The sequence below is a fragment of the Bradyrhizobium sp. 21 genome, assembly GCF_023073335.1.
Lineage (GTDB): Bacteria > Pseudomonadota > Alphaproteobacteria > Rhizobiales > Xanthobacteraceae > Bradyrhizobium.
The window spans coordinates 160405-216260 of record NZ_JADPJG010000012.1 but is presented as its reverse complement, the minus strand read 5'-3'; the positions used below and the strand labels follow the sequence as shown (position 1 = coordinate 216260).

The window sequence follows — 55856 nt, the reverse complement described above, 5'->3', positions numbered from 1 at the left end:
AAGCACGCCCTGATTACGTCGAACAGCCGTTTTGCGGACGGCAAGTTTGTCAACACGCGCTGCTTCACCACCGACGTCAGCGAATTGCATGCCGCCGAAGAGGCACGCCGCGCCAGTGAAGCCCGGCTCGCGGCGACTTATGAGGCCGCTAGCGTCGGCATCTCCGAGACCGACGAGAACGGCCGCTTCTTGCGGGTGAACGATTCCCTCTGCCGCATCTCCGCGCGTTCGCGCGACGAGCTGTTGCGGATGACCTTCTTCGACTATACCCATCCCGACGACCAGACCGAGGACGCCGAGCTTTACGCGCGCCAGGTCCGTGGCGACATCGAGAACTACACGGTTCGCAAGCGCGCACTGCGGCCCGACGGATCCGTGCGCCATCTCGACATCTTCAGTTCGTCGGTGCGCGATTCGGAAGGCCGCTTCCTTTACGGCGTGCGCGTCGCACAGGATGTCACCGCCACCAAGCAGCTGGAGGACCGACTGCGCGAAGGCGAGCAGCGCATGCGCGATCTCCTCGAAGCGTTGCCGGCAGCCATCTACACGACCGACGCCGAGGGCCGCATTAATTTCTATAATCGTGCAGCGGTCGAGATGGCTGGAAGAACTCCCCAGCCCGGCGACGAGTGGTGTGTGACCTGGAAACTCTATTGGCCGGACGGCTCACCGCTGCCGCACAATGAATGCCCCATGGCTGTCGCGCTCCGCGAAAACCGGCCGGTCCGTGGTGCCGAAGCGGTGGCGGAGCGTCCGGATGGACGACGCGTGCCGTTCATTCCCTATCCGACGCCCCTGCGCGACGCCGCCGGTAACTTGGTCGGCGCCATCAACATGCTCGTCGACATCAGCGAGCGGAAGAACGCCGAGAACGCACAGAAAGTTCTCATCGACGAGCTAAACCACCGCGTGAAAAACACCTTGGCCACGGTGCAGTCCCTCGCGAACCAGACCGCTCGTCATGCCGGCGATCTGCAGGAGTTTCTGCCGACCTTCATGGGACGGCTGCTCGCGCTCGCCCGCGCACATGACTTGCTGACGAAGCGAAACTGGCAGGATGCGCCTTTCGAAAAGCTGGTCCACGATGTCATCGCTCCGGTGTCGGGCGGACGGGTGGTGACTGGCGGCCCGCACGTCGATCTAGACGCGCGCATGGCCCTGAGCATCACCATGGTGCTCAACGAGCTTCTGACCAATGCGGTGAAGTACGGCGCACTCTCGGTGCCGAAAGGATCAGTTTCGCTCACCTGGCGGATCGGTGCCGGCGAGCGCTCACAGGGCGTGCTGGAGTGCGAATGGCGGGAAGTTGGCGGACCACCTGTTACCCCGCCAAAGCGGCGCGGGTTCGGCACGCGGCTGATGGAGCGTTGCGTCGAGCATGACCTCGCCGGGGAGTTCGATCTGGTATTCGAACCGGAGGGCACCCGCTGCCGTATGGTGTTTCCCGTTGCGGCTGCCGCTTCCAATGGTTGAGTTGCCGGGCGCCAGGGTGCTCCTGGTCGAAGATGAGGGCTTGGTGGCCCTCATGATCGAAGACATGCTCGAGGAATTGGGCTTGAAGGTGGTCGCCTCGGCCGCCCACGTGCCAAAGGCGTGCGAACTTGCCAGCGGGGCATCGTTCGATCTTGCGCTCCTTGACGTGAACCTGGCAGGTGAACGTGTCTTCCCGGTAGCGCGCATCCTGCGCGAGCGGAGAATTCCTTTCCTGTTCAGCACCGGCTACGGCGGACCGTCACTTGAGGAAGAGTTCAGAAACGCGCCAGCAATCGGCAAGCCGTTTTCAATCGAACAATTGGAAGAGAAATTACGGGCGATTCTGGCGCTTTCATAGAAGCTGCAGTTTGCGCGGTTCGCGGGCGTGTTCGCCCTTCCGAGTAGTGAAAGACTTTTCCGCGTCGAGATGGGCCCGTACCGACGCCATCGGATCGACTAAAGCGCCGGCGCGCACTATGCTGCATCCTGATTTGGAGACCTGTCACAATGCAGTCGACAGACAACGACATCACGCTTCTGCAACATATCCACGCCAACGGGCATAGCGTGCGCGCAAACAGCAATGTCGATCATCGCCCCTATGACAGGCTCAAAGAGCTTGGATGGCTCTCCAGCACCACGCTTTCGCTGCCCGACGTGGCCTACAGTTTGACGCCCTCGGGTCTGAAGCGCGCTCTCGAAGAGCTACAGCCGAAAGCTGGAGTCCGTTAAGGGCGCTTATCGGACGCCAGCGGCGCGCTCCGGCACGCCCGCTTTTGACCCAGAGCCGACGCGGTCAGACTGACCCGCCGCAGGCCAAAATAGCTGAATCGTTCCGATCGCGGAACTGAACTTACCTTCTGACGTTGAGAGAGTCGTCAACAAGGAGCGCGCCATGCCAGAGCGCCGTAGCAGAGTGAAGCAAACCAGCTCGCTTGAGGAACGATTAGCCGAACTAGCCACAAAGCTCAAAGATCAGGCTAATCGCCTGCCAGCTAGTATCGAGCGCGAAGTCCTCCTTAGAAGGGCCCGTTTGGCGGAGACCGGGGCGCATCTAAACGAATGGCTGCGCTCGCCAGGATTACAGCAACCGAAGTAATTTCTGAGTTCTCCGGCTCACGGGCAAACCGACGCTGTTGCCGCCGGCAAGCCGCTTCCGTTTCCAACTTGGGCGAAATTGTCCGTTAAGAAACGTTTCCATCCCCTGATTGGGAATGCCTTCCAACCAATTCGTCAGCTGGCACCCGAGAGCGTAGCGGTGCTACGATTTGATTCACCAGTGGTGACCGGGGGCAGCTATGCGCGTGATCGAACGAAACAACGTGCATGTTCGCGGATCGGGCGGGCGCAGCATGATCTTTGCCCATGGCTTCGGCTGTGACCAGAACATGTGGCGGTTGGTGGAGCCTGCCTTCGCAGGCGAGTTCAAAACGGTGCTCTTCGACCACGTCGGCGCGGGCGGTTCAGACCTGAAAGCCTACGACAAGGAGAAATATTCGTCATTGGCGGGCTATGCCGACGATGTCGTCGAGATCGGGCGCGAGCTTGGTCTGGCGGATGCGGTATTCGTTGGCCATTCGGTCAGCAGCATGATCGGCGCCCTGGCGGCGCAGAAGGCGCCGGGCATGTTCGGCAAGCTCGTGATGGTCGGTCCTTCGCCGCGGTACATCGACGAGGGCGACTATTTTGGCGGCTTCACCGAAAGACAAATCGACGAGCTTCTTCAGTTCCTCGACTCCAATCACATGGGCTGGTCGGTACAGATGGCACCCGCGATCATGGGCAATCCCGATCGGCCCGAGCTTGGCCAGGAGCTGACCAACAGTTTCTGCCGAACTGATCCGGACATCGCGAAGGCATTCGCCCGGGTCACGTTCAAGTCCGACAACCGCGCGGACCTCGGTAAAGTCGATGTTCCGACGCTGATCCTTCAGTGCAGCGACGACATTATCGCGTCGAAACCAGTTGGCGAATTCGTCAATCGCGCAATCCCGAACAGCGAGATCGTCTTCCTTGAGGCGACCGGCCATTGCCCCAATCTCAGCGCGCCCGATGAAGTTGTTGCGGCCATGCGAACGTTTGTCTGAGGCCTTCGGTGGATGATCCGCGGATCGACGATTTCGAGGACATGTTCGAGAACGCTCCGTGCGCGTACATCACTCTGCTGCCTAACGGACGCATCGAGCGCGTAAACAAGACGCTTCTCGGCTGGATCGGCCACACCGCCGAGCACATGGCAGGCAAACGGTTCAGCGACTTTCTGAACATGGCAGGTCGCATCTATTTCGAAACCCACATAGCACCGCTGCTACGAATGCAAGGCTTTTTCAACGAATTTGCGATCGACATGGTGACGACGGCAGGCGAGCCGCTCCAGATGATTGCGAACGCTCTTGAAGGGCGGGACGCCGCCGGCAGGGCACTGTTCACCCGGCTGGCATTGATCAAGGCCACGGATCGGCGACGCTACGAGCATGAGCTTCTGCAAGCGCGCGACGTCGCAAAGATCAATCTGCAAAGCGAACGCGAGACTTCGGAATTGCGCGAGCAGTTCATCGCCGTGCTCGGTCATGACCTCCGAAATCCTCTGGCTTCGATAAGTGCCGGGGCCCGCATCCTCGGTCGCGAGGCAAAGAGCGACAGGGAGCATCAAGTCATCGCAATGTTGGAGACGACCGTTCTCCGGATGGCGGGGCTGATCGACAACGTGCTCGATTTCGCGCGGGGCCGTCTCGGTGGAGGTATCACACTTGATCGCAACACCCGCAGACCGCTCGAACCTGTGCTGCACCAAGTGATCGATGAACTGCGGCTGGCTTCGCCCGGTCGCCGGATCGAAGCCGAATATGCGATCGATGTTCCCGTTGATTGCGATAGGAGCAGAATAGGGCAGCTTGTGTCCAACCTCGTCGGAAACGCGCTCAGCCATGGCGCGTCCAACGAACCGGTGCGCGTGCGCGCGGTGACGGAGGACGGTTTATTCAGACTGTCAGTCGCCAACGGCGGCGAACCCATACCTGAGGCCGCCATGGCCAAGCTGTTCGAGCCGTTCTTCCGGGGCGAGGTGCGCGCCAGTCGGCAAGGTCTTGGCCTGGGTCTTCACATTGCGGCGCAGATAGCTAAAGCCCATGAGGGTACGCTGACCGTCAGCTCAACACGCGAGGAAACTTGCTTCACCTTTTTAATGCCGCTTCGATAATCTATGGAAAAGCGAGCTCCGCTAGTGCCCATAGCTGACCTGAGACAATATTTAGCTTGAGTCCGCAAAGCCTGGGACAGCGGACATCGCTCAGGTCGCACTGATGAATCTCGATCTACGAGTGCGCCGCCTGATCAGCGTTTATGAACGCCGCTTCCATGGTCTTCCGCATCCTGATCGTCTCGTTGCCTGCGTCAAACTCGACGTCGCTCCAGCGCACGATCCCGCCATGGGCGACGTCGTGCTTCAGCTTCAACCGATGCGCCAGCCCGATCGGCAGGGCGCCGGCCTTGAGGCTCGCGGCGGCCGGCACCAGCTTGCCCCATACCGTGTAGCCGCCTTCGCCGTCCAGCATCTCGCCGGCGCGCAAGTTACGCTTGGCCACTGACGCGACGTCGCCGCGGAAGCCGTAGGGCTGCCCGGTCGGCTCGCCCCGCAGCGCGGCCGAGAGCACCGAAATGTTCAGTTCCAGCCCGATCAGATGATAGGGCTTGTACATCGCGGCAAATCGTCCGCTGGCGTCGGTCTTCAGCCCGTACTGCCTGAAGCAGTCGGCGGCATAGTCGTTCGGCGCCTCCAGTACGACATAGACGCCCCAGCGCAGATCGCGAAACACCGGCCGGCCGTCGCGTTCGAGCGACGACACCACCTCCACCACGCCTGATCGCTCCAGCACGCCGCCCTTGTCGCGGGGACGCATGATATGCGGCAAGTCGTCGACGCCGCAGGGCGGAAACAGCAGTCCTTCCCCAGGCACATCGAGCCCACACGCGTTCGCGATCGCGGCCATCTCGATCGCCGATTTGGTGCCGTCGAGGAAGGAGTTGAACATCTGCGGATTCATCCCGGCCGATTGCGCCTCGCCCGCAGTCATCCCGTAATGCTGCCAGACACTGTCCGGCGTCACGTCGTGATAGGCCGGCAGATATTTTGTGCCCTTGCCGGCGGCAACCACGCGAAAGCCGGTGGCGCGGGCCCAGTCGACCATTTCGGCCGTCAGCGCCGGCTGGTCGCCATAGGCGAGCGAATAGACCACGCCGGCCTTGCGGGCTTCCTCGGCGAGCAGCGGACCCGCCAGCACGTCGGCCTCGACATTGACCATCACGATATGCTTGCCGGCCGCGATCGCGGCACGCGCGTGCTTGATGCCGGCGGCCGGATTTCCGGTCGCCTCCACCACCACGTCCATCGCCCCGCCGGCAATGGCGCGCGCGCCGTCATCAGTGAAGACGGTGGCCGCGATCCGCGCCGCGTCCCACCCGACCGTGCGGCAGGCCTCGCGCGCGCGGTCGCGGTCGATGTCGATGATGATGGGCACCTCAAGCCCCGGCGTGTGCGGCACCTGCGCCAGAAACATCGAGCCGAATTTGCCGGCGCCGATCAGCGCCACACGGACGGGCTTGCCGGCGGCAGCGCGGGCCTGGAGGAGGCGGAAGAGGTTCATGTCGCTACCCGATTAACTCTCGTGTCCCGGACGCGGTGCGGCGCGAAGTGCCGCCCCGCAGAGCCGAGACCCAGAAAAAGAAATGCTTGTGGATGGGCCCCGGCTCTGCAGCGCACCGCTAAAGAAGCGCTGCGCTGCGTCCGGGGCACAAGACCTGTCTTACTCCGCCGCCTGTCGCGGCGCACGGGCGAGCCGCACCAGCGCATCGTCGTCCACCGTCTTGATCGGCGCGAAGTCGCGATGCGCGATGTACTCCGGCCTTGTCGGCGTGCGGATGTAGTTCGAGACCGCGTTCAGCGTCAGGTACACGATCTTGCGCGGATAGGGCGTGATGTTGCCGCTGGAGCCGTGCACGAGATTGCCGTGGAACATCAGCATGCCGCCGGGCTTGCCGGTCGGCGCGACGATGCCGCCCTGCTTGACCAGCCGTGTCACCGTGTCCTCGTCCAGCGTCCATAGCGGATAGGACGTGGTCGCCAAATCGTGCGAGGCTTTGAGGTCGCCGGCATTCTGGCTCTGCGGCACCAGCATCAGCGGGCCATTGATCGGCATCACCTCGTCGAGGAAGATCGCGATATTCATGGCGCGCGGCTCGGGCATGCCGTCGTCGCGCTTCCATGTGCCGTAATCCTGGTGCCACTGCCAGACGTCGCCGGTGAAGGCCGACTTCGCGTTGATCTTGAACTGGTGCATGTAGACCTTTTCGCCGAACAGCTGCTCGACCGGGTCGATCATGCGCGGATGCGCGCCCAGAATGCGGAAGGCTTCGTTGTAGAGATGCGCGGCAAAGGCCGTGCGCGGCGCGCCGCTCTTCTCGCGCCAGACCTCCGGCCGGTTGGCGTCGTAGATGCCGACCGCCTCGCGCGCGAGGAGGTCGACCTCCTCCGGGCTGAACAGTTCGGGCAGGAACAGCCAACCCTCGCGATGGAAGAACTCCAATTGTGCTTCGGACAGTTTCATGGTCGTCCTCCTTGTGTTCGTTTTTGATTGTCGTTCCGGCGTGAATGCCTACGCCGCCGCCTCTTCGCTCGCCCTCAATCTCTCCTCGGTCATCCGTCCCGCCGTCTGCGCGTGCGCAAGCGCCGCACGTTCGGCCGCCTTCGCATCGCCTGCGAAAATGTGTCCGGCAATTTCGGCATGCTCGGCCCAGGCGCTCCCGCGATAGTCGAGTTCCGAAAGCACTGTCGCCATCGAGCGGCGCATATGCGGCCATTGCGGCGCGATCGTCTCCTCGATCACGGGATTGCCGGAGAGCCGATAGATTGCGCGATGAAACGCGACGTCGAGCGCGATCAGCTCGGCGAGATTCGTGTTGCGGTCAATGCGGCGTCCGGCGGAGAGCGCCGCCTCCAGCCGCGCGCGTCCCGCTGCATCGGTGCCAGCGCGCTCCGCGGCAAGCCGGGCGGCCAGCGCATCGATCGCGCCGCGCACCTCGTAGAGCTGGCGGATGCGTGCGGGATCGAGCTGGGTGACTTCAAAGCCGCGACGGCCGCTCTCGGCGACCAGCCCCTGCCGGTGCAACAGATGCAGCGCATGCGATACCGGCTGGCGCGACACGCCGAGCCTGTCGGCAAGATCGTTCTGCCGGATGCGCTGTCCGGGCTGCAGCGTGCGGTCGGAGATCGCCTCCAGGATCCGCGCATAGACCTGGTCGATCAAGTTCGGAAGCGGGTCGAGAGGGATCACGCCGGCAGCTCCGAGGACTGAAAAAAGGGAATACGGAATTCTGTATTCAAAAATATAGCGGGAGGATAAGGGCGTCAAGCGCGATCAACGTCGCGTCCGACCCCGTTTTGCGCTCTTCTAAACCATTGATATTACTAGGGTCGGCTACTGTGCATGGGGTTGTTTTCGAGGAAAAAGAGTGTGAGGCCCTTTATTCCGCCAGGAACGCGCTCACCGCCTCGCCGAACTCCAGCGGCGCCTGCTCGAACATCCAGTGGCCGGCATTCGGGATCACCGCCGTCCTGCTGCCTGCGATGTGCTCGGCCAGTACGCGCCACATCACCGACAGGCTCCCCGTCGTCGCGCCGCCGCCGATCAGCAGCGTCGGTGTCCTGATCGCCTGCGTGTCCGCGCGCGTGTAGGGCCTGCGCTGCTCGTTGATCTGGCCGAGGAAGGTGATGGCGTTGTCGCGCAGTTGCTGCTTCGCCGCCGCCGGCACGCGGCGCCACGAGCCCTCGCCTTCGATGCCTTCGTAGAAATTCTGCAGCGCGCCCTCGATGTCGCCGGCGCGGATCATCTCGACCGAGCGCGCCGTGCGCGCGGCCAGCGGCGGATGCGCGGGCGTGCCTGCAGGCACCGGCAGGCTGGCATCGAGATCGCCGCCGGGCTCGGCCAGCACCAGCTTGCGCAACAGATCAGGCCGCGTCTGCGCGACGCGAAAAGCGATGTGGCCGCCCCGCGAATGGCCCATGAGATCGACCGGTCCGGGCCTCACCTGCTCGATGAAGGCGATCAAATCAGCGACGTGCTGCGCCATCTTGTAATCGTCGCCGACGGCATCCCAATGCTCGGGAAAGAAATGCCGCAGGCTGACCGAGATCACGCGATGCGCTTTCGACAGCGGGCCGAGCACTGAATACCAGGTGCGGAAATCGCCGAGCGTGCCATGCACGCAAACCAGCGGCGGTCCTCGTCCCACTTCGAGATAGGCCATGTCGTAACCATTGACGCGAAATGTCTGCATGATCAGCCCGCCAGAAAATCCAGCACCACTTCGGAGTATTTCTGCGGCGCCTGCTCGAACATCGGGTGCGTCGCGTTCGGGATGATCGCCGTCTTCGAATAGGGCACATGCGCGGCGAGCGCATGCAGCACCTTGGGCAGCAGCCCCTTGGTCCGTGCGCCCAGGATGAACAGCGTCGGCATTTTGATCGATTCCGCATCAGCCTTCGAAAACGGCGGGCGATTGTCGCGGACCTGGCCGATCAGCGTATAGGCGTTGTCGCGGAGATTTTGCTTCACCATCGCCGGCAGCCGCGGCCAGGTGCCCGCTCCCTCCAGCGTGTCGACGAAGACGGCGAGGCCGCCGTCGACATCGCCAGCTGCGATCTTCTCCGCCGAGGCCGTGAAGCGCGCCAGCAGCGGCGAGGGGCCGCCGGCATAATCGGGGTCGAGGCTCGCATCGAGTTCGCCGCCGGGTTCGGCCAGCACCAGCCGCCGGAGCAGCTCCGGCCGCCGCTGCGCCACGCGAAAACAGATGTGCCCGCCGCGGGAATGGCCCATCAGATCAACCGGCCCGAGGTCGAGCTTCTCGATGAAGGCGACGACATCGTCGACATGCTGTGCGATCGAATAGGTGTCGCCGACGCCATCCCAGCGATCGGGAAAGAAGTGTCGCAAGCTGACCGCGATCACCCGGTGCCGCTGCGTCAGCGGCCCCAGCACGCAGCTCCAGACGCGGAAGTCATTGAGCGACCCATGCACGCACACCAGCGGCGGGCGGCCTCGGTCTTCGCCCACGTCGAGATAGGGCATGTCGTATCCGTTGACGTGGAGGCTTTGCATTCGGGGCTCGCGGGAAGGAACAGGAACTCCTGTGCACGATTCCCGGAATCCGGGTGGATCGCAACTATTTCCAAGCCTAGATATGGCCTGAGATCACAATGGGGGCATGCGAGGGGTCGCAAGCCAGGAACCAAGTCATGACCGACCAGCATTTTGCCCTGTTCGACACCCGGATTGGCCTGTGCGCCATCGCTTGGGGTCCGCGCGGCATCAACGGCACGCAATTGCCGATGGGCGGCGAGGCGAAGATCCGAACCCGCATCAGCCAGCGCCATGCTGACGCCAGCGAAGCCGGGCCGACGGCCGAGTTGCAGCGGGCGATCGACCGCATTACAAAGCTGCTCGCGGGCGAGCCCGATGGCCTCACCGACATCCCGCTCGATCTCGATGGCGTGCCCGAGTTCAACCGCGGCGTCTACGCGATCGCCCGCGCCATTCCGCCCGGCAAGACCGTCACCTATGGCGACATCGCCAAGCAACTCGGCGGCGTCCAGCTGTCGCGCGATGTCGGCCAGGCGCTCGGGCACAACCCGTGCCCGATCGTCGTGCCCTGCCATCGCGTGCTGGCGGCCGGCAACAAGCCCGGCGGCTTCTCCGCGAATGGCGGCGTGGTGACGAAGCTGAAGATGCTGGAGATCGAAGGCGCGCTGGTGAACCACACGCCGAGCTTGTTTGATTGAAGCTGCAGGGGGGCGGGAAGCGTAGGGTGGATTAGCCGAAGGCGTAATCCACCACTTTCGTATCCGCGGCGACAGACAATGGTGGATTACGCTTCGCTAATCCACCCTACGAATCCTGGCCTAAATCTTCGCCGCCGCCTTCGGCCAATATTTGTCGCGCAAGTGTCGCTTCACCAGCTTGCCGGTCGGCGTGCGTGGCAGCTCGGCCTCGAAATCGACCGAGCGCGGGCATTTGATCGCGGAGAGACGCGTCTTGCAGTAGGCGATCAAATCGGCCTCGAGCTCCTTGCCGGCGCGCGTCATGTCGTGCGGCTGCACCACCGCCTTCACTTCTTCGCCCATCTCTTCGTTCGGCACACCGAACACGGCGACGTCGGCAACCTCGGGATGGGTGATGAGCACGTCCTCGGTCTCCTGCGGGTAGATGTTCACGCCGCCGGAGATGATCATGTAGGACTTGCGGTCGGTGAGAAAGAGAAAGCCGTCACTGTCGAGATAGCCGACGTCGCCGAGCGTCGACCAGCCTTTTGCGTTGTAGGCCTTCTTCGTCTTCTCGGGATCGTTGTGATAGGTGAAAACAGGCGCATCGGCGAAATAGACCGTGCCAATCTCGCCCGTCGGCTGCTCCTCGTCGTTCTCGTCCAGAATCTTGATCTTGCCGACCACGGCGCGGCCGACGCTGCCGCGGTGCTCCAGCCATTCTTTCGAGTTGCAGACAGTGACGCCGTTGCCTTCGGAGCCCGCGTAATACTCGATCAGGATCGGCCCCCACCATTCGATCATCTTGGCCTTGACCTCGACCGGGCAGGGCGCGGCGGCGTGGATCGCGCCATTGAGCGTCGAGACGTCGTAGCGGTTGCGGACCTCGTCCGGCAGCTTCAGCATGCGCACGAACATGGTCGGCACGAGCTGCGCGTGGGTGACCTTGTATTTCTCGACCAATTTCAAGAATTCTTCGGCGTCAAAATGCTCCATGATGATGGAGGTGCCGCCGAGCACGGTAGCCATCATGTTGAAGCGCAAGGGAGCCGCGTGATAGAGCGGGGCCGGTGAGAGATAAATGGTCTCGGCGTTCATGCCGCACATGCCGGCGCAGAGGACGCGCAGAAACGCGTTCGGCTCGTCGATCGGCTTGCCCTCGAACGCCTTCTTGATGCCCTTGGGCCGGCCGGTGGTGCCGGACGAATACAGCATGTCGTAGCCGGCGATCTCGTCCGCGATCGGCGTGGTCGGCTGCGCTGAGGCTTCCTTGTCGTAAGAGCGGAAGCCGGGCAGGGGCTCGTCCATCATGTAGAAGAGCGGCTCGCCTGCGGTCCCCTTGATCAGGGCCTTGATCTGGTCGGCGCATTTCGGTGTCGTGATCACGATTTTGGCGCCGCAATCGGCGATGATGTAGTCGATCTCGTCCTGCTTCAGATAGCGGCTGATCGCGGTGTAATAGAGCCCGCTGCGTTGTGCCGCCCAGCAGATCTCCATGAAGGCGAGGCGGTTCTCCATCAGCAGTGCGATGTGGTCGCCGGCCTTCAGCCCGAGCGAGCGGAACAGGTTTGCGCCCTGGTTCGAGAGCTCGTCGAGCTCGCGATAGGTAATCGCCTTGCCGGTCCCGGCCATCTGATAGGCGATCTTGTCGGGAGTGGTGCGGGCGTGGATGGAGGGGTGGGTCATGAGAAGGTCTCGCGGCAAGCTACGCTGTCGTCCCGGCGAAGGCCGGGACCCATAACCACAAATCGGAGTTGTTGAAGTAAAGCTGCCGCCCCAGCTCGCCCTAACCATGAACTTCCGTGGTTATGGGTTCCGGCCTTCGCCGGGACGACACCTTTTGTTTGGAAGCAGTAACGGCTTACAGCCGCTCCACGATCGTCACATTGGCCATGCCGCCGCCCTCGCACATGGTCTGCAGGCCGTAGCGCTTGCCGCGCTGGTGCAGGGCGTGGACCAGCGTCGTCATCAGCTTGGTGCCGGAGCCGCCGAGGGGATGGCCGAGCGCGATCGCGCCGCCATTGACGTTGAGACGTTCCGGATCGGCGCCGGTGGTCTTCAGCCACCCGGTCGGCACCGAGGCGAAGGCCTCGTTGACCTCGAACAGGTCGATGTCGTCGATCTTCATGCCGGCCTTCTCCAGCGCACGCTTGGTGGCGTGCAGCGGTGCGTCGAGCATGATCACGGGATCGCCGCCCATCATGGTCATGTGGTGGATGCGCGCTAAGGGCTTCACGCCGAGCTGCTTGAGGCCGCGCTCGTTCACCACCATGACGCCGGAGGCGCCGTCGCAGATCTGGCTGGCACTGGCCGCGGTCAGCTTGCCGTTCTCGGCGATCAGCTTGACGCCCTTGATGCCGTCGAGGGTGGCGTCGAAGCGGATGCCCTCGTCGATGTGGTGAGTGTCCTTGGAGCCGTCGGCGCGGGTGATCTCGAGCGGCACGATCTCCGTCTTGAAGTGGCCGGCCTGGGTTGCCGCGATCGCGCGCTGATGGCTGTTGTAGGAATATTCGTCGAGATCATCCTTCGACAGGCCGTACTTCTCGGCCATCATCTCGGCGCCGGTGAACTGGCTGAAGACGATGTTCGGATACCTGGCCTCGATGCCCGGGCTCTTGTAATTGCCAAAGCCGTTCTTGGCGGGAAGCTGCGACGACAGGCCCATCGGCACGCGCGTCATCGATTCCACGCCGGCGGCGATCACGACATCCATCGCGCCTGACATCACGGCCTGCGCCGCGAAGTGCAGCGCCTGCTGCGAGGAGCCGCACTGGCGGTCGATTGAGGTGCCCGGCACGCTCTCCGGCAGCTTCGAGGCCATGATCGCGTTGCGCGCGACGTTGTTCGACTGCTCGCCGACCTGCATCACGCAGCCCATGATCACGTCCTCGACGAGGGCGGGATCGACCTTGGTGCGATCGACCAGCTCGTCCAGCACCTTGGCGGCGAGATCGGCCGGGTGCCAGCCGGCGAGGCGGCCCCCCTTGCGCCCGCCCGCGGTACGCGCAGCGGCGACGATGTAAGCCTCGGCCATGTCGGTTTCTCCCTGGATTATTTTGAACGGTTGATTGTCGGGGCGGGATTTAAGGGGCGACTGGTTGTTTAGTCAATCGATCAATTAACTCTTGTGGGGAGGCGCTGCTTGGGCTTATCTGCGGCCGCTCTCGCGCCAAAATCAGGGTTCTCCGTGACTATCAGCGTACCGAACAGGCTCCCCAGCGGAAAGAATTCCACGGCAGAGAAATTGCTCGTAGCCGCGAGCGAGCTGATGATCGAACGCTCCTCGATCGAGATCTCGCTTTCCGACATCGCCCAGAAGTCAGGCGCCAACGCCGCGCTGGTCAAATACCACTTCGGCAACAAGGACGGCCTGTTGCTGGCGCTGCTCGAGCGCGACGCGGGAACGGAACTGTCCAATCTCGAATACCTGCTGGCGCAGCCGATCACGCCGACTGCGAAGCTGAAGCTGCATATCGGCGGCATTATCCGCGCCTATCACCGGTTTCCCTACATGAACCGGCTGATCCACTATCTGCTGCACGAGAGCGTCGCGGGCTCCGCCGACGAGGTCTCGAAATTCTTCGTCGCGCCGCTGCTGGATTTCCATCGCCGCCTGCTCGCCGAAGGCGTCAGTCAGGGCGAGTTTCGCGCGACCGATCCGGTGCTGTTCTACACCAGCCTGATCGGCGCCTGCGATCATTTGTTCTTCGGCCGGCATGCGATGTCACGCGCCACCGGCGTCGGCCCGGTCACCGACGACGTCTGCCGGCAATACATCAAGCACATGGAAACGCTGATCTGCGGCGGCATCCTCACGCAAGGCGAGGAAGCTGTCGCGGCCGGATGATCCGGCCAGAACGCAGAAGTCTAGAGAAGAAACGCCCAAGGAAAAGGTAGAGGAAAGGTAGCTTACGATGCAGTTGAAAGACGTAGCCGTTCTCATCACCGGCGGTGGTTCGGGCCTCGGTGCCGCGACCGCCCGCGCCATGGCCGCCAAGGGCGCCAGGATCGGCGTGATCGACCAGAGCAAGGAAAACGCCGAGAAGGTTGCCGCTGAAGTAAACGGCGTTGCCCTGCATGCCGACGTCACCGATGAGGACGGCATCAAGGCTGCGATTGCCAAGGCGGAGGCCGCGCACGGCATCGCGCGTGTGCTGATGAACTGCGCCGGCATCGGTGGCTCGCAGCGCATCGTCGGTCGTGACGGCGTCTATCCGCTGGCGAAGTTCGCGCGCATCATCAACGTCAATCTGATCGGCACCTTCAACTGCCTGCGCCTGTTCGCGGAGCGCCTCGTCACCGCAGAACCCATAGGTGAAGAGCGCGGTGTCATCATCAACACGGCATCGGTCGCAGCCTATGAAGGCCAAATCGGCCAGATCGCCTATGCCGCTTCGAAAGGCGGTGTCGTTGGTCTGACGCTGCCGGCAGCGCGCGACCTTGCGAGTCAGAAAATCCGCGTCAACACCATCGCGCCCGGCCTGTTCATGACGCCGCTGCTGATGGGTCTGAACGAGGAGGCCCGCAAGAGCCTGGGCGCCCAGGTGCCGCATCCCTCGCGCCTCGGCGATGCCAATGAATATGGCGCGCTTGCCGTGCACATGGTCGAGAATGCGATGCTCAACGGCGAGACCATCCGTCTCGACGGCGCCATCCGTATGGCGCCGCGGTAGCTAGCCGTCGTCCTGGCGAAAGCCAGGACCCATTATCACCGGCAAGTCGCGAGGCTCGCTCGACCGACGTCGGTGGTCAACAACAAGGGCCTGTGGTTATGGGTCCTGGATCAGCGTTCGCTTATCCAGGACGACGATGGGGAGATTTCGCATGTCCCAACCGCTGCTGATCGAGCATCACGACGGCGTCGACCGGGTGACGCTCAATCGCCCTGAAAGCCTCAACGCGCTTGACCCTGCGCTGATCGACGCGCTCAACGTTTATTTCCAGGGCCTTCAGCGCAACCGCGACACGCGCGTGGTGGTGCTGAAGGGCGCCGGCAAGAATTTTTGCGCAGGCCTCGATCTCAAGGCGGCGATGGCGCGTCGTGCCGGACAGCAGGAGCCGCCCGACGTCACCGAGTCGCTGGATTCGCAGCGGCGCATTGCCGACATCGTGATGCTGATGCGGCGCTGCCCGCAGCCGATCATTTCTCTGGTGCAGGGCGCTGCGGCCGGCGGCGGCTTTGCGCTGGCGCTCGCCTCCGATATCCGCATTGCGACGAAATCGGCGCGGATGAACTGCGCCTTCATCAAGCTCGGCCTCGGCGGCTGCGACATCGGCACCAGCTATTTCCTGCCGCGCCTCGTCGGTGTCTCCGTTGCCTCGGAGCTGATCCTCACGGGGCGCTTCATCGGCGCCGAACGCGCGCTGGCGGTCGGGCTGGTCTCCGAGGTCGTCGACGAGGACAAGCTAGATGACGCTGCCGGACCCTATGTCGACGCGATGATCACGGCGTCGCCCGTGGGCCTGCGCCTATCAAAAGAATGCCTCAACATGAGCGTCGATGCCGGATCGCTGGAAGCGGTGATCGCGATGGAGGACCGCAACCAGGTCCTGTGCAGCCGCTCCGAGGAATTTTCGGAAGGCATCAGGGCCTTCCTTGAGAAGCGAAAGCCTGTCTATATCAAGCGTTGACAGAGAAGATCCGTAAAGGACGATAATTCCGGGAGACGCAAAATGAGTGGAAGCGCGGCGGCGGTGTTGACGAAGCCCGCCTTTCGCAAGGTGGAGTGGCTGGCGCGCGACATCGACGTCGAGCGCCGCGACGACGGCACGGTGGTGCTGAAGTCGCGCATTCCGCTGCAGCCTTACGAAAAGCATATCCCGGCTTCGCTGGCGAAATGGGCGAAGCAGGCGCCCGAGCGCATCTGGCTTGCCCAGCGTGGCGGTCCCAACCGCGAATGGCGCAAGTTGTCCTACGGCGAAGCCAAGCGCACCGTGGATGCGCTGACGCAAGGTTTGCTCAATCTCAAGCTCGAGGGACGGCCGGTTACGATCCTCTCCGGCAATTCGATCGAGCATGCGCTGATGACGCAGGCCGCGATGCAGGCGCGGGTCCCGGCCGCTCCCGTGTCGCCGGCCTACTCCTTGATGAGCCATGATCACGTCAAGCTGAAATATCTGTTCGATCTGATCAAGCCCGGCGTGGTGATGGTGCAGGACGGTCCGACCTTCGAGAAGGCGCTGAAAGCGCTCGATCTCACCGGCGTCACCGTCGTTCACGTCTTGCGGTCCTGCGAGGGTATCGCAAGCGTCAGCTTTGCCGAGCTCGCGGCAACGCCAGTGACCGCCGACGTCGAAGCGTCGATCGCGAAGATCACGCCCGACACCGTCGGCAAGCTGCTGTTTACCTCAGGCTCGACCGGCATGCCCAAGGCCGTCATCAACACGCAAGCGATGATGTGCGCCAATGCAGCGATGATGATGCAGGTGCGGCCGCGCGATCCCGCGGGTCCGATCTCGACCATGCTGGATTGGATGCCCTGGAACCACACCATGGGCGGCAACGCGGCGTTCCACCCGATCCTGGTCGACGGCGGCACGCTCTATATCGATGACGGCCGGCCGATGCCGGGCCAGTTCGAGGAGACGCTGCGCAATCTGCGCGAGATCTCGCCGACCTATTACGCCAATGTGCCCGCCGGCTATGCCGCGCTCGCGGCGGCGATGGAGAAGGACGATGCGCTGTGCCGCTCTTTCTTCAAGAACCTCTCGATCATGGCCTATGGCGGCGCGCGGCTGCCTGACGATCTCTACGACCGCATGCAGGCCCTCGCCGTGAAGACCACTGGCGAGCGCATCGTGTTCTACACCGGCTGGGGCTCGACCGAGACCGCGCCGACCTCGACCGGCACCTATTGGGACACCGAGCGTGTCGGCCTGATCGGCCTGCCGTTCCCCGGCGTGGAATTGAAGATGGTGCCGTGCGGCTCGAAATACGAGCTGCGTCTGCGCGGCGTCAATGTCACGCCCGGCTATTTCGGCCAGCCGGACCTGACCAGGAAGATGTTCGACGAGGAAGGTTTTTATTGCATCGGCGACGCCGGCATCTTCGTCGACGATTCAGATCCGGTGCAGGGCATCATGTTCGCCGGGCGCGTGGTGGAAGACTTCAAGCTCACCACCGGAACCTTCGTGCATGTGGGCTCGCTCCGTACCGACGCGATCGCGGCTGCGACGCCCGTCGTGCACGACGCGCTGGTCGCGGGGCAGGATCGCTGCTCTATCGGACTGCTTGCCTGGCCGAACCTGCACGCCTGCCGCCAACTCGTCGGCAATCCCGAGCTGAGCTTCGAGGATGCGGTGAAGAACCTCGAGGTGATCGCCTGCTTCAGGCGCGGGCTCGAAGTGCACAACAAGGAGTGTGAAGGCGCCAGCAGCCGCACCATCGCGCGCGCGATGCTGATGGCAGAGCCGCCCTCGATCGACGGCAACGAGCTCACCGACAAGGGCTACATCAACCAGCGCGCCGGCCTGGAACGACGTGCGGCATTGGTCGAGCGGCTCTATGCTGACAAGCCGGATCAGGACGTCATCGTGCTGAAATGAACGCCGTAGGATGGGTAGAGCGCAGCGAAACCCATCGCTCCTAGTGTGACAATCGATGGGTAGCGCTTCGCTCCACCCATTCTACAGAACAACAATAGCAGGGTACGCGCCATGAACTTCGATTTCTCCGACGACCAGAAACAGCTCCGCGACCAGGCGCGCAAATTCCTCACTGAGAAGTGCTCGCCCAAGGCGGTGCGCGCAGTCCTCGACGGCAAGGCGCCCTATGACAAGGAGCTGTGGAAGGGCCTCGCCGAGATGGGCTTTCTCGGCGTCGCGATTCCTGAGGATTTTGGCGGCGCCGGCGCCGGCCATCTCGAGCTCTGCGTGATCGCCGAGGAGATGGGCCGGGCCAATGCGCCGGTGCCGTTCTCCTCGACGGTGTATCTTGCCGCCGAAGCGCTGCTGATCGCGGGCAGCGACGCGCAGAAAAAGAAGTGGCTGCCCGCGATTGCGTCGGGCGAGGCGATCGGCACGCTGGCGCTGTTCGAGGGCAGCGGCAATCCATCGCCGAAGACCATCAAGCTGACGGCTGCGAACGGCGTGCTCAACGGCGTCAAGAAGCCGGTCGCCGATGGCGCGGTCGCCGACTTCGCGGTGGTTGCGGCACGCACGGGATCGAGCAGACGTGACGGTGACATTTCCTTGTTCATTGTCGATCTCAAAGCCGGCGGCGTCGAGGTCAAAAGCCTCACCAATCTCGATCCGACCCGCGGGCAGGCCGAGATCACTTTTAGGGATTGCAAGGCCGAGTCGCTCGGCGCCGCCGGTGAGGGCTGGAGCATTTTGACCCAGGTGCTCGACCGCGCCGCGGTGCTCTGTGCGTTCGAGCAGGTCGGCGGCTCCGATCGTGCGCTGGAGATGGGCCGTGACTACGCGCTGGACCGCATTGCCTTCGGCCGCCAGATCGGCTCGTTCCAGGCGGTCAAGCACATGCTCGCCGACATGTACGTCTCGGCGACGCTGGCGCGCTCCAACAGCTATTACGGCGCCTGGGCACTCTCGACCAACGCCGGCGAGCTGCCGGAAGCCGCAGCCGCCGCGCGCATCAGTGCGACGCAGGCGTTCCAGCATTGCGCCAAGAACAACATCCAGGTTCACGGTGGCATGGGCTTCACCTGGGAGTTCGACTGCCACATGTACTACCGCCGCGCCAACGCCATGGCGCTCGGACTCGGCAGCCTGTCCTATTGGGAAGACCAGTTGATCGACCGCATGCGCAAGAAGAACGCGGCGTAGGCACCCCTGCGTAGGATGGGTAGAGCGAAGCGAAACCCATCGTCGCACGAAGATTGGAAGCGATGGGTTTCGCTGCGCTCTACCCATCCTACGAAATGAACGGCGCGTCCGAGGACTGAGACCATGAACTTCGACGACACCCCGCAGGAAGCCGCGTTCCGCGAAACCGCGCGCGCCTGGATCGCGGCGAACGCGCCCAAGCAGTACGAGGACGAGCTGCGAAAGTCCTCGCTCGGCCGCACGCAGCTCAAGAATGCCAACATCCTGGAAGTGGCAAAGGGCTGGCAGAAGAAGAAGGCCGGTGCCGGCTGGGCCTGCCTGCACTGGCCGAAGGAGTATGGCGGCCGGGGTTCATCACCGATCGAGCGCGTGATCTGGCAGCAGGAGGAGGGGCCGTTCGGCCAGCTGTCCCGCATGTTCATCATCGGCCACGGCATGTGCGGGCCGACCATGATGGCGTTCGCGCGCGAGGAGCATAAGCGCGCCTATTTGCCGCCGCTCGCTTCCGGCGAAAAGGTCTGGTGCCAGCTGTTCTCCGAGCCCGCCGGCGGCTCCGACGTCGCGGGCCTGCGCACGCGCGCGGAGAAGGACGGCGACGAATGGATCATCAACGGGCAGAAGATCTGGACCTCGGGCGCGCATTGTTCCGATTACGGCATCTTGCTCACCCGCACCGATCCGACCGTGCCCAAGCACAAGGGCCTCACCATGTTCTTCCTGGACATGAAGAGCCCGGGCGTCGAGGTGCGACCGATCAAGCAGGCGAGCGGCGCCTCCGACTTCAACGAGGTCTATTTCACCAATGTCCGCATTCCCGATCATCAGCGCCTCGGCGAGGTCGGTGATGGCTGGAACGTCTCGCTGACTACGCTGATGAACGAGCGCAGCGCGATCGGCGCAGCCGTTTCGACCGGTTTTCCCGAGCTGTTCGAATATTGCTCCAGCCTGATGCTCAATGACGGTCCCGCGATCGAGGATCGCGCGGTGCGTTCGAAGCTCGCGAACTGGGCGGTGAAGGCGAGCGGGCTGAAATACACCAGCATGCGCGCGATCTCGGCACTGTCGAAGGGCGAACGGCCGGGGCCGGAGAATTCCATTGGCAAGCTGGTGGCAGGCTCCATGATCCAGGACGTCGCGACTTACGCACTGGACCTGCAGGGCGCGAGCGGCGTGATCAGCGGTCCCGAAGATGCCGAAGTCGCCGGGCGTTTCCAGGCGATGCTGCTGCGCGCGCCGGGTACGCGCGTCGAAGGTGGCACCGACGAGATCATGCGCAACATCATCGCCGAGCGGGTGCTGGGCCTGCCTGGCGACATCCGGGTCGACAAGGACGTGCCGTTCAACAAGATCCCGACGAAGGGAAGATGAATGCGTGTCCCGGACGCGGTGCGGCTGAAATGCTCCGCAGAGCCGGGACCCAGAAAGCCACAATGGGCCCCGGCTCAGCAGCGCATCACTTCGTGCTGCGCAGCGTCCGGGGCACGAGACAGGAGAGTTCGAGATGAATTTCGACGACACCCCGCAGGAAGCCGCCTTCCGCGAGACCGCGCGCAAATGGGTTGAGGCCCACGCGCCCAAAGAGCTCGAGGCCGAGCTGTCAAAATCCTCGCTCGGCCGCATCCGGCTCGCTCACCAGGACATCGTCGATGTCGGCAAGGCCTGGCAGAAGAAGAAGGCCGAAGGCGGATGGGCCTGTCTGCACTGGCCGAAAGAGTATGGCGGCCGCGGCGCAACGCCGATCGAGCGCGTGATCTGGCAGCAGGAGGAGGGCGTCTACGGCAAGCTGACGCAGCCGTTCCAGATCGGCGAGGGCATGTGCGGCCCGACCGTGATGGCTTTTGGCAACGAAGACGCCAAGCGCCGCTATTTGCCAAAGCTCGCCGCGGGCGAGGAGATCTGGTGCCAGCTGTTCTCCGAGCCTTCGGCCGGCTCTGACGTTGCGGGCCTCCGCACACGCGCGGAAAAGAAGGGCGACAATTGGGTCGTCAACGGCCAGAAGATCTGGACGTCGGGTGCGCACTATTCCGACTATGGCCTTTTGATCGCGCGCACCGATCCCAATGTGCCCAAGCACAAGGGTCTCACCATGTTCTTCCTGGACATGAAGAGCCCCGGCGTCGAGGTGCGTCCGATCAAGCAGGCCAACGGCATGCAGGAGTTCAACGAGGTCTATTTCACCGACGTCGTCATTCCGGACAGCCAACGTCTCGGCGCCGTCGGCGAGGGCTGGAGCGTCTCGCTGACCACGCTGATGAACGAGCGGATGTCGATCGGCGCGCGGCTTGCGACCGGCGTCCCCGAGATGTTCGAATTCTGCTCCAATCTGATGCTGGAGGATGGCCTCGCCATCGACGACCCCGCCGTGCGCTCAAAGCTTGCGAGCTGGGCGGTGAAGTCGAGCGGGCTGAAATACACCAGCTACCGCGCGATCTCGGCGCTGTCCAAGGGCGACAGGCCGGGCCCGGAGAATTCGATCGGCAAGCTGGTGTCCGGCATGATGCTCCAGGACATCGCGACCTACGCCATGGACCTCCAGGGTGCGGCCGGAGTTCTCACAGGCAGCGACGAGGAGGCCGCGCAGGGCCAGTTCCAGCAGATGCTGCTGTCCTCGCCCTCGATGCGCATCGCAGGCGGAACCGACGAGATTTTGCGTAACATCATCGCCGAGCGCGTGCTCGGATTGCCGGGCGACATCCGTGTCGACAAGGACGTGCCGTATAACAAGATCCCGACCAAGGGACGGTGAAGATTCTTCCTGTCCCGGACACGGCGCAATGCGCCGCTCCGGGGCACGAAAACGAGGCAGATCATGGACGCCAAAGTGCCCAACGCAAACTACTCCACCGAAGACCGCATCGGCGTGCTCGAAGAGCTCCTGAACGAGCGCTACTCCGTCCGCGCCTTTCTCCCCAAGGAAGTCGATCGCGCCACGATTGAACACGTGCTGACCACCGCGCAGCGCACGGCGTCGTGGTGCAACAGCCAGCCCTGGCAGGTCGTCATCGCCAGCGGCGAGGCCAAGGAACGCTTCCGCAAGCTGATTTACGCGGAAGCATCTGGCGGGCTCGGCGACGATTACGATTTCACGCCGCCCCGCGAATATGTCGGCACCTATCTCGAACGCCGCCGCGAGAGCGGCTTCCAGCTTTACAACACGCTCGGCATCATCAGGGGCGACAGGATGGCCTATGCCAAGCAGGCGCTGGAGAACTACAATTTCTTCGGCGCGCCACATGTCGCCATCATCCACACCAACGAACCGCTCGGCATTTACGGTGCGATCGATTGCGGTGCGTATGTCAGTAATTTCATGCTGGCCGCGCAAGCGCTCGGGCTCGGCACGGTTCCGCAGGCGGCGCTTGCGCGCCACTCCGGCCTGATCCGCCGCCATTTCAATCTGCCTGATGACCGCCGCATCGTCTGCGGCATCTCGTTCGGCTACGCCGACGACGCCCACAAGGTCAACAGCTACCGCACCTCGCGGGCCAGCGTCGCTGAAACCGTGACGTTCGTGGAGGAGTGACACGCGCTAAGACGGCCGCTTCAACGGCCGTCTTCACGTCTCGTTCGGTGTGTCCGTTGACGCCGGCCGCTAACCGCCGCTGCCGCCAATCACGGCCCGAATGGTCTCGTCCGGCCCAAAATCCTCGGCGCCGTCGACATAGAGCAGCGCCGCGAGCTTGGAGCGCGCGCGGTTGACACGGCTCTTGATCGTGCCGACTGCGCAGCCGCAGATCGAAGCCGCATCCTCGTAGGAGAATCCGGAGGCGCCGACCAGGATCAGCGCTTCGCGCTGGTCCTGTGGAAGCTTCTCGAGCGCCGTGCGGAACTCCTCGAACTCGAGATGAGCGTTCTGCGAAGGCTGCGTCTTCAGCGTCTTGGCATAGTTGCCCTCCGCGTCCTCAACCTCCCGCCGCCGCTTGCGATAGTCGGAGCGGAACAGGTTGCGCAGGATCGTGAACAGCCACGCCGGCAGGTTGGAGCCGGGCTGGAATGAGTCGATGTTGGCGAGCGCGCGCAACAGCGTCTCCTGGACCAGGTCGTCGGCGCGGTCGGCATTGCCGCTGAGCGAGATGGCGAACGCGCGCAGGCTGGGCACGGCCGCCAGAATGTCGTTACGCAGGGAGTCCGTGAGAGGCATCAATCCCTCCCATTGTTGTCGTTGGATCCGCCACCATTTTCCACTTGGGGTGTCGCTCCCGGCGCATCAAGCTTCTTGATCAGTTCCGCGAACCGGTCCGGAACCCCCTGCCGCACCACGTCGTCATACATGGCGCGCAACTGATGGCCGATCCGGGATTGGATCTCTGGAGTGAGCCCTCCCTTACCGGGGGTCGTGCTTTTGCTGGCTTGAGACTTGAGATCTTTCATGACCTGTTCCGCGTTTCCCCGAGTTAAGTGACTGTAAAATCGAGAAGTTCTCTCAACCGGGAGCCGTTCCCTAGATAGGCTCAATGCGAGCTGCGAGAAAAAGTTCCGCCCCGCTGCGGAACTTTTGTGAGGCTGAGGCGTAATCAGCCCAGCAGGGGAACCCGGCCCCCCCGCATACGCCTGCATCTCAAGGTTGGCCCGAAGATTAAATAAATGGAGTGGGGATGTCCCGTTCACAGCTTGTTGCTGAACACTTGCCGTTGTTGCGCCGGTACGCACGCGCCCTGACGGGCAGCCAGTCTTCCGGCGACGCCTACGTCGCAGCCATGTTGGAAGCCATGCTGGGGGATCCGGCGGTGCTCGACGAGACCCATGGTCCCCGCGCCGGCCTGTTCCGGCTGTTCACCCAGATCTGGAATTCCGTTTCCGTCAATGACGATGCCGAGGTGACGACCCTGCCGATGCCGCCGGAGCGGCGGCTGTCGAACATCACGCCCCTGCCGCGACAGGCTTTCCTGTTGCTCTCGCTCGAGGGATTTTCGGAAGAGGAAGTCGGCTACATCCTCGGCACCGACGTCGCCGAGACGCGGCGGCTTGCGGACGCCGCGGGACGCGAGATGGCCGCCGAGATCGCCACCGACGTGCTGATCATCGAGGATGAGACCTTCATCGCCATGGACCTCGAGAGCCTGGTGAAGAATCTCGGCCACAATGTCGTGGGCGTCGCGCGCACCCACGCCGATGCGGTGGCGCTGGCCAAGAACAAGCGGCCCGGCCTGATCCTCGCCGACATCCAGCTCGCCGACGGATCGTCGGGCCTCGACGCCGTCAACGAGCTGCTCCGCACCTTCGAGGTGCCGGTGGTATTCATCACCGCCTATCCGGAGCGCTTCCTCACCGGCGAGCGCCCCGAGCCGGCGTTCCTGATCTCAAAGCCGTTCCAGCCCGCGATGGTGTCGGCGGTGGCGAGTCAGGCTCTGTTCTTCCAGCGCAACTCGCGCAACCGCGCGCCGAAGGTGCCGGCGGCGTAAGGCGCCAGCGCCCCGCATTTGACGGAAGATGATCTGATCCGGCGCGCCGCAAGGTGTGCCGGATTTTTATTGACCGGGTTGCCCACGCTTGACGGCCATCGAATTCGCAACTCATACCTCGTGCAGCGGCCGCGTGGCAGCCGCAGTGCCATCGGAGACGTGTTCATGGACCAGCAGCTCCTCGATCGCCTCGCCATCCGCGACCTCGTCGAGAACTGGGCGGTCTGGCGCGATGCCGGCGACTGGGAGCGCTTTGCCACCGTCTGGCACGAAGAGGGCTGGATGTCCGCCACCTGGTTTCAGGGGCCGGCGCGGGATTTCATGCGGGTCAGCCAAGAAGGCTTTGCCAAGGGCGTGCGCATCCTGCATTTCCTGGGCGGCACCAGCATCGATCTCGCGGGCGAGCGGGCCATCGCCCAGACCAAGATGACGATCTCGCAGCGCGCCCCGGTGCACGACGTGCTCTGCGACGTCGTCTGCACCGGGCGCTTCTACGATTTTCTGGAGAAGCGGTCAGGCGCGTGGGGCATCGTCCGCCGCCAGCCGATCTACGAGAAGGACCGGATCGACCCGGTTGATCCCGCAGCGACACTTCGCCTCGACCAGCAGGCGCTCGCCACGCTCCCCGAGGGCTACCGCCACCTCGCCTACATGCAGGAGCTCATCGGCTACAAGGTCAAGCGCGACATGCCGGGTCTGATCGGTGCCGAGGTCGAGAAGCTGTACAGTGAAGGGCGGGAGTGGCTGGCTGGGAAGGCGAAGTGAACTCCAGACAAAAGTAAGGCGCGACTGGCATCACCACAGTCGCGCCCTACGTCGCCGGCTTATGGGGCAGGGGGGAATAGCCGGCTGTTGAACAGACTCCCGGGCGCGGAAGTCGTTCCAGGCAGGGGCAAATTTTTTTACGCCGCCTGCGGTGCGTTTGGCACACGGTTAAGTGATCTTAACGACTCAGAACTCCTGGTCCTGTCCTTGCGTTGTTCCCGCGATCGCCATGGGGCGAGGGATCGACAGCCATGTCACAGATTTACAAGGGATTTTTGGCGGCAGTCGCGATTGCCGCCACGCTCGGCGCCGCGCAACTGGCCTTTGGCCATGACCTCGCTGGCCGCTGGCAGGCTGTCGGGGACAAGTCGGGCGATGTCGTCAATCGTGCCGGCAAAGCTGACCGGCTCACCAATCTCAAGGAGACCGCGGTTCCCACCCGCACCGTGTCGATGCGCCTGAACGACCTCGCCGACACGTCGGTCTTGTTGCGGGTCCCCGCGGTCATGGAAATCGGCAATGCCAAGCCACCGGTGCTGCTCCCCAGCCAGAAAACCCAGAAGCAAGGCCGCAGCAAGCCGACAATTGCCTGCGAGCCGATGGTCAGCTCCCTGACCGAGGTCGCCAAGCTGCTCCAGCCCGGCCGCTGTGTGACCTGATCTGCCTGCGCCCGACCTGGGCCCCCACGCCTGGGCCCCACGGACAAATCGCCTTTCCCACGGGAGGGCGATCTTTCTTGTCCACTTGATCCCCTATCCCATCGCGTTATATCCCGGGTTTCTTCCCCCTTTTGATTGACCGGGTAAACGCATGACGACGTCAGATACGGCCGCGCATACACAGCCATTCCAGGCCGAAGTTTCCGAGCTTTTGCACCTGATGGTGCACTCGGTCTACTCCGAGACCGACATCTTCCTGCGCGAGCTCGTTTCCAACGCCTCGGATGCCTGCGACAAGTTGCGCTATGAGGCCATCGCCAATCCGGCGCTGCTGGGCGAGGGCGACCCGCTCAAGATCCGGATCAGTCCGAACAAGACGGCCGGAACGCTCACGATCGCCGACAACGGCATCGGCATGGAGCGGCAGGAGTTGATCGACCATCTCGGCACCATTGCCCGCTCCGGCACCAAGGCTTTCGTCTCGAAGCTGAAGGAGGCCAAGGAGGGCCTTGGCCTGATCGGCCAGTTCGGCGTCGGCTTCTATTCCGCCTTCATGGTCGCCGAGAAGATCGTCGTCGTCAGCCGCCGCGCCGGCGAGAGCGATGTCTGGACCTGGACCTCGTCCGGCGGCTCCGGCTTCGAGATCGCGCGGGCCAGTGACGAGGAAGCGGCGCGCGTGGCGCGGGGCACCGAGATCGTCCTGCATGTGAAGGACGACGCGAAGAAATATCTCGAAGCTTACGAGATCGAGCGCGTCGTCGGCGCCTATTCCGACAATATCCTGTTTCCGATCGAGCTCGTGCCTGAAGAGGGCGAGCCGCGCCAGATCAATTCGGCAAGCGCGCTGTGGCAGCGCTCGAAATCGGAGCTGACGGCCGAGGACTACAAGAAGGCCTATCAGCAGATCGCATCCGCCTTCGACGATCCCGCGATGACGCTGCATTACCGTGCGGAAGGCCGCTATTCCTACGCCGTGCTGCTGTTCGCGCCCTCGACAAAACCGTTCGACCTGTTCGAGCCTTCGCGCAAGGGGCGCGTCAAACTCTATGTCCGGCGCGTCTTCATCACCGATGACGCCGATCTGCTGCCGGGCTATCTGCGCTTCGTCCGCGGTGTCGTCGACAGCGAGGATCTCCCGCTCAACATCTCCCGCGAGATGCTCCAGAACAATCCGCAACTCGCGCAGATCCGCAAGGCGGTCGCGACGCGCGTGGTGTCCGAGCTCGAAAGCCTTGCGGAGAAAGATCCGGAGAACTTTGCGAAAATATGGGAGGCCTTCGGCGCGGTGCTGAAGGAAGGCATCTACGAGGATTTCGAGCGCCGCGAAAAGCTGCTCGCGCTGTCGCGTTTCACCACGACCTCGGGCGAGAAGCGCTCGCTCAAGGACGTCATTGCCGATTTCAAGCCGAACCAGACCGAGATCTACTATCTCGTCGGCGACAGCATCGAGCGGCTGAAGGCGAGCCCCCGGCTCGAGGCGGCGACCGCGCGCGGCATCGAAGTGCTGCTGCTGTCCGATCCCGTCGACGCCTTCTGGACCTCGATGCCGTCGGAGTTCGACGGCAAACCCCTGAAGTCGCTGAGCCAGGGCGATCTCAATGTCGACCTGATCCCGCGCGTCGATGCGGCGGAGGAGGCGAAGAAGGACGAGCCGGCCGCCGACGAGGCCGCCACCATCGCCGTGATCAAGGCCGCGCTCGGCGAGCGCGTCAGCGACGTCAAGGCCTCGACGCGTCTCACCAGCTCCGCCTCCTGCCTCGTCGCCGACAGCCAGGGCCCGAGTCGCGAACTCGAGCGCATCCTGGCGCAGCAGAACCGCGGCATGCGCACCAAGCCGATCCTCGAGATCAATCTGCGCCATCCGCTGGTCACGGCGATCACGAAGGCTCAGGCCGGCTCCAACGCGGTCGACGATCTCAGCCTGCTCCTGCTCGAACAGGCGCAGATCCTGGACGGCGAATTGCCGGAAGATCCGGCTGCGTTTGCAGCGAGGTTGAACCGGCTGGTGTTGCAGGGGCTCGGGGGGTAACGAGGGCGGCGCACCGCACTCACCTTGCCGTCATCTGCACGCAGGAACAGTCGCCTCTACCGTGGTGTTATGCCATAGGAGGCGGCCGGTATCCGGGCCGCCGACACGACCGATTCGAGGATTTTCCATGCGTTTGCCGATCCTGACCCTCACTGCGATTGCCACGCTGTTCGTGGCGGCAGATGCCGGCGCCCAGACCTATGATCCGCGCTATCCGGTGTGCATGCACGTCTATTCGCCGGGCGGGAGGGGAGGCGGCGGCGACTATTACGACTGCTCCTTCACCTCGGTCCCACAGTGCCGCGCCACGGCGTCGGGCCGCTCGGCGAGCTGCGACGTCAATCCCTATTACGCCTTCGACGAACCGCCGCCGGCGCCGCGCCGGCGTCACAAGAAGGTGCACTAGCGATCGGCGATTGCGAATTTCCGGGACATTTTTTATGCGTCGCTCATTCGGCTTGATCGCGATCGCCGGTGCATTGCTTGCAGCCACGCCGTCGCGCGCGCAAACCTTCGATCCCCGCTATCCCGTCTGCATGCACGTCTATTCCGGCTCGAGCGGTGGCGGCGGGGAGTGGTACGATTGCTCCTTCACCTCGCTGCCGCAGTGCCACGCCACGGCGACAGGCCGCGCCGCGAGCTGCGAACTCAATCCGTATTATCCGGTCAACGCGCCGCCTCAGCGCTTGCGCCACAGGCGAAGCGGCTAGCGCCCACTGCAGCATGGAGAACTAGGTGTCGTGAGGCGCCTTGTTGACCGCGGTGAAGATCGCGTCGGTCAATTGCCAGGTCATCTTGTCGGTGGTCCAGTCGCTGGCGTGCAGCCTGGTGTCATCGCCCGGGTCGACCATGCGGTCGAACGCAATCTTTGCAACATCGTGCCAACCCTTCATCAGCGCGAAGCGGCGGAAGACGTTGACGCCTTTCTCGTGTGCGATCTGGCTGATTGCCTCGACCATGGCGTCTGCCTTTTTGCGGGTGGTCGGTGTCAGCACCGCAGGCACATATTGCAGGTCCATCAGGATCACGTCGATCCGCTTGGCGTCGAGCAGCCGGTCAACACCTTCACGGATGTCTTTCGTGGTGTCCGCGAACGAGGGGCCGGCGGGTTGCCAAACCGAATTTGTGCCGACCTGCCAGATGACGAGATCGGGTCTCAGATCGAAGACGTCATGGTCGAACCGCTTCAGCTCCAAAGGAGCGTCTTCGCCACCAACGCCTCGGTTGATCACCTCGATTTCGACATTTGGAAATTTGATCCGAAGGTCAGCCAGCAGCCGCTGCGGATAGGGTGCGATGCCTCCTTCACCGGCCGTGGTCGACGAGCCGATCGCGATCACCTTGACCTGTCCGTGCTTTAAGCGGCCGGCAAAATTGGTCAGCGGCTGCTCGAACGGGGCTGCCTGGACAGGAAATTCCGAGGAGTCGAGAGCCACGGGTCGTCTCCCTTTCGTAGTCGAACAACGCAGGGTAGAAAGCCTAGCCCGTTTGCCCGGCGCAGCCTAGCCTCGTGAGACCGAAGCCGCTCGGCCAGGTCGCTATTCTTTCCTGATCCCCGACAGCTCGACCACCTTGCGCCAACGCTCAGTCTCCGCCGCCAGCATGCCGCCGAATTCATTGGCGTTGCCGTGCAGTGGGATCGCGCCGAGTTCGGCGATCCGAGCCTGATCTCCGCATCTGACAGTGCTGCGTCGATCTCGCGATTGAGCAGGTCGACGATCTCGCGCGCCGTGTCGTGCGGAGCTCCGACGCCGTAGAAGGAGGAGGTTTCGTAGCCGGGAAGCGTGTCGGCGATCGATGGCACGTCCGGGAGAATCTCCGAACGCTCGCGTGTGGTGACGCCGAGCGCGCGCAGCTTGCCGGCGCGCACCAGCTCGAAGGATGAGGTGACGTTGTCGAACATGCCCTGGATCTGGCCACTCATCACGTCGGTCAATCCGGGTGCCGAGCCGCGATAGGGCACGTGGGTGAACTGCACGCCGGCCATCGATTTGAACAGTTCGCCGGAGAGATGCAGCGATGTGCCGATGCCGGAGGATGCTATCGACATCTTGCCGGGATTGGCCTTGGCATGGGCGATGAAGTCGGCGACGTTCTTCACCGGCAGATCGTTGTTGACGAGCAGCACCAGCGGAATCCGCGCCACGCCCGCGACCGGCGCAATGCCCTTGGCGAAATCATAAGGCAGCGCCGGATCGAACGAGGCGTTGATGGCGTTCGCGGTCGAGGTCAGCAGCAGCGTGTAACCATCGGGGGCGGACGTGATCACCGCTTGGGTCCCGATATTGCTGCCCGCGCCGGGCTTGTTCTCGACCACGAAGGTCTGGCCGAGCCGGTCCGACAGGCGCTGGCAGAGCAGCCGCGACAGCACGTCGGTGGCGCCGCCCGGCGCGTAGGGCACCACCCATTTCACGCTGTGGGAGGGATAGGAGGGATTGCCGAGAGCGAAGGCGCGGGGCGCGCCGAGCACGGCTGCGGCAGAGGCAGCAGCCTGAACGAATTGTCGCTTGGTGATCATGACGCTCTCCAGTTCACCTCGGCCCGCAAGCAGGGCGGGGGGACACGCGTTGCGCGCCCCGGCAACTGGCTTTGCTATTGCAAGAATTGCGCGGTCGCGCACGCCGATCCCACTGGCTTGGTAAAGGATGACCAGAGTTAATCGCGCACTAACGGGGTTTTACCTTGTCTCTTAACACCTGGGCAGGGCGTGCGAGCTAAGCTTAGGGAAACAGCAGACACGTTCCGAAAGAATGAACGGCATGACCACCGGCGTCATCGAGCAACCGACAACCGCGCGCGCACCTTCGGCTTCGAAAATCTGGCTGAAGGCGATCGAGCTCACCGCGCGGATTGAGACGCTGCCGGGCCGGCTGTTCGCCGACGTCGTCGACGATTGGGCGCAGCGCCAGCCCGATCGCGTCGCATTGATCACCGATGGCGCAAGCCTCGACTATGAGGGGCTCTCGAAACGCATCAATCGTTATGCGCGGTGGGCGCGCTCGGCTGGTGTGGCCAAGGGCGAGACTGTCGCACTGATCATGCCGAACGGCATCGACTATGTCGCGGCATGGCTCGGCATCAGCCGCGTTGGCGGCGTGGTCGCGCTGATCAACACCAAGCTCGTCGGCCAGTCGCTGGCGCATTGCATCGACGTCGCAAAGCCCGCTCAAATCATCGTCGCGCACGAGATCACGGAGGCGCTGGATAGCGCGTCGCCGCACCTAGCGACGGACGCAAAAGTCTGGACCCACGGCGATACCCGCAGTGAACGCGCGATCGATGTTGCGCTTGCCGCCCTCGATGACGGTCCGCTTTCGCCGGACGAGCATGGCGACGTCACGATCAACGACCGTGCCCTGCTGATCTACACCTCCGGGACCACCGGCCTGCCGAAAGCGGCCAGCATCAGCCATCGCCGCATCCTCAACTGGGGCCTTTGGTTCGCCGGCCTCACCGGCGCGACGCCGCAGGATCGGCTTTATGATTGCCTGCCGCTGTTCCATTCGGTCGGCGGCATCGTCGCGCCGTGCAGCATGCTCGCTGCCGGCGGCTCAGTGGTGATCGCGGAAAAATTCTCGGCCTCGCATTTCTGGCCCGACATCGTGCGTCACGACTGCACGCTGTTCCAGTATATCGGCGAGCTCTGCCGCTATCTGCTCAAGGCGCCGCCGTCGGAATACGAAAATCGCCATCGCCTGCGGCTCGTCTGTGGCAACGGCCTGCGCGGCGACATCTGGGAAGATTTTCAGGCCCGCTTCGCCATTCCCCGCATCCTCGAATTCTACGCGGCAACCGAAGGCAATTTCTCGCTGTTCAACGTCGAGGGCCAGCCCGGCGCGATCGGCCGCATTCCGCCACTGCTCGCGCATCGTTTCCCGGCTGGCCTCGTCAAGCTCGATCCCGATAGCGGCGCGCCGCTGCGCAACGCAGAGGGTTTTTGTATCGCCTGCGCGCGCGGCGAAGCCGGCGAGGCCATCGGCCGCATCGGCACGGCGGATGAGGGCGGCGGCCGCTTCGAGGGTTACACCGACGCGAGCGAGACCGAGAAGAAGATCCTGCGCGACGTCTTTGCCAAGGGCGATTCCTGGTTCCGCACAGGCGATCTGATGCGGCTCGACGACAAGGGCTTCTTTCATTTCGTCGATCGCATCGGCGACACGTTCCGTTGGAAAGGCGAGAACGTCGCGACCTCCGAGGTCAACGACGCCGTGCGCGATTTCCCCGGCGTGATCGACGCCACCACCTACGGCGTCAGGATCCCCGGCACCGACGGCCGCGCCGGCATGAGCGCGATCGTCGTCAACGAGGGCTTTGACGTTGAAGCGCTGCCCGCCCATCTGGCGCAGCGTCTGCCGGCCTATGCCCGCCCTGTCTTCATCCGGATCTCGCGCGAACTCGATGCGACCGAGACGTTCAAGCAGAAGAAGGGCGATCTCGCGCGCGCGGGATTTGACCCGGGCGCGATAGGCGATCCGCTGTTCATGCTCGACCCGAAATCCGGCGCTTATGCCGCGGTCGATGCCGAGACCTACACGCAAATTAACGATGGTGCGCTCAGGCTGTAGCGGACCGAAAATCCGGAGATAGGTCCAATTTTATCCGAATTGTCCAAGAAGCCATTTACTTCTGTCGGGTAAACAAGCGGCCATGGGAGGCGGCCATCAAGAGCCGCCGCAACACGAACGACAACAGAAGCGAGCCAGCCATGTCGGTACGGTCTAAGGTCATCGAGGCGATCCAGCAGATCGCCAAGGAGCAGCACGTCACGCTTCCCGCACTCTCGGACGACCTGTCCCTGCACGAGACGGGGTTCGACTCGCTCGCCTTCGCCATCCTGGTGGCGCGCCTCGAAGACGAGACTGGCGTCGACCCCTTCACCATTTCCGAGGACGCAGCGTTCCCCGCCACCGTGGGCGATTTCGTGCGGGCCTACGAAAATGTCCCCGCGTGAGATCTTTGCACTCCGCGACCATCTTGGCGCGGAGCTGACCGGCCGCACGCTGTCGGACGCACACGATGTCGTGTCGCTGTCGGATATCCTGTCGCACACGGTCCTGGGCGGCCGGCTGGGTGAATTGTCCGGCCGCGCGGTGCTGCTGAAATTGTCCGACCAGCTCCGGTCCGGCGTTGCCATGATCGAGCTCGACGGTATCGCCCGTCGCATGCTGCTGTGCCCGCCCGATCTCAACCCCGCGCATCTCGACGCGCTGATCGCGGATGCCGGAATCGATGCCGTCGTCACCGACGAGCCCGATCGTTGGGCCGATACCGGCGTGCCCCTGATTGTCACCGCGCAACTGCCGCTTCAAGCGACCAAGCCGGCCGGGACCGAACGCGCCACGGAATGGCTGATGCTCACGTCGGGCACGTCGGGCGTGCCGAAGATCGCCGGCCATACGCTGGAAGCACTCACCGGCGCGATCGTCGCCGAAGGCCCCGTGCGCGGACCCGCGCCGGTATGGGCGACGTTCTACGACATCCGCCGCTATGGCGGCCTGCAAATCTTCCTCCGCGCCGTTCTCTCCGGCGGCTCGATGGTGCTGTCCGATCCGCATGAGACGCTCGCCGATCACGTCACGCGACTGAACGCGCGTGGCGTCTCCCACATCTCCGGCACGCCCTCGCACTGGCGCAAGCTGTTGATGAGCGGCTCGGCCGCGCGCTTCGCGCCCGGTTACGTGCGCCTCTCCGGCGAGATCGCTGACCAGGCGGTGCTGGACGGCCTCAAGGCGGCCTTCCCGAACTCCTCCGTCGGTCATGCCTATGCCTCGACCGAGGCCGGCGTCGGCTTCGCCGTCAATGACGGGCTCGAAGGTTTTCCAGCCGGCTATCTCGGCAACCGCAACGGCGTCGAGATGAAGGTCGTCGACAGCTCGCTGTGCATCCGTTCGAGCCGCACCGCCCACGCCTACATCGGCCGCAACGTGGCCGCCCTCACCGACGGCGACGGGTTTGTCGACAGCGGGGATATCGTCGAATTGCGCGGCGACCGGTACTATTTCGTCGGCCGCCGTGGCGGCATCATCAATATCGGCGGGCTGAAGGTTCATCCTGAAGAGATCGAGGCAGTGATCAACCGTCATCCCGACGTGCGGATGTCGCGGGCGAAGTCACGCAAGAGCCCGATCACCGGCGGCATCGTCGTCGCCGACGTGATCCTCGCCGACGGCACCGATCCGGCGCGCGCGAAAGAGATCCGCGACCAGATCATGGATCAGTGCCGCGCGCAGCTCGCTTCACACAAGGTGCCGGCGGTGATCCGCTTCGTCGCGGCGCTCGACGTCACCCCGGCCGGCAAACTGGCGCGCACCGATGCATAATGTTCTCGTCACCGGCGGCAGCCGCGGTATTGGGTTGGCGATCGGCAGGCGCCTCGTCGGTGCCGGCTACAACGTGATCGCCGCGGCGCGGCGCGAGAGCGACGAGCTCAAGGCTGCGATTGCCGGGTCGGAGGGGCGCCTGCATTTTCGCGCCTGCGACCTCGCCGTAATCGACGCGATCCCGGCCTACGCAAAACTCGTGCGCGACGAATTCGGCCCGATCTACGGCCTCGTCAACAATGCCGGCCTCGGCACCGAAGGCCTGCTCGCCACCATGCACAATTCCGAGATCGAGGCGCTGGTGCAGCTCAATGTGCTGTCGCCGATCATCCTCACCAAATATGTCGCGCGACAGATGATGGCGGATGGTGCCGGCCGCATCATCAACATCTCCTCGATCATCGCGACCACCGGCTACAACGGCCTCTCCGTTTACGGTGCGACCAAGGCCGCCGCCACCGGCTTTACCCGCTCGCTCGCGCGCGAGGTCGGCAAACTCGGCATCACCGTGAACGCGATCGCGCCCGGGTTCATCGACACCGAGCTTACGCACAATCTCTCCGACGAGGGGCGCAAGCGCATCGCCGGCCGCAGCGCGCTACGCCGCTTGCCGGAAATGGATGACGTGGCGCGCATGGTGGAATATCTGCTCGGCGAAGGCGGCCGCAATGTCACCGGCACCGTGTTTACGATCGACGCGGGGAATACGGCGTAACCGGAACCCGGTCGCCATAATTGAGTTGATCCGGCGCAATGACATTCAGCCGGATTTGGTCGTAAGATGCCCCGCAATCGATTGGGTTATGTCAATCGATCTGCCCCAATCGACAGGGAGCAGTCCATGACCACGCCAAGCATGACCGCTCCAAAGCAGGGCCAAACGGAGCCATCTCGCGCCAAGGCGGACGACGTCCATTGCCCGCCGATGGCGCATCAGAATTCCGGCAGTCACGGCCATGAAATGTATCCGCAGCAATTCGTCCGCCTGGTCGGCTGCCATGACGCGTCTCTCGATGCCTTGCGCAAGCGCGAGGATGAAAAGCTGCACTAGCCTGTCACGTCCGATGCTTCGGTAGATCCTTGGGCAGATCGACCCGTTCGTGTGAGAATTCCGGCGGCCCCTCGGTGAGGCGGCGGATGCGGCGCTCACGTTCGTCCACGGGCAATGCGGGATCCAGCAGCGCTTCGATCTCGTGCACCGCCAGTTCTTCGATCCTGGCGGCGTCCGATGCGATCGCGTGCGTTGACGTGATTGTCGGGGGCGCGGTCTTCAGGCCCAGTTCGACCAGCTTGCAGATCGCATCCGAGCGGGTCAGGTGATGGGTTTCAGCCCAGGCATCGACGGCCGCCGTCAGTCGTTCCGGCATCTTCACCGCGCTGATCGGCTCAGTTCCCGTGCGCGGGTGCTGCGGGGACGTCGAGTCCTTGTTGCCAAAGTCAGACACCTCGATGATCCCGAACAACCGTTTCAGATCTACCAACCATAGGCGCTACTTTCGGTGCGCTGTTTGATGCGGATCAATGGCGGGCTGCGGTATTGCGGCGCGGTGCGATCTTGTTGTCCGGGTCCATTTCAGCCAATGATCGGGAAACGAACCTTGATCGACCCTGCCTCGTATCTCCTTCGGACGCACTTCCCAACCATCCGGCATCCCCCGATGACTTCTGGCGAATCCTTCTATGGCGGCATTCCCGTCTTCCGCGGCTTCACCAGCCTGATGGATCCAGCGCTCTATGCGCCGCTGCCGGACGACTGGAGCATCGGTGTTGCCGACATCGTCGATTCTACCAAGGCGATCGCCGCGCAGCGCTACAAGGCGGTCAATATGGCCGGCGCGGCGGTCATCGCGGCGGTGACCAATGCATTGGAGGGCCGGGAATTCCCCTTCGTGTTCGGCGGCGACGGCGCGAGCTTTGCGGTTGCGCCTCAGGACATCGCGGCGGCCCATGAGGCGCTGGCCGCGACCGCGACCTGGGTGCGGGAAGATCTCGATTTGGGAATGCGCGTCGCGCTGGTGCCGGTGAGCGCCATCCGCGCGCAGGGCCTCGACGTACGCGTCGCGCGCTTCGGTCCGTCGGCTAATATGTCCTACGCGATGTTCTCCGGCGGCGGGCTGGCCTGGGCCGACGCCGCGATGAAGCGCGGCGAGTTTGCGGTCGCGGAGGCGCCCGCCGGCACACAGCCCGATCTGTCCGGCCTGTCCTGCCGCTTCGAGGTGATGCCGGCCTCACGCGGACTGATCCTGTCGGTGCTGGTGATGCCGGCGCGCGGTGCCGATCCGCATCTTTTTCGCAAGGTGATCGAGGACGTCATCCACCTCGTCGAGCGCAGTCCGGATGGCGGCCGCCCGGTGCCGCCGCAGGGGCCGCCGCTGACATGGCCGTCGCGGGGGCTGGACTATGAGGCCCGCACCAGGCGCGGAGGGCCGCTGCTCGCACGCCGCGCCAGCGTGCTGGTCTATACGCTGTTCGTCTATCTGATCGTGCGCTTCGACCTCAAGGTCGGCGGCTTCGTGCCAAACGTCTATAGACGTCAGGTGGTCGAGAACTCGGACTTCAGGAAATATGACGACGGCCTGCGCATGATCCTCGACTGTACGCCGGAGCTCGAACGCGCCATCAGCGATCGGCTCGCTGCGGCCGCGCGCGACGGCATCGTCCGCTACGGTCTCTACCAGCAGGACGCCGCGATGATGACCTGCTTCACGCCGTCGGCGCTGCGCAGCGACCACGTGCATTTCATCGACGGGGCGCGGGGCGGCTATGCCTCGGCGGCGACGGCGCTGAAGGCGATGGTGGCGTCAGCGAGCTAGCGCCCTGCGCGCGTCCAGGTCTCGCCGCCGCACAGCGCGCCGACGCAGCCTTCGACCCGCAGCGAATCCGCGCCTGTCACGCTGATGCTGCTCGCATAATTGCTGCCGTCGTCGGCATTGTAGATCTGGCCCGACCATTTGTTCGGCCCTGAAGGCTGCATGCCGCTGAACAGCGGCAGGCCGATCATCGGACGCCTGGCGAGCGCGGGATTGGGATTCTTGCTGTCGGTGGCGGGCTGGCCGGTCGCGGTGTCGTGCGGTTCGCGCAGCCAGACGACGTTGCCGCAGATGCCGCCGCCGCATTTGCTGATTCTGACGCGTGCATCGCCGGCCTGGGTCAGCCAGGTGCCGTCGGCGCTCTGTGCATGGGCGGCAGTCGCGCCAAACAGCGCAGTCAGGAGGACTGAAAGAACGGCGAATCTATTGAACATGGAGAGGCCCCGAAAATGGAGGCGCCTCCATAGCAGTCCGGCAGGATAGTGCAACGCTGGATGGAATCACATTTCTGCGCTTTATTTGCCTGCGCTCATTTGCCCCAGCGCGCGAAGGCGACCGAGGCCGCGGTCGAGAGCCCGAACACGGCCATGGCGACGCCGACCAGCGCGAACAGGGTCCAGGCCGGCGCCTGCGCCGTCATCAGACCGATGCCGCCGAGCGCGACGATCAGAAGCCGTGCCGTGGAGGCCAGCACTGGTCCGCCGACGCGCGCCGCGCCTTGCGAAGAGAAATACAGCGACACGCCCAAGCCGAAGAACACGAAGGCCGGACCGGCCCAGTGGAAATAGCTGTGCGCGGCGGCGGTGACGCCGGGATCTCCAGTGAAGAGCGCGACCCACAGCGACGGATCGAGCGCGATGACGAGGCCGATCAGGCCGACCGTGATTCCCGAGGCCGCAGCCGCGGTCCAGGCCACGCGCCGCGCGCGTTTCAACTGCCCTGCGCCGATCGCCAAGCCGACCATCGGCACCGAGGCGATGCCGAAGGCGAAGGTGATCGGGATCAGCAAGAATTCCAGCCGCGAGCCGATGCCGTAGCCGGCGAGCATCTCGGTGCCGAAGGTGGCGAGGATTTTCGTGAAGATCAGGATGGTGAGCACGGTCTGGAGCGGCGACAGGCAGGCGACCGCGCCGACCTTGAGGATGTCGAGGAACATCGCGCGCTCGAAACGGAACGCGCGGACCTTCAGCGGCAGCCGGCTGCGGCCGGACAAGAGATACCAGAGAAAGAAAATCGCGGCGCAGGTGAACGCGATCAGCTGGCCTGCGGCGACACCGGGCATGCCGAATTGCGGCACGCCGAACAGGCCGAGCCCCAGCGTGCCGCCGAGTGTGATCTGGAGCGTGCTTGCTCCGATCAGCGTCATCGAGGGCAGGCGCATGTCGCCGGTGCCACGGATCACAGAGGCCAGCGTGTTGACGAGCCAGATCGCGACCGCGCCCGAGAACAGCATCTGCGAATAGCCGCTGGCCTCCTCGAGCACGCGCTCGCGGCCGCCGAGCAGCATGAAGAACGAGCGGCCGAAGGCGAGCATCGTCACCGTGAAGAACAGCCCGCCGCAAAGGCCGATGATGGCCGCATGCAGCGCCAGCGTTGCGGCGCGGTCGCGATCGCCTGCGCCGAGCGCGCGGCTGATTGCAGACGAGACGCCGCCGCCCATCGCGCCCGCACTCATCATCTGCGTCAACATCGCGAACGGAAATACCAGCGCGATTGCGGCCAGCGGAACGGTGCCGAGCCGGCCGATATAGGAGGTCTCGGCAATCGCAACCAATGTGCTGCCGACCATTGCGATCATGTTGGGGATCGCGAGCCGCAGCAGCGTCGGCAGGATCGGTGCCGTCAGCAGGCCGGCGATGGGGGAGGCGACCGGTGCGCGCGGAGGGGCGGCATCTATCGGGGCGTCGATCGTCATGTTCACCGGGCGGAATTCAGATGATGATCGACATATTACCGGGTCGCCCGCGCCCGCGCCAGCCAGCCGTTACGCAGGGCTCACCACGGCAGGCCGCAGAGGTCGATGGTGCCGAGTGTCGGCGCGCGGACGATGTTGAAGACATAGGGCGCCATGTAGTCGAAGCGGATCCGCCCCTCCGGCTGCTCGCAATAGACCTCTCCCTCGAAGGGCAGCCAGCTACGGGCCTGGTAGAATGAAAAATTGTGCGGTTCACAGAACAGCAGCGCGAAGCGAACGGCTTCATTGGCGCGCATGGTATGCATCGCGGCGTCGATAGCCATAGTGGCGTAGCCGCGGCCGCGCTGATCCTCGCGTGTGCAGACCCCGCCGATGCCGCCGATATGAACCTTCTGCCCGTTCCAGATGACGGTGCGAAAATAGATGCCGACATGGCAGACGAGGCCGTCTTCGGGCGTCTCGATCAAGACGCGCAGGTCGGCATTGGCCCATTTGACGCGGGCCCAAGGCTTGTCCGCGAGCATGTTCGGGCCCCAGACCGCCTGATGCAGCGGCTCCGCGATCCGCCACGAGGCGTCGCCGTTCAAAATATCGATCTCGATGCTCATCGCTCTCTCTCTTTCGCATCTCCGCGCCGTCGGTGCGTTTCGTTCTGCCATAAGCACCTCAAAGGCAATGATATTTTACGGCCCGGTTGAAACGCCCAACATCCTTGCGTCGATTTTATGCAATTGGGCCCAGCGTCCGCATCACCCCTTTTCGCAAATTGGCGGTATTTAACGGCCGCGGAACCTTCTATAAGGGGTGACCGTTAAGCCTCGTTCCCCATCAGTTGCGGACAACAAAGCCATGACATTCACGCTGCCCCCACTCCCTTACGCCTATGACGCCCTCGGCCAGTTCATGTCGAAGGAGACGCTGGAATTCCACCACGACAAGCATCATCAGGCCTACGTTACCAACGGCAACAACGCGCTCAAGGGGACCGAATGGGAAGGCAAGTCCCTTGAGGAAATCGTCAAGGGCTCGTTCGGCAAGAACCCCGCGGTGTTCAACAATGCCGGCCAGCACTACAATCACATTCACTTCTGGAGCTGGATGAAGCCCAATGGCGGCGGCACCAAGCTGCCGGGCAAGCTCCAGAAGAAGATCGACGAGGATCTCGGCGGCTTCGAGAAGTTCAAGACGGACTTCCAGGCGGCCGGCGTCGGCCAGTTCGGCTCCGGCTGGGCCTGGCTTCAGGTCAAGAACGGCAAGCTCGAGATTGCCAAGACCCCGAACGGCGAGAATCCGCTGGTGCACGGCGCCACGCCGATCCTCGGCGTCGACGTCTGGGAGCACTCCTATTACATCGACTATCGCAACCGTCGTCCGGATTATCTGAAGGCGTTCGTCGAGAACCTCGTGAACTGGGAATACGTCGAGTCGCTGTTCGACAAGGCCTGAGGCTTCACGCATTTCGGGTTCGGCTTTGCCGCCCCGGAATGACGGAATTGAAAAGGCGGTCGCATAAGCGGCCGCCTTTTTGCTGTATGGCATTCGTTTGTGCCTCGCATGGCCCTGCGCAGGGCGCGCAATGCTCGCGCCGCCGTATTGTTTGCATCGCAAGCACGGCGCCCTTAATCAGGACGGGCATCACCCTCGAGCCGAACGAGCCCGTTGTCAGAACCTTCCCCGAAAGACCCGGCGCCTGCCGACGACGTGGAGTCCGAGCCGCGGCCGGGCCGCGTGCGCAAGCCGATCGGCTGGTCGACGATCATGATCGCGGTGCTGGTGGCGGTGAGCGCGGCGCTGGTCTGGCGGCGTGACGGCACCGACGGCGTTCTCGAAATTCTGACCCACGATCTCTCGCTGTTCGGCGGCATCCTGCCGCGCGTGCTGGCCGGTTGCCTGCTCGGCGCGTTCATCTCCGAGATCTTGCCGCACGAAAAAGTCTCGCGCTCGCTCGGACCGAAATCCGGCCTGAAGGGCCTTCTGATCGGCACCGCCTTCGGCGCGATCCTGCCTGGCGGTCCCTTCACCGCCTATCCCGTCGCGAGCGCGCTGCTTGCGGTCGGCGCCGATTTCGGCGCCACCATCGCCATGGTCGTGAGCTGGACCCTGATCGGCTATGGCCGCGCGGTCGCCTGGGAAATCCCGATCATGGGCACCGACTTCACGTTGTGGCGGATATTGATCTCGCTGCCGCTGCCGGTGCTCGCCGGCGCCCTCGGCCGCTTCGTCTATGTCCGGATCTATCCGCAGCTGCCTGCGAAGGACGATGAGAATTGAGCGCCGCGCTTTTCATCGACATCCTACTGTGGGGCTCGGTCTTCGGCGTCGGCCTGATCGCCTTCCGCCGTGGCCCTCCGGTGTTCAAGGCCTCGCTGCGCGAGGGCTCGATGGACTTCATCAACATCGTGCCACGCATCGCCCTCGGCGTGATCGGCTCCGGCTACATCGCCGCCATCATCCCGCAGGAGGTGATCACCGGCTGGCTCGGGCCGGACAGCGGTTGGCTTGGGGTTGCGACCGCGGTGGTCGCCGGCGCTGCCACGCCCGGCGGGCCCGTGATCGGCTTCTCCATCGGCACCGTGGCGCTGAAGTCTGGCGGCGGGGTGCCGCAGGTGGTCGCTTATGTCGTCGCCTGGGCCCTGTTCGCCTTCCAACGGGTGATTTTGTGGGAAATCCCCTTCATGCCGGCCCGTTTCGTCTGGTTCCGCTGCGCGGTTTCGGTGCCGTTCCCGTTCCTGGCCGCCGCCATCGCGATGGTGATCGGCAAGCCCTGAGCCCGGCGTGGACAGCCGTAATGTTATAATATAACGTCTTCCGCATGGTTCCCGCCGCGTCCCACCCCCATCATCACGACCATGTTCATGGCCATTCTGACGGTGCCGACGGGCATTCGCACGGGCACGACCACAGCCACGCCCATGTCCACGATGCGGCCTCGCCGCATCCGGCCCAGGACGCGCCCTGGTCGATCCTGCGCATGACCATGGCCGGCCGCCTTGCGGCCGCATTGGCCGTCTGTGCCGTGCTGTGGAGCGTGGTCTTCCTGGCGATGAGGTGACCATGGCGGCCGTGCACTTCCACAACGTCACGCTCGGTTATGACCGTCACCCGGCCGTGCACCATCTCAACGGCGAGGTCGCGTCCGGCGCGCTGGTCGCCGTGATCGGTCCGAACGGCGCGGGGAAGTCGACGCTGCTGCGCGGCATCGTCGGCATCCTCAGGCCGCTCGACGGCAGCATCCATCTCGGCGGGCTCGATAGCAGGGACGTCGCCTATCTGCCGCAGAGTGTGGACATCGACCGCAGCTTCCCGATCTCGGTGTTCGATTTCGTCGGCACCGGCCTGTGGCGCGACGCCGGCCTGTTCGGCGGCATCGGCAAGGTCGCGCGCGGGAAGATCTTGCGGGCGATCGGCTCCGTCGCCCTCAATGGCTTCGAGAACCGCCCGATCGGCACGCTCTCGGGCGGGCAGATGCAGCGCGTGCTGTTCGCGCGCGTGTTGCTCCAGGATGCGCGCCTGATCGTGCTCGACGAGCCCTTCAACGCGATCGACAGCAAGACCACGGCCGACCTGCTCGCGCTGGTGAAGCACTGGCACGGTGAGGGCCGCACGGTGCTCGCCGCGCTGCACGACATGGAGATGGTGCGCGCCCATTTCAGCCAGACGCTGGTGCTGGCGCGCGGCCCCGTGGCGTGGGGACCGACCGCGGAGGTGCTGACGCCGGAAAATCTGATGGTCGCGATGCGGATGTGCGAGGCCTTCGACGACAGCGCGGCGGCCTGCGCGGCCGACGATGCTCCCTCGCGGGCGGCTTGACACCCCGATGGTCTATGACGCGCTGATCGGTCCGTTCACCGAATTCGAGTTCATGCGGCGCGCGCTCGCCGCCGTGATCGCGCTGTCGCTGGCGGGCGCGCCGATCGGCGTGTTCCTGATGCTGCGGCGGATGAGCCTGGTCGGCGACGCCATGGCGCATGCGATCCTGCCCGGGGCTGCCGTCGGCTTCCTGCTCTCCGGCCTCAACCTGTTCGCGATGACGGCCGGGGGCCTGATCGCGGGCTTTGCGGTGGCGATCCTGGCCGGGGTCGTCGCGCGCGCGACCGGGCTCAAGGAGGACGCCTCACTCGCGACCTTCTATCTGGCATCGCTGGCGCTGGGCGTCACCATCGTCTCGATCAAGGGCACCAATATCGACCTCTTGCACGTGCTGTTCGGCAACATCCTCGCGATGGACGACCAGACGCTGCTGGTCGTCGCCTTCAACGCCACCGTGACGTTGCTGGTGCTCGCGGTGATCTACCGGCCGCTGGTGATCGAGAGCGTCGACCCCCTGTTCCTGCGCACCGTGAGCCGCGCTGGGGGACCCGCGCATCTCGCCTTCCTCGCGCTCGTCGTGATCAATTTGGTCAACGGTTTTCAGGCGCTCGGTACGCTGCTGGCGGTCGGGCTGATGATCCTGCCGGCCGGCATCGCGCGGTTCTGGTCGCGCGATCTCACCGTCATGATCTGCATCGCGGTCGTCGCGGCCGCTGTCTCCGGTTATGCTGGCCTCGTGGTTTCGTTCCAGACGCGCGTGCCATCCGGGCCTGCGATCATTCTGGTGGCGAGTGGGCTCTACATCGTCTCCGTGCTGTTCGGCCGCGTCGGCGGCGTTGTCAGGCAGATGTTTCCCGGCCGGCATCTGGAAGCGTGACAGCGATGCGCTTCCTTTTGCTCCTTGCCTCGCTGCTGATCTCGCCGCTGCACGCCGCGGAGCGGCTCAACGTCGTCGCGAGCTTCTCGATCCTCGGCGATTTCGTCCGCAACGTTGGCGGTGACAAAATTAATCTGACGACCCTGGTCGGCGCCGACAGTGACGTGCACGTCTACACGCCCGCGCCCAGCGATGCGAAGCGGGTCGCGGATGCGAGGCTTGTCATTGTCAACGGGCTCGGCCTCGAGGGCTGGCTGCCGCGCCTGGTGCAGTCCGCAGGTAGCAAGGCGCAGGTAGTCACCGCGAGCGCAGGTATCGCGCCGCTCAAGCTCGGCTCGGCCGCCGATCCCCACGCCTGGCAGTCCGTCCTCAACGCCAAAATCTACGTGAGAGACATCGCCGATGCGCTGGCCGCGGCCGACCCGGATGACGCGGATTTCTTCCGCGTTCGGGCCAAGGCCTATCTGGAAAAGCTCGAAACGCTCGACCGGGAGGTCCGCGAGGCCGTGGGGAAGATCCCACTGGAGCGGCGCAAGGTGATCTCCACTCACGATGCCTTCGGCTATTTCGCCGCCGAATATGGCGTCCAGTTCATCGCGCCCCTGGGGGTCTCCACGGAAACCGAGCCCAGCGCGCGGGATATCGCGGGCATCATCGGCCAGATCAGGGCCCAGAAAATCCCGGCCGTTTTCCTGGAAAATATCAGCGACGACCGGCTGATCCGGCGGATCGCGGCGGAGACCGGCTCAAAGGTCGGCGGGACCCTGATTTCGGACGGTTTGACCGGCGAAAAGGGGTCTGCACCCACTTACATTGATATGGTCAGGCACAATATAAAGGCCCTGACCAGCGCGCTTGACCACTAGGGCAGGGGCCACCCCGCCTCGCGTCGCGCGAAAAGCCTGAAGTCCGGAGTTGTTATGTCTGAAGCGACCTCCCAAAAAATTCCCGTGACCGTCCTGACCGGCTATCTCGGTGCCGGCAAGACCACGCTGTTGAACCGCATCCTGTCGGAAAACCACGGCAAGAAATACGCCGTCATCGTCAACGAATTCGGCGAGATCGGCATCGACAACGACCTCATCATCGGCGCCGATGAGGAGGTGTTCGAAATGAACAACGGCTGCATCTGCTGCACCGTGCGCGGCGACCTCGTCCGCATCATGGACGGGTTGATGAAGCGCAAGGGCAAGTTCGACGCCATCATCGTCGAGACCACCGGCCTTGCCGATCCCGCGCCCGTCGCCCAGACCTTCTTCGTCGACGAGGACGTGCAGAAGAACGCCCGCCTCGACGCGGTCGTCACGGTTGCCGACGCCAAATGGCTGTCCGACCGGCTCAAGGACGCGCCCGAGGCCAAGAACCAGATCGCCTTTGCCGACGTCATCGTGCTGAACAAGACCGATCTCGTCACCAAGGCGGAGCTTGCCGAGGTTGAGGCCCGCATCCGCGCCATCAACCCCTATGCGAAGCTGCATCGCACCGAGCGCTGCTCGGTGGCTTTGGCCGACGTGCTCGACCGCGGCGCCTTCGACCTCGACCGCATCCTCGACATCGAGCCGGACTTTCTGAATGCCGACGATCATGACCACGATCATCACCATCACGATGGCCATGATCACCACCATGATCACGGTCACGGCCTGAAGCACTATCACGACGAGGACATGCAGTCGCTCTCGCTCAAGACCGACAAGCCGCTCGATCCGAACGTGTTCATGCCCTGGCTCCAGAATTTGGTGCAGGTGGAGGGCGGCAAGATCCTGCGCTCCAAGGGCATCCTCGCCTTCCACGACGATGACGACCGCTACGTCTTCCAAGGCGTCCACATGATGCTTGAAGGCAACCACCAGCGGAAATGGAAGGACGGCGAGCCGCGCCAGAGCCGCCTCGTCTTCATCGGCCGCGAATTGCCCGAAGAGCTCATTCGCACGGGCTTCGAAAGCTGCATCGTCTCGTGATGAAAGAGTTTACGCCGGCTCCCGATTCCACATCGATCGTTTCCGTCACCGACCGCGTCAAGCCGGTTACGCTCGGCATGGGCGTGACCGCGGTGCATTTCCTTGGGCCCCGCGCCGCCTTCGTCGGGGCCGAGGAGAACGTCGCCTTCGTCGATAGCCAGGGCGAGATCGGCACGGTCGCCGTTCACAGCGGCGGCATTCTCTCCGTCGCGTCCGACGGCAAGCGTCTCGTCATGGGCGGCGACGACGGCAAGGTCGTATCGCTCGATCCCAAGGGCGAGGTGACGCTGCTTGCGACCGACCCGAAGCGGCGCTGGATCGATGCGGTGGCCCTGCATCCGGACGGTGCCTTCGCCTGGTCGGCCGGCAAGACGGCCATCGTCAAGAGCGGGAAGGAAGACGAGAAATCGATCGAGGTGCCCTCGACCGTGGGCGGCCTTGCGTTCGCCCCGAAGGGCCTGCGGCTCGCGATCGCCCATTATAACGGCGCGACGCTGTGGTTTCCGAACATGGCGGGATCGGCGGAATTCCTGCCCTGGGCCGGCTCGCATCTCGGCGTCACCTTCAGCCCGGACAACAAATTTCTGGTCACCACGATGCACGAGTCGGCGCTGCACGGCTGGCGGCTTGCCGACAACAGGCACATGCGCATGACCGGCTATCCCGGTCGTGTCCGTTCGATGTCCTGGAGCGCCGGTGGCAAGGCGCTGGCAACGTCGGGCGCCGACAGTGTCATCCTGTGGCCGTTCGCCAGCAAGGACGGCCCGATGGGCAAGGAGCCCGCGATGCTCGCGCCGCTGCAGGCGCGCGTGTCGGTGGTTGCCTGCCATCCGAAGAACGACATCTTCGCCGCCGGCTACAGCGACGGCACCGTGCTGATGGTGCGGCTCGAGGACGGCGCGGAAATCCTGGTCCGCCGCAACGGCACGCCGCCGGCCGCCGCAATCGCCTGGAACGCCAAGGGCACGCTGCTGGCGTTCGCCGACGAAAATGGGGATGGCGGTCTTCTGGAGCTATAATCTGTCATCGTTCTGACCGTATAGGGGACCATGCGGTTTCTAACGACCTTCCAGATTGCAGACTTCGCGGACACCCTCGTCAGCCTGTTCACGGCCTTCGTGCTGGGCACGCTGATCGGCGCCGAGCGGCAGTACCGCCAGCGCACCGCGGGCCTGCGCACCAATGTGCTGGTCGCGGTCGGCGCCGCCGCCTTCGTCGATCTCGCCATGCACCTGACCGGCGCCGACGGCGCGGTGCGGGTGATCTCCTACGTCGTGTCCGGCATCGGCTTCCTCGGCGCCGGCGTCATCATGAAGCAGGGCATGGACGTCCGCGGGCTCAACACCGCGGCGACGCTGTGGGCTTCGGCCGCGGTCGGCTCCTGTGCCGGGGCCGACATGATCGCGCAAGCTGCGGCGCTCACCGTTTTCGTCATCGCCGGCAACACGCTGCTGCGCCCGCTGGTCAACGCCATCAACCGCATTCCGCTGAACGAGAAGACCTCGGAAGCGACCTACTATTTCAAGCTCGCGGTCGCGGCGGATGCCTTGCCTGATATGCGCGACCGGCTGGTCGAGAAGCTCGAGAGCGCGAAATATCCGGTGGCCGATGTCGACGTCGTCGAGATCGGGGAAGATATGCTTGAAATCGTCGCAAAGCTGGTCGCAACAGCGGTCGACCCGAACGAGCTGAACAATGTGGCGACCGACCTCCAGCACCTGCCGGGCGTGCGGCATGCGACTTGGGAAATCAGCACCACAGACTAGCCGGGCGGGCTGGAGCGCCGATGGATGGTTCCCGACTGGCACGGAACCCGTCGGCCCCCATTTCGTTGATCCCTTGAACAAAAGCGGTGATCGACATGACCGGCAACGACAAGCGTAGACTGAAACTAGATTTCATCATCGCCTGCTCGCTGCTGACGGCGGGCGTCGCGATCTCAGGCGTGTCGATCGCGCAGATTCGCGCCGAGGGCCGCATGGAACTGGCGCAGGCCACGCCGCCACTGCAGGGCACGCCGTCTACCGATCAGGACAAGACCCCTGCGGAAGCAAAGCCCGGCGGCGACCGGCCGACCACGCCAGCCCCCGAACCCGCACGCCCCGATCCGCAGACGCAAGGCGCGGCGAAGCCGGCACTGCCGCCTGCCCCCGCCGAGAAGGTGGCCCCCCCGATTCAGCAGAAGTAGGGCACGCCCACTATGTCTGCTGTATAATCCGGAAATGGAAATCGGCCTGCAGCCCCACAGGATCACTCCATGCCGACCGCGAGCCTGGCCCCTCTCGACGAGACCATTTCGATCGCAGAGCTCGCGCGCGATCCCTATCCGATCTACAGGCGGCTGAGGCGCGAAGCGCCCGTGCTGCGGGTCAAATCCGTGGGCCGCACCTTCCTCACCAAGGCGGCCGACACGAAATACGTGAAGGACAACGCGGCGCTATTCAGCTCCGACGACCCCAACACTCCGATGAAGCGCGCCTTCCTGGCCCATACGCTGATGCGCAAGGACCACGATGAGCACCGGAGCGAGCGGATGGCGATGATGCCGGCTCTGATGCCGAAGACGATCGAGGCCGTCTGGACACCGCTCTATGCGAAACTGGCCGGCGCGTATCTCGACCGTCTGCCCCGCGGCGAGGTGGTCGATCTCTTCCCCACGCTCGCGGGACCGATTGCCGCGCGCATTCTGGCCCATGCCATGGGCGTTCCGGACGCGAGCGATGAGGACATGCAGCGATGGTCCCAGACCCTTATCGACGGCGCCGGCAATTTCGGCTGGACGCCGGGGCCTTTCGAAGCAAGCGACCTTGCCAATGCGCAGATGGATGAATGCATCCGTGCCAATATCGAACGCGTGCGCATCGAACCGGATTCCTCTGCGCTGTCCTTCATGGTGAATGCGGCCAATCCGATTGCCGAAAGTCAGATGATCGCCAACGTCAAGATTGCGATCGGGGGTGGCATCAACGAGCCGCGTGATGCGCTGCTGACGATCATCTACGGCTTGCTGACGAACCCGGACCAGCTTGAAGCCGTCCGGCAAGGCGGCAAATGGCGATCTGCTTTCGAGGAAGGCGTAAGGTGGGTGGCGCCGATCCAGGCGAGTTCGCGGCTCGTCATGGAAGACACCGAGATTCGCGGCTGCTTCATCCCGAAGGGCGATACGGTGATGACGATACAGGCGTCCGCCAACCGGGACGAGGAGGTCTTCGAGGACGGCGAGCACTACAACGCCTTGCGCGAACCCACTCCTCATCAGGCCTTTGGCAACGGCCCGCATCACTGCGCGGGCGCACACCTGTCGCGGCGCACGGTCGGCGCCATCCTTCTCCCCATGCTGTTCGAGCGCTTCCCCCGTATGTCGCTGCCGGATCCCGCGGGCGTTCGCTGGCACGGATTCGGTTTCCGTGGCCCGCTCAATATGCCGGTTCTGCTGCAATAGGGCTGACCGGACGCGATCTTCGTCAGCGCTGTCAGAGACGGCGCTCTGGATGGGTGATGATGCCGTCCTGCCACTGTTTTGCCCGAGGCGTCGAATCAGTTTTGCAAAAACCGAAAAATGGGCTCGGCGTGCGAAGGCGGGCCATCCAGCATTCGAGAGACCGCGCGACTCAGAGAAGCCGCAGCATACTAAATGCCCCCTTTCGCGGGCATGACAGCAGCGGGTGCGCGCCTACAGTGCATGGGGTTGTTTCGCTGTTTTTGATTTTCGATGCGCCGACGCCTGACGCTACCGCACCAGCACGTTCCGGAACTGCCAGGGATCGCTCGTGTCGATGTCCTCCGGGAACAGTCGCGGGCGATCCGTCAGCGGGGTCCAGTCGGTGTAAAAACCCTTCACCGGGCCGAGATACGGCAGCTGGATTTCCAGCAGGCGATCGAAATCCATCTCGTCGGCTTCGACGATGCCTTCGTTCGGGTTTTCCAGCGCCCACACCATGCCGCCGAGCACGGCGGAGGTCACCTGCAGGCCGGTGGCGTTCTGGTAGGGCGCGAGCTTGCGGGTCTCTTCGATGGAGAGCTGCGAGCCGTACCAATAGGCATTGTTGTCATGGCCGAACAGCAGCACGCCGAGCTCGTCGATGCCGTCGACGATTTCGTTCTCGTCGAGAATGTGGTGCTTGTCCTGCATCTTCGCGGCACGGCCGAACATTTCATGCAGCGACAGCACGGCATCGTCGGCCGGATGATAGGCATAGTGGCACGTCGGCCGATAGACCGCCTTCCCTGATGCGTCACGCACCGTGAAGTAATCGGAGATCGAGATCGATTCGTTGTGGGTGACGAGGAAGCCATATTGCGCGCCGCGGGTCGGGCACCAGGTGCGCACGCGCGTATTGGCACCGGGCTGCATCAGATAGATGGCAGCGCCGCAGCCGGCTTCGTGGGTGTGCGCGTTCTCGGGCATCCATTTTTCATGGGTGCCCCAGCCGAGTTCGGATGGCTGCACGCCTTCCGACAGAAAACCTTCCACCGACCAGGTGTTGACGAAAACGTCAGGATCTTTCGGCTTCTTCGAGCGCTGGGTGTCGCGTTCGGCGATGTGGACGCCCTTGATCCCGGCCTGCCGCATCAGATCAGCCCATTCGGCCTTGGTCTTCGGCTTGGGGGCATTGAGCTTCAGATCGGCGGCGACATTGAGCAGCGCCTGCTTGACGAAAAAGGAGACCATGCCGGGATTGGCGCCACAGCACGAGACCGCCGTCGTCGAGCCTGCGGGGCGCGCCTTCTTGGCGGCCAGCGTCACTTCGCGAAGTGCGTAATTGGAGCGCGCTTCCGGGCCCTTCGAGGCATCGAAATAGAAGCCGAGCCACGGCTCGTTGACGGTGTCGATATAGAGAGCGCCAAGCTCGTTGCAGAGCTCCATGATGTCGGTGGAGCCGGTATCGACCGAGAGATTGACGCAAAAACCCTGGCCGCCGCCTTCGGTGAGCAGCGGGGTCAGCAATTCGCGGTAATTGTCTCTGGTCACGGCCTTCTGGATGAAGCGGACATTCTGCTTCTCGCAATGCGCCTTGCGGCCCTCGTCCTTGGGATCGATCACGGTGACGCGCGACTTGTCGTAGTCGAGATGCCGCTCGATCAGCGGCAGCGTGCCTTTGCCGATGGAGCCGAAGCCGACCATGACGATGGGACCGGTGATCTTCGCGTAGATCTGCGGGGTGGGGCTCATGGATGGTTTCTCCGGAACGTGCTGGCGGACAAAAGGTGAGGGGTGGATCAGGCGCTGCGGCGCTTTTCAGATGCTGCGGCGCTTGGCGGTCGCTTCGATTTCGACCTTCATCTCGGGCTTGGCGAGGGCGGTGACGACCAGCAACGTCGCCGCCGGCCTGATGTCACCGAGAACCTCACCGCAGACGGCGAAGTGGGCATCGATGTAGCCGGCGTCGGTGACGTAGTAGGTCGCACGGACGATATCGGCCATCTCGAAACCGCCCTCCTTCAGGGCGGCTTCGATGGTCTTGAAGCAGTTGCGTGACTGGCTCGTGACATCTGAAGGCATCGACATCGTGGTGTAGTCATAGCCGGTGGTTCCCGCGACGAAGGCAAAATCGCCGTCGATCACGGCGCGGCTGTAGCCGACCGTCTTTTCGAGAGGAGAGCCGGTGGAGATCAGGCGACGGGACATGGGTTCGGCCTCGACTGAAAGGGGGGAATTCGTGGGGTTAAAGGGCGTTTCCGGGGCTCGCGCAACCCCAAACCAAGGGAGCCTGGCGCAGGCGCGGCCGGGTGCTGCCGCTTAACGCGGCTTCGGTCGTCGCCGTCATGGCAATCCCTTAGGCCGCGTGCGCCTGGAGGGGGCGAACGAACCTCCGTTTGGAAAGAGCAGCGCCAGTCGGAACGATCATCCCCTCGGCGCCATCGAGGGCACCGTCGGCGAATTCGATCGCGAGCAGACGGTCGCGCTCGAACGGGCCGGGCAGCGACAGCCCGCCGGTCTTCTCGCCCGTGAAGCCGAAGCGGGCGTAATAGGGGGCATCGCCGAGCAGGATTACGGCTTCATGCCCGCGCGCCCGGGCGGCGGCCAGCGCTTGTTGCATCAGCGCGGCGCCAATCCCGAGCTCGCGGCAGGCAGGGTCCACCGCCAGCGGTCCGAGGACCAGAGCGGGCCTGCCTCCGGCGCTGACGTGCCAGAGACGCACGGTTCCCACGAGCTTTCCCTCACGCACGGCAGCCAGCGCGAGGCCGGCAGCAGGTGCGCGTCCGTCGCGCAGGCGCTGGCAGGTGCGGCCATGGCGGGTCTCGCCAAAGCTGGCATCCAGCAGCGCTTCACGCATTGCGACGTCGGCAGCACGCTCCGCACGGATCGCGAACGGAGCGGCATTCGAAGTGAGGTCAACCCGTGTCTTCCGAAAAGCAGTCATCGCGTCAGTCCCCGCTTGAACTGGCGTGCGAGAAGCACGCCGGCTCAAGACGTCGTCAGATCGAAATGTCAGGGAAGGAGCCGGCAAGCCGGCTCCCGGGTTCGTCAGGCCTCCGAAATGGAGGCAGCTTAGATGTGGTACGTCTTGAGCGGCGGGATGCCGTTGAACGCCACCGCCGAGTAGGTCGACGTATAGGCCCCGGTGCCTTCGATCAGCAGCTTGTCGCCGATCTCGAGCGTGACGGGAAGCGGATACGGGCTCTTCTCGTACAGCACGTCGGCGCTGTCGCAGGTCGGACCTGCGAGCACGCACGGCGTCATGTCCGCGCCGTCATGGGGGGTGCGGATGGCGTAACGGATCGACTCGTCCATCGTCTCGGCGAGACCGCCGAACTTGCCGATGTCGAGATAGACCCAGCGCACCTCGTCCTCGTCGCTCTTCTTCGAGATCAGCACGACCTCGGATTCGATGATGCCGGCATTGCCCACCATGCCGCGACCCGGCTCGATGATGGTTTCCGGAATCTGGTTGCCGAAGTGCTTGCGCAGCGCGCGGAAGATCGACCGGCCGTAGGTGACCACCGGCGGCACGTCCTTCAGGTACTTGGTCGGGAAACCGCCGCCCATGTTGACCATGGTCAGGTTGATGCCGCGCTCGGCGCAGTCACGGAACACCTGCGAGGCCATCGCCAGCGCACGGTCCCACGCCTTCACCTTGCGCTGCTGCGAGCCGACATGGAACGAGATGCCGCACGGCTCCAGGCCCAGACCCTTGGCGACGTCGAGCACGTCGACGGCCATCTCCGGATCGCAGCCGAACTTGCGCGACAGCGGCCATTCGGCGCCGGCGCAGTCGTAGAGGATGCGGCAGAACACTTTTGCGCCGGGAGCGGCACGGGCGACCTTCTCGACCTCGGCTGTGCAATCCACGGCGAACAGCCGAATGCCGAGCGCGAAGGCGCGCGCGATGTCGCGCTCCTTCTTGATCGTGTTGCCGAAGGAAATGCGGTCGGGCGTCGCACCCGCGGCCAGCGCCATCTCGATCTCGGCGACCGTCGCGGTGTCGAAGCAGGAGCCCATGGAGGCGAGCAAGGCCAGCACTTCCGGCGCCGGGTTCGCCTTGACCGCATAGAACACGCGGCTGTCGGGCAGCGCCTTGGCGAAGGTCTGGTAATTGTCGCGCACGACTTCGAGGTCGACGACGAGGCAAGGCTCGGTGTCGAGGCCCTCGCTGCGGCGGTTGCGCAGGAATTCCTGGATACGATCGGTCATAGCACTCTCCCAAACGGCCCAGCGACGGGGATCCGCTCAAAAAAATAGCGTCGGATATGAGCGCTCCGGCCAGATCGCGCGATGGAGGCGCGACAAAGCCACGAGACTCAAACCAGACTGTGCTGCCGTGGATTGGTTGGGAATGTTCCCGCCCGCACACCTGGCAATGAAGGACAAGCCTTTTCAGTAGCCCGCGCCGGCGTTGGACCGCCGGTAGAGACCAAAAAAGCCCGATCCGTCGTTGCTTTAAGTCGCGTCCCCCGTTGAGAGCGGGGTGCGCCGGTTCGCCTCCGGCTGCCAGTCACGGTTGCAAAAAGTGAAGTCACCTTCGACAAGGCATCTCTTTGAGAGAGATGCTGGACGCTCCGGGTTTGCCTTCAGTCTTCTGGCAATGAGCCTTCCAACTTCCGCACTTCCGAAGAGCCCCTCGGCTTCTTCACCCCTTGGCGGCTGTCCGGCCTCTTGTCCGGATACCTACCGACTGACACACGACCACAGGCACGTGCGAAATTGGGCAAGACCGCACATAAGGGTTTTGACTCTGCTTCGCAAGATTTTTTTTAGGCTGCGGAGAGAATTGCCTAACATCTGCTTGCGCAGTGTTGCGCGAGCGACGCGGAAGATGAACGCGCGTTAAGTTTTCTGCGCGCGCGTGTCTCTCGCACGCGGGAGAAGCGTCAGCCGCGCTTCGTGAAGGGCTCGACGCGCTGAGCTGCGCGGATGAAGGCCGTCATCACGAGCACGCCGAGCGCAAACAGCGCGGCCTGAAGGATGTGCGCGCCCTGATCGCCGAGCCCGAACAGGATCGCAAGCGCCCAGCCGCCGGCAAACGCGGCGCCGAACACTTCCGCGCCGATCAGGATGGCGGCGCTGATGACAGTGATGACGCTGGGCCAGACGATCTGACGGGAAGATGAGGAAGGCGCGTTCATGAGCTCGGGGGTCCCTAGGCTTGGAGGGCCGCAATCTCCCCGAAAAGGCGGCCGGGGGCAAGGCCAAATGGCCCAAAAAAGCCCCATCGCATGCTATAGCTGGCCGCAACAATCGAGCCACAAAAATCGGGACGTGTGATGTCAGAACCCCGCCAAACTACGGACTCCGAGACCAACCCGCTGCTGAAGGCCTGGGTGACGCCGTTTGCGACCCCGCCCTTCGACGAGATCAAGCCGGACCACTTCCTCCCGGCCTTCGAGCAGGCCTTCGCCGACCACTCCGCCGAGATCGCGGCGATCGCCAATGATCCGGCCGCAGCCGACTTCGCCAACACAATCACGGCGCTGGAGCGTTCGGGCAAGCTGCTGAACAGGATCGCGCCGGTGTTCTACGACCTCGTCTCGGCGCACTCCAATCCGGCCATCCTGGAAATCGACAAGGAGGTTTCCTTGCGGATGGCACGGCACTGGAATCCGATCATGATGAACGCCGTGCTGTTTGGCCGCATCGCCCAGCTGCACGAGAACCGCGCCAATCTCGCTCTCGACCCGGAGCAGCTCCGCCTGCTGGAGCGCACCTACACCCGCTTCCATCGCGCCGGCGCCGGCCTCGCCGAGGAGGCAAAGATGCGGATGGCGGAGATCAACGAGAGGCTCGCCCAGCTCGGCACGGGCTTCAGCCATCATCTGCTCGGCGACGAGCAGGAGTGGTTCATGGAGCTCGGCGAGGCCGACCGTCAGGGCCTGCCGGAGAGTTTCGTCGCCGCCGCCAAGGCTGCGGCGGAAGAACGCGGCATGGCCGGCAAGGCCATCGTGACGCTGTCGCGTTCCTCGGTCGAGCCGTTCCTGAAGAGCTCGGCCAGGCGTGACCTGCGCGAGAAGGTCTACAAGGCCTTCACCGCGCGTGGCGACAACGGCAATTCCAATGACAACAACACGACCATCGTCGAGATACTGAAGCTGCGCGAGGAAAGCGCCAATCTCCTGGGCTATCCGACCTTCGCCGCCTACCGGCTCGAGGATTCCATGGCCAAGACCCCGGAAGCGGTGCGGAGTCTTTTGGAGCGCGTCTGGAAGCCGGCTCGCGCCCGCGCGCTCGCCGACCGCGACGACATGCAGGCGCTGATCACGGCAGAGGGCGGCAATTTCAAGCTCGCCTCCTGGGACTGGCGCTTCTATGCCGAAAAGCTTCGCCTCCAGCGGGCCAATTTCGACGATGCCGCGATCAAGCCCTATCTCACGCTCGACAATATGATCGCCGCCGCCTTCGACTGCGCCACGCGCTTGTTCGGCATCACCTTCGTGGAGCGCAAGGACGTTCCGGTCTGGCACCCGGATGTCCGGGTCTGGGAGGTGAAGGGCAAGGACGGCAGGCACAAGGCGCTGTTCTATGGCGACTACTTCGCCCGGCCGTCGAAGCGCTCCGGCGCCTGGATGGGCTCGCTGCGCGACCAGCAGAAGCTCGACGGCGAGATCGCGCCGCTGGTCATGAACGTCTGCAACTTCTCCAAGGGGGCCGAGGGCGAGCCCTCGCTGCTATCGCCCGACGACGCTCGCACGTTGTTCCACGAGCTCGGCCACGGCCTGCACGGCATGCTCTCCAATGTGACCTATCCGTCGCTGTCCGGCACCTCCGTGTTCACCGACTTCGTAGAGCTGCCCTCGCAGCTC

General features: G+C 64.1%; 58 protein-coding genes and 1 pseudogene (1 of these 59 running past the window's edge). 39 read left to right on the top strand and 20 right to left on the bottom strand.

Translation table 11 applies throughout. The features are described from left to right. The 5 genes from IVB31_RS14900 to IVB31_RS14875 all read left to right on the top strand — a co-directional run. Positions 1–1473, top strand: the 3' portion of a protein-coding gene (locus IVB31_RS14900; RefSeq protein ID WP_247323348.1) for a PAS domain S-box protein. It extends 711 nt beyond the left edge of the window; the window shows 1473 of its 2184 coding nt (coding positions 712–2184); its start codon lies beyond the left edge, outside the window; its stop codon occupies positions 1471–1473. Beyond that, on the top strand, positions 1466–1831 hold the full coding sequence (locus tag IVB31_RS14895; RefSeq protein ID WP_247323346.1) for a response regulator: 366 nt from the start codon (positions 1466–1468) through the stop codon (positions 1829–1831). Before IVB31_RS14900 ends, IVB31_RS14895 begins: the two co-directional genes overlap by 8 nt. A 149-nt stretch (positions 1832–1980) precedes the next feature. After that, complete coding sequence (locus IVB31_RS14890) at positions 1981–2205, top strand: hypothetical protein (protein ID WP_247323344.1); 225 nt, start codon at positions 1981–1983, stop codon at positions 2203–2205. A 566-nt stretch (positions 2206–2771) separates the two neighbouring features. Then, positions 2772–3560 (top strand): alpha/beta hydrolase, encoded by a 789-nt coding sequence (locus IVB31_RS14880; protein ID WP_247323341.1) that lies wholly within the window; start codon positions 2772–2774, stop codon positions 3558–3560. Positions 3561–3601: 41 nt separating this feature from the next. Then, positions 3602–4672 (top strand): HAMP domain-containing sensor histidine kinase, encoded by a 1071-nt coding sequence (locus IVB31_RS14875; protein WP_247323723.1) that lies wholly within the window; start codon positions 3602–3604, stop codon positions 4670–4672. A gap of 115 nt (positions 4673–4787) precedes the next feature. Here IVB31_RS14875 and IVB31_RS14870 read toward each other — a convergent pair whose 3' ends face one another. The 5 genes from IVB31_RS14870 to IVB31_RS14850 form a co-directional block, all read right to left on the bottom strand. Next, positions 4788–6116: a Gfo/Idh/MocA family oxidoreductase gene (locus IVB31_RS14870; RefSeq protein ID WP_247323340.1), complete on the bottom strand. Its 1329-nt coding sequence runs from the start codon at positions 6114–6116 to the stop codon at positions 4788–4790. 159 nt (positions 6117–6275) lie between these two features. After that, on the bottom strand, positions 6276–7076 hold the full coding sequence (locus IVB31_RS14865; RefSeq protein ID WP_247323339.1) for a phytanoyl-CoA dioxygenase family protein: 801 nt from the start codon (positions 7074–7076) through the stop codon (positions 6276–6278). A 48-nt stretch (positions 7077–7124) separates the two neighbouring features. After that, the gene (locus tag IVB31_RS14860) at positions 7125–7802 is read right to left on the bottom strand and encodes a GntR family transcriptional regulator (RefSeq protein WP_247323338.1); all 678 of its coding nucleotides are present in this window, start codon (positions 7800–7802) and stop codon (positions 7125–7127) included. A gap of 190 nt (positions 7803–7992) precedes the next feature. After that, positions 7993–8805 carry an alpha/beta hydrolase gene (locus tag IVB31_RS14855; RefSeq protein ID WP_247323337.1) on the bottom strand — a complete coding sequence of 271 codons (813 nt, stop codon included), beginning with the start codon at positions 8803–8805 and terminating at the stop codon, positions 7993–7995. A gap of 2 nt (positions 8806–8807) precedes the next feature. After that, complete coding sequence (locus tag IVB31_RS14850) at positions 8808–9626, bottom strand: alpha/beta hydrolase (protein ID WP_247323336.1); 819 nt, start codon at positions 9624–9626, stop codon at positions 8808–8810. Between the two features lie 137 nt (positions 9627–9763). Between IVB31_RS14850 and IVB31_RS14845 the strand changes: the two genes are divergently transcribed. Continuing rightward, positions 9764–10306, top strand: a complete 543-nt coding sequence (locus IVB31_RS14845; protein WP_247323335.1) for a methylated-DNA--[protein]-cysteine S-methyltransferase — start codon at positions 9764–9766, stop codon at positions 10304–10306. A 120-nt stretch (positions 10307–10426) separates the two neighbouring features. On the opposite strand, the gene IVB31_RS14840 is transcribed toward IVB31_RS14845, so the two are convergent. Together IVB31_RS14840 and IVB31_RS14835 are read right to left on the bottom strand one after the other, a co-directional pair. Beyond that, positions 10427–11971 (bottom strand): acyl-CoA synthetase, encoded by a 1545-nt coding sequence (locus IVB31_RS14840; protein ID WP_247323334.1) that lies wholly within the window; start codon positions 11969–11971, stop codon positions 10427–10429. A gap of 175 nt (positions 11972–12146) precedes the next feature. Next, positions 12147–13319, bottom strand: a complete 1173-nt coding sequence (locus IVB31_RS14835; protein ID WP_247323332.1) for an acetyl-CoA C-acetyltransferase — start codon at positions 13317–13319, stop codon at positions 12147–12149. A 234-nt stretch (positions 13320–13553) separates the two neighbouring features. On the opposite strand from IVB31_RS14835, the gene IVB31_RS14830 reads away from it, so the two are divergent. The 8 genes from IVB31_RS14830 (at position 13554) to IVB31_RS14795 (ending at position 22592) form a co-directional block, all read left to right on the top strand. Further along, a complete protein-coding gene (locus tag IVB31_RS14830) occupies positions 13554–14132 on the top strand; it encodes a TetR family transcriptional regulator (RefSeq protein ID WP_247323330.1) in 579 nt (192 codons plus the stop codon). A gap of 67 nt (positions 14133–14199) precedes the next feature. After that, the gene (locus IVB31_RS14825) at positions 14200–14958 is read left to right on the top strand and encodes an SDR family NAD(P)-dependent oxidoreductase (protein WP_247323328.1); all 759 of its coding nucleotides are present in this window, start codon (positions 14200–14202) and stop codon (positions 14956–14958) included. Positions 14959–15109: 151 nt separating this feature from the next. Continuing rightward, complete coding sequence (locus IVB31_RS14820) at positions 15110–15916, top strand: enoyl-CoA hydratase/isomerase family protein (protein ID WP_247323327.1); 807 nt, start codon at positions 15110–15112, stop codon at positions 15914–15916. Between the two features lie 42 nt (positions 15917–15958). Next, positions 15959–17830 (top strand): AMP-binding protein, encoded by a 1872-nt coding sequence (locus IVB31_RS14815; RefSeq protein ID WP_247323326.1) that lies wholly within the window; start codon positions 15959–15961, stop codon positions 17828–17830. A 111-nt stretch (positions 17831–17941) separates the two neighbouring features. Next, positions 17942–19069: an acyl-CoA dehydrogenase family protein gene (locus IVB31_RS14810; protein WP_247323325.1), complete on the top strand. Its 1128-nt coding sequence runs from the start codon at positions 17942–17944 to the stop codon at positions 19067–19069. A 123-nt stretch (positions 19070–19192) separates the two neighbouring features. After that, positions 19193–20437 (top strand): acyl-CoA dehydrogenase, encoded by a 1245-nt coding sequence (locus IVB31_RS14805; protein ID WP_247323324.1) that lies wholly within the window; start codon positions 19193–19195, stop codon positions 20435–20437. A 133-nt stretch (positions 20438–20570) separates the two neighbouring features. After that, positions 20571–21815 (top strand): acyl-CoA dehydrogenase, encoded by a 1245-nt coding sequence (locus IVB31_RS14800; RefSeq protein ID WP_247323323.1) that lies wholly within the window; start codon positions 20571–20573, stop codon positions 21813–21815. Positions 21816–21878: 63 nt separating this feature from the next. Continuing rightward, a complete protein-coding gene (locus IVB31_RS14795; RefSeq protein WP_247323322.1) occupies positions 21879–22592 on the top strand; it encodes a nitroreductase in 714 nt (237 codons plus the stop codon). Between the two features lie 69 nt (positions 22593–22661). On the opposite strand, the gene IVB31_RS14790 is transcribed toward IVB31_RS14795, so the two are convergent. Both IVB31_RS14790 and IVB31_RS14785 read right to left on the bottom strand, forming a co-directional pair. Beyond that, positions 22662–23210: a sigma-70 family RNA polymerase sigma factor gene (locus IVB31_RS14790; RefSeq protein ID WP_084251855.1), complete on the bottom strand. Its 549-nt coding sequence runs from the start codon at positions 23208–23210 to the stop codon at positions 22662–22664. Further along, the gene (locus tag IVB31_RS14785) at positions 23210–23440 is read right to left on the bottom strand and encodes a NepR family anti-sigma factor (protein ID WP_026232505.1); all 231 of its coding nucleotides are present in this window, start codon (positions 23438–23440) and stop codon (positions 23210–23212) included. The genes IVB31_RS14790 and IVB31_RS14785 overlap by 1 nt, the downstream gene beginning before the upstream one ends. Before the next feature lie 224 nt (positions 23441–23664). Between IVB31_RS14785 and IVB31_RS14780 the strand changes: the two genes are divergently transcribed. The 6 genes from IVB31_RS14780 to IVB31_RS14755 all read left to right on the top strand — a co-directional run bounded on the left by IVB31_RS14780 (position 23665) and on the right by IVB31_RS14755 (position 28634). Then, the gene (locus IVB31_RS14780; RefSeq protein ID WP_247323321.1) at positions 23665–24471 is read left to right on the top strand and encodes a response regulator; all 807 of its coding nucleotides are present in this window, start codon (positions 23665–23667) and stop codon (positions 24469–24471) included. A gap of 165 nt (positions 24472–24636) precedes the next feature. After that, a complete protein-coding gene (locus IVB31_RS14775) occupies positions 24637–25236 on the top strand; it encodes a nuclear transport factor 2 family protein (protein ID WP_247323318.1) in 600 nt (199 codons plus the stop codon). A 251-nt stretch (positions 25237–25487) separates the two neighbouring features. After that, positions 25488–25895 (top strand): hypothetical protein, encoded by a 408-nt coding sequence (locus IVB31_RS14770; protein ID WP_247323316.1) that lies wholly within the window; start codon positions 25488–25490, stop codon positions 25893–25895. A gap of 151 nt (positions 25896–26046) precedes the next feature. Beyond that, a complete protein-coding gene (gene htpG, locus IVB31_RS14765) occupies positions 26047–27924 on the top strand; it encodes a molecular chaperone HtpG (RefSeq protein WP_247323314.1) in 1878 nt (625 codons plus the stop codon). Positions 27925–28051: 127 nt separating this feature from the next. Then, positions 28052–28330: a DUF3551 domain-containing protein gene (locus IVB31_RS14760; protein ID WP_247323311.1), complete on the top strand. Its 279-nt coding sequence runs from the start codon at positions 28052–28054 to the stop codon at positions 28328–28330. 34 nt (positions 28331–28364) lie between these two features. Next, complete coding sequence (locus tag IVB31_RS14755; protein ID WP_247323308.1) at positions 28365–28634, top strand: DUF3551 domain-containing protein; 270 nt, start codon at positions 28365–28367, stop codon at positions 28632–28634. A gap of 21 nt (positions 28635–28655) precedes the next feature. On the opposite strand, the gene IVB31_RS14750 is transcribed toward IVB31_RS14755, so the two are convergent. Together IVB31_RS14750 and IVB31_RS14745 are read right to left on the bottom strand one after the other, a co-directional pair. Continuing rightward, positions 28656–29360, bottom strand: coding sequence for an SGNH/GDSL hydrolase family protein (locus tag IVB31_RS14750; protein ID WP_247323307.1), 705 nt, complete (start codon positions 29358–29360; stop codon positions 28656–28658). Between the two features lie 102 nt (positions 29361–29462). Next, positions 29463–30442, bottom strand: a pseudogene (locus IVB31_RS14745) (tripartite tricarboxylate transporter substrate binding protein). 232 nt (positions 30443–30674) lie between these two features. On the opposite strand from IVB31_RS14745, the gene IVB31_RS14740 reads away from it, so the two are divergent. From IVB31_RS14740 to IVB31_RS14720, 5 genes are all read left to right on the top strand, one after another. Further along, positions 30675–32489 carry a long-chain-acyl-CoA synthetase gene (locus tag IVB31_RS14740; RefSeq protein WP_247323305.1) on the top strand — a complete coding sequence of 605 codons (1815 nt, stop codon included), beginning with the start codon at positions 30675–30677 and terminating at the stop codon, positions 32487–32489. Between the two features lie 140 nt (positions 32490–32629). Next, positions 32630–32875, top strand: coding sequence for an acyl carrier protein (locus IVB31_RS14735; protein ID WP_015688794.1), 246 nt, complete (start codon positions 32630–32632; stop codon positions 32873–32875). After that, positions 32862–34244, top strand: coding sequence for a class I adenylate-forming enzyme family protein (locus IVB31_RS14730; protein WP_247323303.1), 1383 nt, complete (start codon positions 32862–32864; stop codon positions 34242–34244). The genes IVB31_RS14735 and IVB31_RS14730 overlap by 14 nt, the downstream gene beginning before the upstream one ends. Then, positions 34237–34959, top strand: a complete 723-nt coding sequence (locus tag IVB31_RS14725) for an SDR family NAD(P)-dependent oxidoreductase (RefSeq protein ID WP_247323302.1) — start codon at positions 34237–34239, stop codon at positions 34957–34959. Before IVB31_RS14730 ends, IVB31_RS14725 begins: the two co-directional genes overlap by 8 nt. A 126-nt stretch (positions 34960–35085) precedes the next feature. After that, a complete protein-coding gene (locus IVB31_RS14720; protein ID WP_247323301.1) occupies positions 35086–35295 on the top strand; it encodes a hypothetical protein in 210 nt (69 codons plus the stop codon). Between the two features lie 4 nt (positions 35296–35299). Here the strand turns inward: IVB31_RS14720 and IVB31_RS14715 are convergent, their stop codons facing one another. Further along, a complete protein-coding gene (locus IVB31_RS14715; RefSeq protein ID WP_247323720.1) occupies positions 35300–35698 on the bottom strand; it encodes a hypothetical protein in 399 nt (132 codons plus the stop codon). A gap of 204 nt (positions 35699–35902) precedes the next feature. Here IVB31_RS14715 and IVB31_RS14710 point away from each other — a divergent pair, with 204 nt between their 5' ends. Further along, complete coding sequence (locus tag IVB31_RS14710; protein WP_247323300.1) at positions 35903–37057, top strand: DUF3095 domain-containing protein; 1155 nt, start codon at positions 35903–35905, stop codon at positions 37055–37057. On the opposite strand, the gene IVB31_RS14705 is transcribed toward IVB31_RS14710, so the two are convergent. The 3 genes from IVB31_RS14705 to IVB31_RS14695 form a co-directional block, all read right to left on the bottom strand. Beyond that, entirely contained in the window at positions 37054–37488 is a 435-nt protein-coding gene (locus IVB31_RS14705; RefSeq protein ID WP_247323299.1) for a DUF2147 domain-containing protein, read from the bottom strand. The genes IVB31_RS14710 and IVB31_RS14705 overlap by 4 nt on opposite strands. A gap of 95 nt (positions 37489–37583) precedes the next feature. Then, positions 37584–38969, bottom strand: a complete 1386-nt coding sequence (locus IVB31_RS14700) for an MATE family efflux transporter (protein WP_247323298.1) — start codon at positions 38967–38969, stop codon at positions 37584–37586. 80 nt (positions 38970–39049) lie between these two features. Then, complete coding sequence (locus IVB31_RS14695) at positions 39050–39577, bottom strand: GNAT family N-acetyltransferase (protein WP_247323297.1); 528 nt, start codon at positions 39575–39577, stop codon at positions 39050–39052. Between the two features lie 241 nt (positions 39578–39818). Here IVB31_RS14695 and IVB31_RS14690 point away from each other — a divergent pair, with 241 nt between their 5' ends. From IVB31_RS14690 to IVB31_RS14635, 12 genes are all read left to right on the top strand, one after another. Then, positions 39819–40415: a superoxide dismutase gene (locus IVB31_RS14690; protein WP_247323296.1), complete on the top strand. Its 597-nt coding sequence runs from the start codon at positions 39819–39821 to the stop codon at positions 40413–40415. Positions 40416–40628: 213 nt separating this feature from the next. Next, complete coding sequence (locus IVB31_RS14685; RefSeq protein WP_247323294.1) at positions 40629–41240, top strand: permease; 612 nt, start codon at positions 40629–40631, stop codon at positions 41238–41240. Then, positions 41237–41737, top strand: coding sequence for a hypothetical protein (locus IVB31_RS14680; RefSeq protein ID WP_247323292.1), 501 nt, complete (start codon positions 41237–41239; stop codon positions 41735–41737). The genes IVB31_RS14685 and IVB31_RS14680 overlap by 4 nt, the downstream gene beginning before the upstream one ends. A gap of 44 nt (positions 41738–41781) precedes the next feature. Next, a complete protein-coding gene (locus tag IVB31_RS14675; RefSeq protein ID WP_247323290.1) occupies positions 41782–42021 on the top strand; it encodes a hypothetical protein in 240 nt (79 codons plus the stop codon). A gap of 2 nt (positions 42022–42023) precedes the next feature. Then, a complete protein-coding gene (locus IVB31_RS14670) occupies positions 42024–42779 on the top strand; it encodes an ABC transporter ATP-binding protein (protein ID WP_247323288.1) in 756 nt (251 codons plus the stop codon). Between the two features lie 7 nt (positions 42780–42786). Beyond that, positions 42787–43656, top strand: coding sequence for a metal ABC transporter permease (locus IVB31_RS14665; protein ID WP_247323286.1), 870 nt, complete (start codon positions 42787–42789; stop codon positions 43654–43656). A gap of 5 nt (positions 43657–43661) precedes the next feature. Continuing rightward, a complete protein-coding gene (locus tag IVB31_RS14660; protein WP_247323284.1) occupies positions 43662–44522 on the top strand; it encodes a zinc ABC transporter substrate-binding protein in 861 nt (286 codons plus the stop codon). 54 nt (positions 44523–44576) lie between these two features. Beyond that, complete coding sequence (locus tag IVB31_RS14655; protein WP_247323282.1) at positions 44577–45617, top strand: GTP-binding protein; 1041 nt, start codon at positions 44577–44579, stop codon at positions 45615–45617. Next, the gene (locus IVB31_RS14650) at positions 45617–46636 is read left to right on the top strand and encodes a WD40 repeat domain-containing protein (RefSeq protein WP_247323716.1); all 1020 of its coding nucleotides are present in this window, start codon (positions 45617–45619) and stop codon (positions 46634–46636) included. The genes IVB31_RS14655 and IVB31_RS14650 overlap by 1 nt, the downstream gene beginning before the upstream one ends. A 30-nt stretch (positions 46637–46666) precedes the next feature. Then, entirely contained in the window at positions 46667–47383 is a 717-nt protein-coding gene (locus IVB31_RS14645) for an MgtC/SapB family protein (protein ID WP_247323280.1), read from the top strand. A gap of 95 nt (positions 47384–47478) precedes the next feature. Beyond that, complete coding sequence (locus tag IVB31_RS14640; RefSeq protein ID WP_247323713.1) at positions 47479–47805, top strand: hypothetical protein; 327 nt, start codon at positions 47479–47481, stop codon at positions 47803–47805. A 69-nt stretch (positions 47806–47874) separates the two neighbouring features. Further along, on the top strand, positions 47875–49059 hold the full coding sequence (locus IVB31_RS14635; protein ID WP_247323278.1) for a cytochrome P450: 1185 nt from the start codon (positions 47875–47877) through the stop codon (positions 49057–49059). 288 nt (positions 49060–49347) lie between these two features. Here the strand turns inward: IVB31_RS14635 and IVB31_RS14630 are convergent, their stop codons facing one another. From IVB31_RS14630 to IVB31_RS14610, 5 genes are all read right to left on the bottom strand, one after another. Continuing rightward, positions 49348–50790 (bottom strand): homospermidine synthase, encoded by a 1443-nt coding sequence (locus tag IVB31_RS14630; RefSeq protein WP_247323275.1) that lies wholly within the window; start codon positions 50788–50790, stop codon positions 49348–49350. Positions 50791–50856: 66 nt separating this feature from the next. After that, positions 50857–51246 (bottom strand): RidA family protein, encoded by a 390-nt coding sequence (locus IVB31_RS14625; RefSeq protein WP_247323274.1) that lies wholly within the window; start codon positions 51244–51246, stop codon positions 50857–50859. Positions 51247–51394: 148 nt separating this feature from the next. Next, on the bottom strand, positions 51395–51982 hold the full coding sequence (locus tag IVB31_RS14620) for an N-acetyltransferase (RefSeq protein WP_247323272.1): 588 nt from the start codon (positions 51980–51982) through the stop codon (positions 51395–51397). A 128-nt stretch (positions 51983–52110) separates the two neighbouring features. Continuing rightward, positions 52111–53253 carry a type III PLP-dependent enzyme gene (locus tag IVB31_RS14615; protein WP_247323269.1) on the bottom strand — a complete coding sequence of 381 codons (1143 nt, stop codon included), beginning with the start codon at positions 53251–53253 and terminating at the stop codon, positions 52111–52113. A gap of 677 nt (positions 53254–53930) precedes the next feature. After that, entirely contained in the window at positions 53931–54185 is a 255-nt protein-coding gene (locus tag IVB31_RS14610; RefSeq protein ID WP_247323266.1) for a hypothetical protein, read from the bottom strand. A gap of 138 nt (positions 54186–54323) precedes the next feature. On the opposite strand from IVB31_RS14610, the gene IVB31_RS14605 reads away from it, so the two are divergent. Further along, positions 54324–55856 (top strand): M3 family metallopeptidase (locus tag IVB31_RS14605; RefSeq protein WP_247323264.1); only part of this gene is annotated, 1533 nt, incomplete at its 3' end.

Coding starts and splice junctions, on each gene's coding strand:
- IVB31_RS14895 (WP_247323346.1), top strand. CDS start 1,466: ATGGTTGAGTTGCCGGGCGCCAGGGTGCTCCTGGTCGAAGATGAGGGC.
- IVB31_RS14890 (WP_247323344.1), top strand. CDS start 1,981: ATGCAGTCGACAGACAACGACATCACGCTTCTGCAACATATCCACGCC.
- IVB31_RS14880 (WP_247323341.1), top strand. CDS start 2,772: ATGCGCGTGATCGAACGAAACAACGTGCATGTTCGCGGATCGGGCGGG.
- IVB31_RS14875 (WP_247323723.1), top strand. CDS start 3,602: ATGTTCGAGAACGCTCCGTGCGCGTACATCACTCTGCTGCCTAACGGA.
- IVB31_RS14870 (WP_247323340.1), bottom strand. CDS start 6,116: ATGAACCTCTTCCGCCTCCTCCAGGCCCGCGCTGCCGCCGGCAAGCCC.
- IVB31_RS14865 (WP_247323339.1), bottom strand. CDS start 7,076: ATGAAACTGTCCGAAGCACAATTGGAGTTCTTCCATCGCGAGGGTTGG.
- IVB31_RS14855 (WP_247323337.1), bottom strand. CDS start 8,805: ATGCAGACATTTCGCGTCAATGGTTACGACATGGCCTATCTCGAAGTG.
- IVB31_RS14850 (WP_247323336.1), bottom strand. CDS start 9,626: ATGCAAAGCCTCCACGTCAACGGATACGACATGCCCTATCTCGACGTG.
- IVB31_RS14845 (WP_247323335.1), top strand. CDS start 9,764: ATGACCGACCAGCATTTTGCCCTGTTCGACACCCGGATTGGCCTGTGC.
- IVB31_RS14840 (WP_247323334.1), bottom strand. CDS start 11,971: ATGACCCACCCCTCCATCCACGCCCGCACCACTCCCGACAAGATCGCC.
- IVB31_RS14835 (WP_247323332.1), bottom strand. CDS start 13,319: ATGGCCGAGGCTTACATCGTCGCCGCTGCGCGTACCGCGGGCGGGCGC.
- IVB31_RS14830 (WP_247323330.1), top strand. CDS start 13,554: ATGATCGAACGCTCCTCGATCGAGATCTCGCTTTCCGACATCGCCCAG.
- IVB31_RS14825 (WP_247323328.1), top strand. CDS start 14,200: ATGCAGTTGAAAGACGTAGCCGTTCTCATCACCGGCGGTGGTTCGGGC.
- IVB31_RS14820 (WP_247323327.1), top strand. CDS start 15,110: ATGTCCCAACCGCTGCTGATCGAGCATCACGACGGCGTCGACCGGGTG.
- IVB31_RS14815 (WP_247323326.1), top strand. CDS start 15,959: ATGAGTGGAAGCGCGGCGGCGGTGTTGACGAAGCCCGCCTTTCGCAAG.
- IVB31_RS14810 (WP_247323325.1), top strand. CDS start 17,942: ATGAACTTCGATTTCTCCGACGACCAGAAACAGCTCCGCGACCAGGCG.
- IVB31_RS14805 (WP_247323324.1), top strand. CDS start 19,193: ATGAACTTCGACGACACCCCGCAGGAAGCCGCGTTCCGCGAAACCGCG.
- IVB31_RS14800 (WP_247323323.1), top strand. CDS start 20,571: ATGAATTTCGACGACACCCCGCAGGAAGCCGCCTTCCGCGAGACCGCG.
- IVB31_RS14795 (WP_247323322.1), top strand. CDS start 21,879: ATGGACGCCAAAGTGCCCAACGCAAACTACTCCACCGAAGACCGCATC.
- IVB31_RS14790 (WP_084251855.1), bottom strand. CDS start 23,210: ATGCCTCTCACGGACTCCCTGCGTAACGACATTCTGGCGGCCGTGCCC.
- IVB31_RS14785 (WP_026232505.1), bottom strand. CDS start 23,440: ATGAAAGATCTCAAGTCTCAAGCCAGCAAAAGCACGACCCCCGGTAAG.
- IVB31_RS14780 (WP_247323321.1), top strand. CDS start 23,665: ATGTCCCGTTCACAGCTTGTTGCTGAACACTTGCCGTTGTTGCGCCGG.
- IVB31_RS14775 (WP_247323318.1), top strand. CDS start 24,637: ATGGACCAGCAGCTCCTCGATCGCCTCGCCATCCGCGACCTCGTCGAG.
- IVB31_RS14770 (WP_247323316.1), top strand. CDS start 25,488: ATGTCACAGATTTACAAGGGATTTTTGGCGGCAGTCGCGATTGCCGCC.
- htpG (WP_247323314.1), top strand. CDS start 26,047: ATGACGACGTCAGATACGGCCGCGCATACACAGCCATTCCAGGCCGAA.
- IVB31_RS14760 (WP_247323311.1), top strand. CDS start 28,052: ATGCGTTTGCCGATCCTGACCCTCACTGCGATTGCCACGCTGTTCGTG.
- IVB31_RS14755 (WP_247323308.1), top strand. CDS start 28,365: ATGCGTCGCTCATTCGGCTTGATCGCGATCGCCGGTGCATTGCTTGCA.
- IVB31_RS14740 (WP_247323305.1), top strand. CDS start 30,675: ATGAACGGCATGACCACCGGCGTCATCGAGCAACCGACAACCGCGCGC.
- IVB31_RS14735 (WP_015688794.1), top strand. CDS start 32,630: ATGTCGGTACGGTCTAAGGTCATCGAGGCGATCCAGCAGATCGCCAAG.
- IVB31_RS14730 (WP_247323303.1), top strand. CDS start 32,862: ATGTCCCCGCGTGAGATCTTTGCACTCCGCGACCATCTTGGCGCGGAG.
- IVB31_RS14725 (WP_247323302.1), top strand. CDS start 34,237: ATGCATAATGTTCTCGTCACCGGCGGCAGCCGCGGTATTGGGTTGGCG.
- IVB31_RS14720 (WP_247323301.1), top strand. CDS start 35,086: ATGACCACGCCAAGCATGACCGCTCCAAAGCAGGGCCAAACGGAGCCA.
- IVB31_RS14710 (WP_247323300.1), top strand. CDS start 35,903: ATGACTTCTGGCGAATCCTTCTATGGCGGCATTCCCGTCTTCCGCGGC.
- IVB31_RS14705 (WP_247323299.1), bottom strand. CDS start 37,488: ATGTTCAATAGATTCGCCGTTCTTTCAGTCCTCCTGACTGCGCTGTTT.
- IVB31_RS14700 (WP_247323298.1), bottom strand. CDS start 38,969: ATGACGATCGACGCCCCGATAGATGCCGCCCCTCCGCGCGCACCGGTC.
- IVB31_RS14695 (WP_247323297.1), bottom strand. CDS start 39,577: ATGAGCATCGAGATCGATATTTTGAACGGCGACGCCTCGTGGCGGATC.
- IVB31_RS14690 (WP_247323296.1), top strand. CDS start 39,819: ATGACATTCACGCTGCCCCCACTCCCTTACGCCTATGACGCCCTCGGC.
- IVB31_RS14675 (WP_247323290.1), top strand. CDS start 41,782: ATGGTTCCCGCCGCGTCCCACCCCCATCATCACGACCATGTTCATGGC.
- IVB31_RS14670 (WP_247323288.1), top strand. CDS start 42,024: ATGGCGGCCGTGCACTTCCACAACGTCACGCTCGGTTATGACCGTCAC.
- IVB31_RS14665 (WP_247323286.1), top strand. CDS start 42,787: ATGGTCTATGACGCGCTGATCGGTCCGTTCACCGAATTCGAGTTCATG.
- IVB31_RS14660 (WP_247323284.1), top strand. CDS start 43,662: ATGCGCTTCCTTTTGCTCCTTGCCTCGCTGCTGATCTCGCCGCTGCAC.
- IVB31_RS14655 (WP_247323282.1), top strand. CDS start 44,577: ATGTCTGAAGCGACCTCCCAAAAAATTCCCGTGACCGTCCTGACCGGC.
- IVB31_RS14650 (WP_247323716.1), top strand. CDS start 45,617: ATGAAAGAGTTTACGCCGGCTCCCGATTCCACATCGATCGTTTCCGTC.
- IVB31_RS14645 (WP_247323280.1), top strand. CDS start 46,667: ATGCGGTTTCTAACGACCTTCCAGATTGCAGACTTCGCGGACACCCTC.
- IVB31_RS14640 (WP_247323713.1), top strand. CDS start 47,479: ATGACCGGCAACGACAAGCGTAGACTGAAACTAGATTTCATCATCGCC.
- IVB31_RS14635 (WP_247323278.1), top strand. CDS start 47,875: ATGCCGACCGCGAGCCTGGCCCCTCTCGACGAGACCATTTCGATCGCA.
- IVB31_RS14630 (WP_247323275.1), bottom strand. CDS start 50,790: ATGAGCCCCACCCCGCAGATCTACGCGAAGATCACCGGTCCCATCGTC.
- IVB31_RS14625 (WP_247323274.1), bottom strand. CDS start 51,246: ATGTCCCGTCGCCTGATCTCCACCGGCTCTCCTCTCGAAAAGACGGTC.
- IVB31_RS14620 (WP_247323272.1), bottom strand. CDS start 51,982: ATGACTGCTTTTCGGAAGACACGGGTTGACCTCACTTCGAATGCCGCT.
- IVB31_RS14615 (WP_247323269.1), bottom strand. CDS start 53,253: ATGACCGATCGTATCCAGGAATTCCTGCGCAACCGCCGCAGCGAGGGC.
- IVB31_RS14610 (WP_247323266.1), bottom strand. CDS start 54,185: ATGAACGCGCCTTCCTCATCTTCCCGTCAGATCGTCTGGCCCAGCGTC.